At 70.2% G+C, this 57,671-nt stretch carries 47 protein-coding genes, 1 tRNA gene and 1 riboswitch (1 of these 49 running past the window's edge); of the genes, 25 read left to right on the top strand and 23 right to left on the bottom strand.

Annotated elements, in window-relative coordinates:
- A protein-coding gene (locus tag QQ657_RS45195; protein ID WP_284748561.1) for a class I SAM-dependent methyltransferase crosses the window boundary here: on the bottom strand, window positions 1-337 show its 5' portion. 260 nt of this gene lie to the left of the window's left edge; the window shows 337 of its 597 coding nt (coding positions 1-337); the start codon lies at window positions 335-337; its stop codon lies off the left edge, out of view.
- Window positions 338-468: 131 nt separating this feature from the next.
- Here QQ657_RS45195 and QQ657_RS45190 point away from each other — a divergent pair, with 131 nt between their 5' ends.
- Genes QQ657_RS45190 through QQ657_RS45175 form a run of 4 tightly spaced genes read left to right on the top strand, consistent with a single transcriptional unit; the run spans window position 469 to window position 4,336 of the window.
- Window positions 469-1,593: a sensor histidine kinase gene (locus tag QQ657_RS45190; protein WP_284748560.1), complete on the top strand. Its 1,125-nt coding sequence runs from the start codon at window positions 469-471 to the stop codon at window positions 1,591-1,593.
- A complete protein-coding gene (locus QQ657_RS45185; protein ID WP_284748559.1) occupies window positions 1,590-2,246 on the top strand; it encodes a response regulator in 657 nt (218 codons plus the stop codon). Before QQ657_RS45190 ends, QQ657_RS45185 begins: the two co-directional genes overlap by 4 nt.
- A gap of 46 nt (window positions 2,247-2,292) precedes the next feature.
- A complete protein-coding gene (locus QQ657_RS45180; RefSeq protein ID WP_284748558.1) occupies window positions 2,293-3,138 on the top strand; it encodes an alpha/beta fold hydrolase in 846 nt (281 codons plus the stop codon).
- 16 nt (window positions 3,139-3,154) lie between these two features.
- Window positions 3,155-4,336: a PQQ-dependent sugar dehydrogenase gene (locus QQ657_RS45175; protein ID WP_284748557.1), complete on the top strand. Its 1,182-nt coding sequence runs from the start codon at window positions 3,155-3,157 to the stop codon at window positions 4,334-4,336.
- A gap of 210 nt (window positions 4,337-4,546) precedes the next feature.
- Here the strand turns inward: QQ657_RS45175 and QQ657_RS45170 are convergent, their stop codons facing one another.
- On the bottom strand, window positions 4,547-5,272 hold the full coding sequence (locus QQ657_RS45170) for an SDR family NAD(P)-dependent oxidoreductase (protein WP_284748556.1): 726 nt from the start codon (window positions 5,270-5,272) through the stop codon (window positions 4,547-4,549).
- 30 nt (window positions 5,273-5,302) lie between these two features.
- Here QQ657_RS45170 and QQ657_RS45165 point away from each other — a divergent pair, with 30 nt between their 5' ends.
- Both QQ657_RS45165 and QQ657_RS45160 read left to right on the top strand, forming a co-directional pair.
- On the top strand, window positions 5,303-5,797 hold the full coding sequence (locus QQ657_RS45165; protein WP_284748555.1) for an isochorismatase family protein: 495 nt from the start codon (window positions 5,303-5,305) through the stop codon (window positions 5,795-5,797).
- A complete protein-coding gene (locus tag QQ657_RS45160) occupies window positions 5,794-6,186 on the top strand; it encodes an NUDIX hydrolase (protein ID WP_284748554.1) in 393 nt (130 codons plus the stop codon). Before QQ657_RS45165 ends, QQ657_RS45160 begins: the two co-directional genes overlap by 4 nt.
- Here QQ657_RS45160 and QQ657_RS45155 read toward each other — a convergent pair.
- The gene (locus QQ657_RS45155) at window positions 6,183-6,776 is read right to left on the bottom strand and encodes a TetR/AcrR family transcriptional regulator (protein ID WP_284748553.1); all 594 of its coding nucleotides are present in this window, start codon (window positions 6,774-6,776) and stop codon (window positions 6,183-6,185) included. The genes QQ657_RS45160 and QQ657_RS45155 overlap by 4 nt on opposite strands.
- Window positions 6,777-6,872: 96 nt before the next feature.
- Entirely contained in the window at window positions 6,873-7,838 is a 966-nt protein-coding gene (locus QQ657_RS45150; RefSeq protein ID WP_284748552.1) for an acyl-CoA desaturase, read from the bottom strand.
- Window positions 7,839-8,044: 206 nt separating this feature from the next.
- Between QQ657_RS45150 and QQ657_RS45145 the strand changes: the two genes are divergently transcribed.
- The 5 genes from QQ657_RS45145 to QQ657_RS45125 all read left to right on the top strand — a co-directional run bounded on the left by QQ657_RS45145 (window position 8,045) and on the right by QQ657_RS45125 (window position 13,590).
- A tRNA-Gln gene (locus QQ657_RS45145) sits at window positions 8,045-8,116 on the top strand.
- Window positions 8,117-8,151: 35 nt separating this feature from the next.
- Window positions 8,152-9,906, top strand: coding sequence for a GGDEF domain-containing protein (locus QQ657_RS45140; RefSeq protein ID WP_284748551.1), 1,755 nt, complete (start codon window positions 8,152-8,154; stop codon window positions 9,904-9,906).
- A gap of 48 nt (window positions 9,907-9,954) precedes the next feature.
- The gene (gene glmU, locus QQ657_RS45135) at window positions 9,955-11,427 is read left to right on the top strand and encodes a bifunctional UDP-N-acetylglucosamine diphosphorylase/glucosamine-1-phosphate N-acetyltransferase GlmU (RefSeq protein WP_284748550.1); all 1,473 of its coding nucleotides are present in this window, start codon (window positions 9,955-9,957) and stop codon (window positions 11,425-11,427) included.
- Window positions 11,424-12,404 carry a ribose-phosphate diphosphokinase gene (locus QQ657_RS45130; RefSeq protein WP_284748549.1) on the top strand — a complete coding sequence of 327 codons (981 nt, stop codon included), beginning with the start codon at window positions 11,424-11,426 and terminating at the stop codon, window positions 12,402-12,404. The genes glmU and QQ657_RS45130 overlap by 4 nt, the downstream gene beginning before the upstream one ends.
- A 316-nt stretch (window positions 12,405-12,720) precedes the next feature.
- Complete coding sequence (locus tag QQ657_RS45125; protein WP_284748548.1) at window positions 12,721-13,590, top strand: TIGR03621 family F420-dependent LLM class oxidoreductase; 870 nt, start codon at window positions 12,721-12,723, stop codon at window positions 13,588-13,590.
- Here QQ657_RS45125 and QQ657_RS45120 read toward each other — a convergent pair.
- Together QQ657_RS45120 and QQ657_RS45115 are read right to left on the bottom strand one after the other, a co-directional pair.
- Complete coding sequence (locus tag QQ657_RS45120; RefSeq protein ID WP_284748547.1) at window positions 13,584-14,225, bottom strand: NAD(P)-dependent oxidoreductase; 642 nt, start codon at window positions 14,223-14,225, stop codon at window positions 13,584-13,586. The two genes, QQ657_RS45125 and QQ657_RS45120, sit on opposite strands and share 7 nt — an antisense overlap.
- Before the next feature lie 98 nt (window positions 14,226-14,323).
- Window positions 14,324-15,439 carry a hypothetical protein gene (locus QQ657_RS45115; RefSeq protein ID WP_284748546.1) on the bottom strand — a complete coding sequence of 372 codons (1,116 nt, stop codon included), beginning with the start codon at window positions 15,437-15,439 and terminating at the stop codon, window positions 14,324-14,326.
- 351 nt (window positions 15,440-15,790) lie between these two features.
- Between QQ657_RS45115 and QQ657_RS45110 the strand changes: the two genes are divergently transcribed.
- From QQ657_RS45110 to QQ657_RS45095, 4 genes are all read left to right on the top strand, one after another.
- On the top strand, window positions 15,791-16,399 hold the full coding sequence (locus QQ657_RS45110) for a 50S ribosomal protein L25/general stress protein Ctc (protein ID WP_284748545.1): 609 nt from the start codon (window positions 15,791-15,793) through the stop codon (window positions 16,397-16,399).
- A gap of 9 nt (window positions 16,400-16,408) precedes the next feature.
- Complete coding sequence (gene pth / locus QQ657_RS45105) at window positions 16,409-17,002, top strand: aminoacyl-tRNA hydrolase (RefSeq protein WP_284748544.1); 594 nt, start codon at window positions 16,409-16,411, stop codon at window positions 17,000-17,002.
- A 21-nt stretch (window positions 17,003-17,023) separates the two neighbouring features.
- On the top strand, window positions 17,024-17,338 hold the full coding sequence (locus tag QQ657_RS45100) for a DivIVA domain-containing protein (RefSeq protein WP_284748543.1): 315 nt from the start codon (window positions 17,024-17,026) through the stop codon (window positions 17,336-17,338).
- 169 nt (window positions 17,339-17,507) lie between these two features.
- Entirely contained in the window at window positions 17,508-17,864 is a 357-nt protein-coding gene (locus QQ657_RS45095) for a DivIVA domain-containing protein (protein ID WP_284748542.1), read from the top strand.
- A 63-nt stretch (window positions 17,865-17,927) separates the two neighbouring features.
- On the opposite strand, the gene QQ657_RS45090 is transcribed toward QQ657_RS45095, so the two are convergent.
- The 9 genes from QQ657_RS45090 to metG form a co-directional block, all read right to left on the bottom strand.
- Window positions 17,928-19,616: a fatty acyl-AMP ligase gene (locus QQ657_RS45090; RefSeq protein WP_284748541.1), complete on the bottom strand. Its 1,689-nt coding sequence runs from the start codon at window positions 19,614-19,616 to the stop codon at window positions 17,928-17,930.
- 24 nt (window positions 19,617-19,640) lie between these two features.
- On the bottom strand, window positions 19,641-20,228 hold the full coding sequence (locus QQ657_RS45085; RefSeq protein ID WP_284748540.1) for a (d)CMP kinase: 588 nt from the start codon (window positions 20,226-20,228) through the stop codon (window positions 19,641-19,643).
- Window positions 20,225-21,991: an ABC-F family ATP-binding cassette domain-containing protein gene (locus tag QQ657_RS45080; protein WP_284748539.1), complete on the bottom strand. Its 1,767-nt coding sequence runs from the start codon at window positions 21,989-21,991 to the stop codon at window positions 20,225-20,227. Before QQ657_RS45080 ends, QQ657_RS45085 begins: the two co-directional genes overlap by 4 nt.
- A gap of 58 nt (window positions 21,992-22,049) precedes the next feature.
- Entirely contained in the window at window positions 22,050-23,012 is a 963-nt protein-coding gene (locus tag QQ657_RS45075; protein ID WP_284748538.1) for a 4-(cytidine 5'-diphospho)-2-C-methyl-D-erythritol kinase, read from the bottom strand.
- Window positions 23,013-23,083: 71 nt separating this feature from the next.
- Complete coding sequence (locus QQ657_RS45070; protein ID WP_284748537.1) at window positions 23,084-24,097, bottom strand: methionine ABC transporter ATP-binding protein; 1,014 nt, start codon at window positions 24,095-24,097, stop codon at window positions 23,084-23,086.
- A 209-nt stretch (window positions 24,098-24,306) separates the two neighbouring features.
- A riboswitch (SAM riboswitch) is annotated at window positions 24,307-24,397 on the bottom strand.
- A gap of 138 nt (window positions 24,398-24,535) precedes the next feature.
- On the bottom strand, window positions 24,536-25,372 hold the full coding sequence (rsmA, locus tag QQ657_RS45065) for a 16S rRNA (adenine(1518)-N(6)/adenine(1519)-N(6))-dimethyltransferase RsmA (protein ID WP_284748536.1): 837 nt from the start codon (window positions 25,370-25,372) through the stop codon (window positions 24,536-24,538).
- 326 nt (window positions 25,373-25,698) lie between these two features.
- Window positions 25,699-27,123: a resuscitation-promoting factor gene (locus QQ657_RS45060; RefSeq protein ID WP_284748535.1), complete on the bottom strand. Its 1,425-nt coding sequence runs from the start codon at window positions 27,121-27,123 to the stop codon at window positions 25,699-25,701.
- A gap of 288 nt (window positions 27,124-27,411) precedes the next feature.
- Window positions 27,412-28,248: a TatD family hydrolase gene (locus QQ657_RS45055; RefSeq protein ID WP_284748534.1), complete on the bottom strand. Its 837-nt coding sequence runs from the start codon at window positions 28,246-28,248 to the stop codon at window positions 27,412-27,414.
- A 9-nt stretch (window positions 28,249-28,257) separates the two neighbouring features.
- The gene (gene metG / locus QQ657_RS45050) at window positions 28,258-30,054 is read right to left on the bottom strand and encodes a methionine--tRNA ligase (protein ID WP_284748533.1); all 1,797 of its coding nucleotides are present in this window, start codon (window positions 30,052-30,054) and stop codon (window positions 28,258-28,260) included.
- A 52-nt stretch (window positions 30,055-30,106) separates the two neighbouring features.
- On the opposite strand from metG, the gene QQ657_RS45045 reads away from it, so the two are divergent.
- From QQ657_RS45045 to QQ657_RS45025, 5 genes are all read left to right on the top strand, one after another.
- Window positions 30,107-30,706, top strand: coding sequence for a PadR family transcriptional regulator (locus tag QQ657_RS45045; RefSeq protein ID WP_284748589.1), 600 nt, complete (start codon window positions 30,107-30,109; stop codon window positions 30,704-30,706).
- A 76-nt stretch (window positions 30,707-30,782) separates the two neighbouring features.
- Complete coding sequence (locus tag QQ657_RS45040) at window positions 30,783-31,760, top strand: ATP-binding cassette domain-containing protein (RefSeq protein ID WP_284748532.1); 978 nt, start codon at window positions 30,783-30,785, stop codon at window positions 31,758-31,760.
- A complete protein-coding gene (locus tag QQ657_RS45035; protein WP_284748531.1) occupies window positions 31,750-32,514 on the top strand; it encodes an ABC transporter permease in 765 nt (254 codons plus the stop codon). The genes QQ657_RS45040 and QQ657_RS45035 overlap by 11 nt, the downstream gene beginning before the upstream one ends.
- Before the next feature lie 77 nt (window positions 32,515-32,591).
- Window positions 32,592-33,206, top strand: a complete 615-nt coding sequence (locus QQ657_RS45030; RefSeq protein ID WP_284748530.1) for a glycoside hydrolase family 25 protein — start codon at window positions 32,592-32,594, stop codon at window positions 33,204-33,206.
- Between the two features lie 19 nt (window positions 33,207-33,225).
- A complete protein-coding gene (locus tag QQ657_RS45025) occupies window positions 33,226-34,473 on the top strand; it encodes an aminodeoxychorismate synthase component I (protein ID WP_284748529.1) in 1,248 nt (415 codons plus the stop codon).
- On the opposite strand, the gene QQ657_RS45020 is transcribed toward QQ657_RS45025, so the two are convergent.
- Window positions 34,450-35,406: a quinone oxidoreductase family protein gene (locus QQ657_RS45020; protein WP_284748528.1), complete on the bottom strand. Its 957-nt coding sequence runs from the start codon at window positions 35,404-35,406 to the stop codon at window positions 34,450-34,452. The two genes, QQ657_RS45025 and QQ657_RS45020, sit on opposite strands and share 24 nt — an antisense overlap.
- 42 nt (window positions 35,407-35,448) lie before the next feature.
- Between QQ657_RS45020 and QQ657_RS45015 the strand changes: the two genes are divergently transcribed.
- A complete protein-coding gene (locus tag QQ657_RS45015) occupies window positions 35,449-35,988 on the top strand; it encodes a QsdR family transcriptional regulator (protein WP_284748527.1) in 540 nt (179 codons plus the stop codon).
- 18 nt (window positions 35,989-36,006) lie between these two features.
- Here the strand turns inward: QQ657_RS45015 and QQ657_RS45010 are convergent, their stop codons facing one another.
- The 4 genes from QQ657_RS45010 to rsmI form a co-directional block, all read right to left on the bottom strand.
- Complete coding sequence (locus QQ657_RS45010) at window positions 36,007-36,447, bottom strand: SMI1/KNR4 family protein (protein WP_350310757.1); 441 nt, start codon at window positions 36,445-36,447, stop codon at window positions 36,007-36,009.
- Complete coding sequence (locus QQ657_RS45005) at window positions 36,447-43,256, bottom strand: RHS repeat-associated core domain-containing protein (RefSeq protein ID WP_284748525.1); 6,810 nt, start codon at window positions 43,254-43,256, stop codon at window positions 36,447-36,449. Before QQ657_RS45005 ends, QQ657_RS45010 begins: the two co-directional genes overlap by 1 nt.
- A 58-nt stretch (window positions 43,257-43,314) precedes the next feature.
- Window positions 43,315-47,442 (bottom strand): LamG-like jellyroll fold domain-containing protein, encoded by a 4,128-nt coding sequence (locus tag QQ657_RS45000; RefSeq protein ID WP_284748524.1) that lies wholly within the window; start codon window positions 47,440-47,442, stop codon window positions 43,315-43,317.
- Window positions 47,443-47,662: 220 nt separating this feature from the next.
- Window positions 47,663-48,514 carry a 16S rRNA (cytidine(1402)-2'-O)-methyltransferase gene (gene rsmI, locus QQ657_RS44995; RefSeq protein ID WP_284748523.1) on the bottom strand — a complete coding sequence of 284 codons (852 nt, stop codon included), beginning with the start codon at window positions 48,512-48,514 and terminating at the stop codon, window positions 47,663-47,665.
- A 68-nt stretch (window positions 48,515-48,582) separates the two neighbouring features.
- Here rsmI and QQ657_RS44990 point away from each other — a divergent pair, with 68 nt between their 5' ends.
- Window positions 48,583-50,151 carry a dolichyl-phosphate-mannose--protein mannosyltransferase gene (locus tag QQ657_RS44990; RefSeq protein WP_284748522.1) on the top strand — a complete coding sequence of 523 codons (1,569 nt, stop codon included), beginning with the start codon at window positions 48,583-48,585 and terminating at the stop codon, window positions 50,149-50,151.
- 133 nt (window positions 50,152-50,284) lie between these two features.
- Here QQ657_RS44990 and QQ657_RS44985 read toward each other — a convergent pair whose 3' ends face one another.
- Window positions 50,285-50,998 (bottom strand): AraC family transcriptional regulator, encoded by a 714-nt coding sequence (locus QQ657_RS44985; protein WP_284748588.1) that lies wholly within the window; start codon window positions 50,996-50,998, stop codon window positions 50,285-50,287.
- A gap of 82 nt (window positions 50,999-51,080) precedes the next feature.
- Between QQ657_RS44985 and QQ657_RS44980 the strand changes: the two genes are divergently transcribed.
- Window positions 51,081-51,662: a class I SAM-dependent methyltransferase gene (locus tag QQ657_RS44980; RefSeq protein ID WP_284748521.1), complete on the top strand. Its 582-nt coding sequence runs from the start codon at window positions 51,081-51,083 to the stop codon at window positions 51,660-51,662.
- Between the two features lie 69 nt (window positions 51,663-51,731).
- Here QQ657_RS44980 and QQ657_RS44975 read toward each other — a convergent pair whose 3' ends face one another.
- Window positions 51,732-52,079 carry a hypothetical protein gene (locus QQ657_RS44975; protein ID WP_284748520.1) on the bottom strand — a complete coding sequence of 116 codons (348 nt, stop codon included), beginning with the start codon at window positions 52,077-52,079 and terminating at the stop codon, window positions 51,732-51,734.
- Complete coding sequence (locus QQ657_RS44970) at window positions 52,076-53,830, bottom strand: serine/threonine-protein kinase (RefSeq protein WP_284748519.1); 1,755 nt, start codon at window positions 53,828-53,830, stop codon at window positions 52,076-52,078. The genes QQ657_RS44975 and QQ657_RS44970 overlap by 4 nt, the downstream gene beginning before the upstream one ends.
- A 186-nt stretch (window positions 53,831-54,016) precedes the next feature.
- Between QQ657_RS44970 and QQ657_RS44965 the strand changes: the two genes are divergently transcribed.
- Together QQ657_RS44965 and QQ657_RS44960 are read left to right on the top strand one after the other, a co-directional pair.
- Window positions 54,017-55,894 (top strand): propionyl-CoA synthetase, encoded by a 1,878-nt coding sequence (locus QQ657_RS44965; RefSeq protein ID WP_284748587.1) that lies wholly within the window; start codon window positions 54,017-54,019, stop codon window positions 55,892-55,894.
- A 66-nt stretch (window positions 55,895-55,960) separates the two neighbouring features.
- A complete protein-coding gene (locus QQ657_RS44960) occupies window positions 55,961-57,529 on the top strand; it encodes a beta-N-acetylhexosaminidase (RefSeq protein WP_284748518.1) in 1,569 nt (522 codons plus the stop codon).
- Window positions 57,530-57,671 lie beyond the last annotated feature (142 nt).

Below are 57,671 nucleotides of genomic sequence, written 5' to 3'. Positions count from 1 at the left end.
CGGTCATGGCCGTCCACGGCAGTCCGGAGACGACGACGTCGAGGTAGTCGGCGGCCAGGTGCTCGGCCGAGCCGGTGACGACGTCGACCTGCGGAAAGCGCTCGCTGACGGAGGCCGCGAAACGCGGGTTGATCTCGTAAGCGGTCAGGCGTGCTTCGGGGTGAAGCAGCGCGAGGACCGCTTCGGTGAACACGCCGGTGCCCGGACCGAGCTCGGCGACGTGCGACGCGCGTTCCAGGCCGAGGCCCGCGGTCATCGTTTCGGCCAGCCGCGGTGAGCTGGGCGCGATGGCGCCCGTCAGCATCGGGTGGCGGAGGAATTCCCTGGTGATCGACATGATCCCGACGTTAGGAACGGCGTGGGTGGCCGCGAATCCGCCGGATCGGCCGGCCTTCTCCTCCCCGGGGAGGACACGGTCGGGCCGAAGGGATGACGACCCGGACCGGGTCCCGGCATTACGTTCGTGGCGTGGAACGACTCGTCGTCTGGGTACGCAGGCACCGGTGGACGGTGGACCTGCCGCTGTACGCCGTGTTCCTGTTCCTCGCGCCCAACTGGGTCGGCACGGGTTCGTGGACGGTCCGCGCGATCCCGATGCTGTTCCTGCTCCCCTTGCTGGTCCGGCGCCGGTTCCCGCGGACGGTGGCGGTCCTGATCCTCGCCGGCACGCTGGTCACCTTCACCAACGAGATCTGGGCGTTCGACCGCGGCCGCGCCGAGCTGAGCATGGCGGTCGTCCTCTTCAACCTGGTGCAACGCGGCGACCGCCGGTTCGGTGCGCTGACCGCGGCCGGGATCCTCGCGCTCGACACGCTGTGGGGGTTCAGCTGGGGCCCGTCCATGCAGAACCCGACCCTCACGATCGTCGCGATCCTGCCGATCCACCTGGCGGCGTGGGCGCTCGGAGAGTTCTTCCACACCAGGGAACAACTCACCGCGGAGGAGGAGAAGCGTGCCGACGCCCAAGCACGCGCGGCCGTCGCGGAGGAACGGACGCGCATCGCGCGCGAGCTCCACGACGTCCTCGCGCACAGCATGAGCGTGATCGTGCTGAACGCCGAGGGCGCGAAGCTCGCCCGGCACCGCGACCCCGAAGCGGTCGACCGCACGCTCGACACGATCGGCCGCACCGGCCGGGACGCGCTCGCCGAGCTGCGGCGGCTCCTCGAAGTCCTGCACGCCGGCCAGGCGGCGCGCAGTCCCCAGCCGAGCATCGACGAGCTGCGCGAGCTCGTCGAGCAGTGCGGGCGCGCGGTCGCGCTCGAGGTCACCGGCGACCCCGGTGGCCTGTCCGCGAGCGCCGCGCTGCAGGCGTACCGGATCGTCCAGGAGGCCCTGACCAACATGATCAAGCACGCCCCGGCCGACGCGACCGGCCGCGTCGAAGTCGCGTTCGAGCCGGCCGAGGTCCGGATCGAGGTGACGAACACCGGCGGGCAGTCCCCACCGGCGCCGGTGCCGGCGTTGCCCTCGTCCGGGCGAGGGCTGGCCGGGATGCGCCAGCGCGTCGAGATGTACCACGGAGAGCTGACGGCCGGGCCGCTCCCGGACGGCGGTTACCGGGTGCGCGCGAGCCTGGTGATCGGGTCATGACCACGCGAGTGCTGCTCTGCGACGACCAAGAGCTGGTCCGCGTCGGGCTGCGGATGATCGTCGAGAGCCAGGATGACCTCGTCGTCGCCGCCGAGGCCGCGAACGGTGAGGAGGCCGTCGCGAAGGCGCGGGAGCTGCGGCCGGACCTGGTGCTGATGGATGTCCGGATGCCGGTGCTCGACGGCGTCGCCGCGACCGGGCGGATCTGCGCCGAGCTGCCCGACGTGCGGGTCCTGATCATCACCACGTTCGACCTCGACGAGTACGCCTACGCCGCCCTGCGCGCGGGCGCCAGCGGGTTCCTGGTGAAGGACGCGCCGTCGGAAGAGATGCTCGTGGCGATCCGCGGTGTCCTGCGCGGCGACTCGATGGTCTCGCCGTCGGTGACGCGGCGGCTGCTCGACCGCTACCTCGCCGACGGCCGCGACCCGGTGGACGTGGCCAAGCTCGACGTGCTGACCGAGCGCGAGAAGGACGTGCTCGGGCTCATCGCCCGCGGGCACTCCAACGGCGAGATCGCGGCGAAGCTGTACATCGGCGAGACGACGGTGAAGACCCACGTCGGACGCATCCTCGGCAAGCTGCGGCTGCGCGACCGAGTGCACGCGGTGGTGTTCGCCTACGAGTCCGGGTTGATCCGCCCAGGGTCGTGATCACTCCCTATTTATCCACTTGATAGGGAAGTATAGAGTACTTTGCATGACGATATACAAGTCCGAAGCCGGGGCTCGCCTCCTGCGTGAGCGCTACCTCGAAGCCCTGAAGAGCTGGCCCGTCCCACGCGACGAAGTGCGCGTGCCGACTCCCGAAGGCGAGACGTTCGTCGTGGTCTCCGGCCCGGAGAGCGCGCCGCCGCTGGTGTTGCTCCACGGCTCCGGCAGCAACTCGGCGGAGTGGGCGCACCGGATCCCGGCGCTGGCCGAACGGTTCCGCGTCCACGCCGTCGACATCATCGGCGAGCCCGGGATGAGCGCCGAGACGCGGCCGCCGCTCGACACTGACCGGTACGCGCGGTGGCTGGACGCCGTGCTGGACCTCTTCGACGTCTCGCGGGCCGCCTTCCTGACGTCGTCGTTCGGCGGCTGGCTCGCACTCGACTACGCGACCCGGCGGCCCGGACGCGTCGCCGCGCTGGCGCTGCGGTGCCCGATCGGCCTCGGCCCGATGAAGAAGGGGTTCGTCGTCAAGGCCGTGTTCCTGTCCCTGCTCGGCGAGCGGGGACGGCGGAAGTCCGTCGCCGGCACCGTGGGCGAGCCGGAGACGTCGCCGATCGTCGAGCACCAGCTGCTCGTGTCCGCGAACTACCGGTACCGCACCGGCCCGTTCCCGGTCTTCGACGACGCCGCGCTGGGGCGGCTGACCATGCCGGTGTACGCCGTCGCCGGGGCGGACGACGCCATGGTCGACTCCGCGACGACCGCGCGGCGGCTCGAAGCGGCCGGCGCCGTGGTGGACCTGGTGCCCGGCACCGGGCACTACATCCCCGGGTCGGCCGACCTGGACTTCCTGAAGGAGGCAGCGGCGAACGGTGATTTCACCGCTTGATGGCAGGATGGGCCGTATGCGGCGTGTGCTGGGTCTCATCGGTGCGGTGTCCCTGCTGGTCGCGGGCTGTTCGGGGGCATCGAGCGCGCCCGTCCAGAACGTCCCGCCCGCGTCCACACCGGCGGCGTCGACCGGGAAGTTCAAGGTCGAGACGGTCACCTCCGGGCTGCAACACGGCTGGGACATCGGTTTCCTGCCCGACGGCGGCATCCTCGTGCCGCAGCGGCCCGGCAAGCTCGCGCTGGTCCGCGGCGGGCAGGCCACCGACGTCCGGGCCGACTTCTCCGACGTCCTCGTGCAGGGCGAAGGCGGGCTGCTCGGCCTGGTGATCAGCCCCGACTTCACGACCAGCCGCGAGTTCATCACCTGCCAGGACCACCAGGAGGGCGGCAAAGCCGTCGACATCCGGCTGGTCACGTGGAAGCTGGCCGAAGACGGCGCGAGCGCGTCGAAGGTCAAGGACCTGCTGACCGGGCTGCCGGTGAACCCGAGCGGCCGGCACTCCGGCTGCCGGCCGACGTTCGCGCCGGACGGCGCGCTGCTGGTCGGCACCGGCGACACCGCGCGTTCGACGATCGCGCAGGACCGCCACTCCCTGGGCGGCAAGGTGCTGCGACTGGACGCGAAGACCGGGAACCCGTTGCCGGACAACCCGTTCATCACTTCGTCGAACCCGAAGGAACGGCTGATCTACACGTTCGGCCACCGCAACGTCCAGGGCGTCGCGATCCGGCCGGGCAGCGGCCAGGTGATCACGGCCGAGCACGGGCCGACCTTCGACGACGAGGTCAACCTGCTGAAGCCGGGTGCGAACTACGGCTGGGACCCGTCGAAGGGCGGCACGGACTCGAGCTACGACGAGAGCGTGCCGATGACCGACCTCAAGCGCTTCCCGGACGCGGTGAGTCCACTGTGGACCTCCGGCAAGATCACCGAGGCGATCAGCGGCGACGCGTTCCTGACGGGCGCCCAGTGGGGCCGGAACGACGGCGCGCTGGTCGTCGTGGCGCTGAAGGGCCAGAAGCTGCTGCTGTACCACTTGGACGCGGCGGGCAAGGTCCTGGACGTCACGCTCCCCCCGGAGTTCGACGACAAGTTCGGCCGCCTGCGCGCGGTGCGCAGCGGCCCGGACGGCGCGCTGTACGTGACGACTTCGGACGGAACGGACGACAAGCTGCTGAAGGTCACGCCCGCCTGATCATGAGAAAAGCACGGCCGTCGAGTGCCGTGGACACTTCCGCCGGGGTGGCGGATCGCGGAACATGGTTCGTACCAGGAGTTTCGCCCGCCCCCGACGAGTGTTGGACGCGGTCCGAAGAAAGCGTTCCCGCGGCAGCACCGCGCCGGTCCCCGAGCGCCATCGCCGACCTGGCGTTCGGGGACCGGCATCCAACCCCTCAAGAGCCGGTTATTTGCCCAGGTGAGCCCCGCCGTTGACGTGCACCACCTGTCCGGTGACGTGCCCGGCGGCGGGGCTCGCCAAAAACGTCACGGCGGCGGCGACGTCTTCCGGCGTGCCCGGCCGCTTGTTCATCGTGTTGCCGATCAGCCATTCGCGGCGGCGGTCCGAAAGCTTGCCGTGGAAGAACTCCGTCTCGCCGATCAGTCCCGGCGCGACGACGTTCGCCGTGATCCCGCGCGCCCCGAACTCCTGCGCCACGCTGATGTTCCACGCCTCGACGGCGGCCTTCGCGGCCCCGTAGGAGCCGGCGCCGGTGCGGGCGGCGATCGAGCCGATCGTGACGATCCGCGCGTCGTCGGCGAGGCGTTCGCCCAGCGCGTGCGTCACCAGCGCCGCACTGACCACATTGGACCGGAGGTTGCGCTCGAACGCGGCCGCGAAACCGGCCAGCCCGTCGCCGTCGCCGTCGACGAAGTCGGTGTTGCCCCCGGCGTTGTTGACGAGCACGTCGACGCGGTCGGGCAACTCCGCCAGTGCGGCTTCGACCGCCGCGGCATCGGCGGCGTCGAACACGACGGGCCGCGCGCCCAGGAGCGTCGCGGCTTCGGTGAGCACCTGCTCGCGGCGCCCGGTGATCGTGACCCGGTCGCCCGCTTCGGCGAAGGCCGCCGCGACGGCGTACCCGATGCCCGTGCCGCCGCCCGTCACCACTACTTCCCTGCTGTTCCCCATGCGCCCGAGCCTAGTGCCTAGGATCGGGGCATGACCAAGATCGATCCGGCCACGTCCGCGCTCGTGCTCGTCGACCTCCAGGAACGGATCGTGGCATTGCCGACCACGCCGTACCGCGGCGAAGAAGTCGTCGCGAACGCGCTGCGGCTGCGGACGGCGTTCCGCGAGGCCGGCGCGCCCGTGGTGATCGTCAAGGTGTCGCGGCCGGACAACCCGCCCGGCAACGAACTCGTTTTCGACGCGCAGGACGACAAGATCGTCACCAAGTACGTGATCGGCGGTTTCGCGAACACCGACCTCGACGAGTTCCTGCGCGGCAAGGGCGTGCGCACCGTCTACTTCGGCGGCATCGCGACGGAGTTCGGCGTCGAGTCGACCCTGCGCGCGGCGGCCGATCACGGCTACGAGACGGTCGCGGTGTCGGACGCGATGACCGCGCTTTCCGACATCTCGCACGAGAACGCCATCACGAAGATCTTCCCGCGGCTCGGCACGGTCATGACGACGGACGAGGTCCTGGCGTGATCGACAAGATCGCCTGGCTACACCTGGTGGACGGCCGCATCCTGAGCACGCGTTCCCGCGGCAAGGAGGTGTACTACCTGCCGGGCGGCAAGCGCGACCCGGGCGAGACGGACACCGAGACGCTGGTCCGCGAGATCCGCGAAGAGCTGACGGTGGCGATCACCGAGCCGACCATCGCGCCGGCGGGAGTCTTCGAAGCCCAGGCGGACGGCAAGGCTTCGGGCGTCGTGGTGCGGATGACGTGCTTCACGGCGGAGTACACGGGAACCCTGGCGGCGAGCAGCGAGATCGAGGAGATCGCGTGGCTGGGCTACGCGGACCGGGAGAAGGTTTCGGCGGTGGACAAGATCATTTTCGATCACCTGCGCGAGGCAGGCCAGCTCACTTAGCGCAGCCGCAGCTTCGGCTTGTCCTCCAAATGCGACAGCCCGTTCCAAGCCAGGTTCACCAGGTGCGCCGCCACCTCGTCGCGCTTCGGCTTGCGTGCGTCCAGCCACCACTGGCCCGTCAGCGCGACCATTCCCACCAAAGCCTGCGCGTACAGCGCCGCCAGTTTCTCGTCGTACCCGCGGGCCGCGAACTGCTGCGCCAGGATGTGTTCCACCTGGCTCGCGATGTCGTTGAGCACCGTCGAAAACGTCCCCGTCGAGCTCGCCACCGGGGAATCGCGGACCAGGATGCGGAAACCGTCGTGGGAATCCTCGACGTACGACAGCAACGCCGTCGCCGCCTGTTCCAGCATCACGCGGGGGTGACCGCCGTGCAGCGTGGACACCATGCGCTCCAGCAGCAGCTGCGTTTCGCGGTCCACGACCACCGCGTAGATGCCCTCTTTGCCGCCGAAGTGTTCGTACACCACGGGTTTCGACACGTTGGCACGGTGCGCGATCTCTTCGATCGACGTCCCGTCGAAACCCTTTTCGGCGAACAACGCCCGCGCCACGTTCAGCAATTGCTGACGCCGCTCGCTGCCCGTCATGCGCACACGGGTCACCGGGGCGGCCGGTCGTGCCCCGGTGACCTGCTGTTCACGTTTTGAACGTCGTCTCCCCGCCACTTACCGAACCCTACGGGACTAGCTCTTCTCCGTGGCGATTCGGGCCAATCGCTGCGGGGTGGGCCAGCGGACGTCGTGCACCCAGCCGAACTTTTCGAAGATCCAGATCAGCCGGGCCGAAATGTCGATCTGGCCGCGCTTGACGCCGTGGCGTGCGGACGTCGGGTCGGCGTGGTGCAGGTTGTGCCACGACTCGCCGAAGCTGAAGATCGCCAGCGGCCAGAAGTTCGCCGACTTGTCGCGCGCGGCGAACGGGCGCTCGCCGATCATGTGGCAGATCGAGTTGACCGACCACGTCACGTGGTGCAGCACGCAGATGCGCACCAGCCCGGCCCAGAAGAACGCGGTGACCGCGCCCCACAGCGACCACGAGATCAGCCCGCCCAGCAGCGCCGGCAGCAGCAGGCTGACCAGCGACCACAGCCAGAACAGGTCGTCGACCTTCTTGATCGCCGGGTCCTTGACGAGGTCGGGCGCGAAGCGCTCGGCGTTGGTCTGGTCACGCTCGAACAGCCAGCCCATGTGCGCGTGCCAGAAGCCCTTGGCGATGGCCCACGGCGAGGTGCCGAACGCCCACGGGGAGTGGGGGTCGCCGTCGCGGTCGGAGAACGCGTGGTGGCGACGGTGGTCGGCGACCCAGGTGATGACCGGGCCCTGCAGCGCGATGCTGCCGGCGATGGCCATGACGACGCGCAGCCACGGCTTGGCCTTGAACGAGCCGTGCGTGAAGTAACGGTGGTAGGACACCGTGATGCCGAGCCCGCTGATCGCGTAGAACACCACGAAGATGCCGACGTCGACCCAGCTCAGTCCCCAGCCCCAGGCGAACGGCACCGCGACCAGCAGTGCCACCAGCGGCGCGACCACGCCGAAGTAGACCGACAGCTGCACGCCGATGCCGCGCGTGCCTTCGATGACAGGTTTGGGCCCCTTGGGAGCCGAAGGCTCCCCGGCGGGCTGAGAACGGTCGAGCGTGGCCGTCATACGCTTCACTTCTTTCCTGCACGGGTGCCCTTTTACCAAGGGTGACCTAACCTACGATGCCGTAAGTTACGGTACAGGAGGTTCCGGCGACTGGGGAGTGCCTGAACCTCACACCGTCCTTCGGAACCGGGGTACCCGGCGGACGGGGCGCTAACGCGGCCCGCGCGCGGACGACACCCGATCGTCGCTATCCTGACCAGGATCGATCCGCCGTAGTGTAATCGGCAGCACTTCAGATTTTGGTTCTGACAGTTCAGGTTCGAATCCTGGCGGCGGAGCAGCTCAGAGGACCCGAACCCACGACACCGGGAGGTTGGCGCTGACCGACGAGGCGACCGACCCGGTGGCGGCCAGGCGTCCTGCCCTGGCCGAAATGTCCGATGCCTGGCTCGTCGGGCGAGCGCGGGAGCTGATCGCCGCGGTCCAGCGGCAGGAGTACACCCAGCAGCTCCAGATCGTCGAGCTGATGGACGAGCTCCTCGACGAGACCCAGCGGCGCGGCGAACCGACGATGATCGCGCAGCTGCTGCGCGCGTCCGCGATCGCCCGGCTGATCACCAAGGGGCTGGCCGCGGAGGCCGAACCCCGACTCGACGAGATGCTCGCGCACACCCGGCGCCACGGCCTCGCCCTGCTGCGGGCCGACGCGCACGCGCTGCGTGGCCGCCGGCTGGTGATCGCCGCGCAGGAGGACCCCGCGCTCACCGAGATCGCCCGCGCGCTGGCCATCCTCGACGACTCCGCGATCCCGAACCGCCAGGTCGGCATCCGCGCCTGGAACCGGATGCTGTGGTCGGCGCTGAACGACTGCTGGATCGTGCTGAACCAGCTCGGCGTGTACGAAGCCGCCGAAGAGGTCATCGGCCGCGCCGCCTCCGCGATCCGCGAGAGCGCGAGCCCGCACGAAATCACGCTGCAGCTGATGAACCGGGTCAAGATGCTGCTGGGCTGGGGCCTGCGGCTCGAGCGCATCGACGAGTACGACGAGAGCGCCGAGAAGTTCCGCACCGCCGCGTCCATGGCCGTGGCCGCCGAAGGCCCGTTCACCGAGTCGCTGTTCCCGCGGCGGGCGAACGTCCCGGCCGTCGACCAGGTCGGCGTCCTCGCCTCGGCGCAGGCACTGCACAGCCCGAGCGCCGACCAGATCGACCGGCTCCGGGCCCTGCACGACGGCACCGGCTACCCGGGCGAACGCGAGATCGTCGCCATCGCGCTGGCCCGCTGCCTCGACCAGGCCGGCCGCCGCGAAGAGGCCCTCGACGTGCTGCGGCAGGCCCGCGAGTCGCTGACCGACGACACCTCCCAGCCGTCGATGCGGCTGAACATCGTCCGCGAGCTGGCCCGGCTCGACACGACGCCGGACTACGCGTCCGGTGCCAGCGAGTCGCTGATCGACTACGCGAGGCGCCTCGAGAGCGAGATGTGGAGCCTGCGCGAGTCGCAGATCGCCACGCTGAACGCACGCCGCGAGCACGAACGGCTCTCCGCCGAGCACGGCGCGATCACCCAGCAGGCCCTCCAGGACCCGCTCACCGGCCTGCCGAACCGGCGCGCGCTGGACGAGAAGCTGCGCCAGCTCGCGTCGTCGGCCGACGCGCAGCCGCTGGCCGTCGCGCTGGTCGACCTCGACGGCTTCAAGGGCGTCAACGACAAGCAGTCCCACGCCGAAGGCGACAACGTGCTGCGGGTCGTCGCGAGCACGCTGCGTGACGCGCTGCGCGGCGACGACCTCGTGGCGCGCTACGGCGGAGACGAGTTCATCGTCCTGCTCCCGGGCACGCCGGCGTCCGCGGCGAAGATGGCGCTCGGCCGCGCGGTGAAGTCCGTCTCGGGCCTGCCGCACCACCTTTCGCACGGCGTCACGCTGTCCATCGGGCTCGTCTCGTTGCGGCCGCAGGAGCGGGGCGAGCAGGTTCTCGCGCGCGCGGACGCGGCCATGTACCAGGCGAAACGCGGGGGTGGCAACCAGGTGGCGTCGGCCAACTCGATGGCCGCCGACCCCGCCGCCGCGTGGTCAGGCGAAGGCCTTCCCACCGACCCGACGTGGGAGCCCGAAGAGCCCAGTTAGGATCGGTGCCCGACAGAAGCCATTCATTGGTAACCGTTGGGAGCGCCGTTGACCGGCCCGCTGAGCACGTTGATCCTCGCCGCGGGTGAGGGCACCCGCATGCGATCCGCGACCCCGAAGGTGTTGCACCCGATCGCCGGGCGCCCCCTCGTCGAGCACGCCGTCCGGGCCGCCGCCGGCCTGGACCCCGAGCACCTCGTCGTGGTCACCGGCCACGGCCGCGAAGCGGTCGGTGCCCGGCTCGCCGAAGTCGCCACGGCCCTCGGGCGCGAGGTCGGCACCGCGGTGCAGGCCGAGCAGAAGGGCACCGGTCACGCCGTGGGCTGCGCGCTCGCGACGCTGCCCGCGGACCTCACCGGCACCGTGATCGTCAGCTACGGCGACGTCCCCCTGCTGGACACGGCGACGCTGCGCGCGCTGCTCGACGAGCACACCGAGGCGAAGAACGCCGTCACCGTGCTCACCGCGGTGGTCGACGACCCGACCGGCTACGGCCGCATCACGCGCGACGACGCCGGCAAGGTCGTCGGGATCGTCGAGCACAAGGACGCGACCCCGGAGCAGGCGGAGATCACCGAGATCAACTCGGGCGTGTACGCCTTCGACGCCGCCGTGCTGCGCGACGGCCTTTCGCGCCTGTCCACCGACAACGCGCAGGGCGAGCTCTACCTCACCGACGTCCTGGGCATCGCGAACGGCGACGGCCTGCACGTCGGCGCGCTCGTCGTCGACGACCCGTGGCTGACCGAGGGCGTCAACGACCGCGTCCAGCTGTCGGTGCTCGGCGCCGAGCTCAACCGCCGGATCGTGCGGCGCTGGCAGCGCGAGGGCGTCACGGTCGTCGACCCCGCGTCGACCTGGATCGACGCCGGCGTGACGCTGGCGCGCGACGTCGTCATCGAGCCCGGCGTCCAGCTCAAGGGCAGCACTTCGGTCGGCGAGGGCAGCACGGTCGGCCCGGACAGCACGCTGACGAACGTCAAGGTCGGGGCGGGTGCCTCGGTGGTGCGGGTGCACGGCTCCGACTCCGAGCTGGGCGACCGCGTCAACGTCGGCCCCTTCACCTACCTGCGGCCGGGCACGAAGCTCGGCGAGAAGGGCAAGCTCGGCGCGTTCGTCGAGACGAAGGCCGCCGACATCGGCGCCGGCACGAAGGTGCCGCACCTGACCTACGTCGGCGACGCCACGATCGGTGAGAACAGCAACATCGGCTGCTCGAGCGTGTTCGTGAACTACGACGGCGTGCACAAGCACAAGACCGTTATCGGGTCGCATGTCCGGTTGGGTGCCGACAACACCTTCGTCGCCCCGGTGCGGATCGGTGACGGCGCTTACAGTGGTGCAGGTGCCGTGATCCGCGAGGATGTCCCCCCGGGCACACTCGCGGTGTCGGCGCCGCCGCAGCGCAACATCGAAGGCTGGGCGATCCGGCGCCGGCCGGGTACGCCCGCGGCGGAGGCGGCCCAGGCCGCCCTCGACGCCGATTCAGCAGCAGGAACCGACGGGGAGTCGCCAGCATGAGTCCGAAGCAAGGCACGCCGAAGAAGAACCTCATGCTCTTCTCCGGCCGCGCGCACCGTGAGCTCGCCGAAGAGGTCGCCGAGCACCTCAACGTGACGATCACCCCGCAGACGGCGCACACGTTCGCCAACGGCGAGCTGTTCGTCCGGTTCGAGGAGTCCGTCCGCGGCACCGACGCCTTCGTCATCCAGGCGCACACCACGCCCATCAACGAGTACGTGATGGAGCAGCTGATCATGGTGGACGCGCTCAAGCGGGCGAGCGCGAAGCGGATCACCGTCGTGATGCCGTTCTACCCGTACGCGCGCCAGGACAAGAAGCACAAGGGCCGCGAACCGATCTCGGCCCGGCTGATCGCGGACCTGTTCAAGACCGCGGGCGCCGACCGGATCATGACGGTCGACCTGCACACCGCGCAGATCCAGGGCTTCTTCGACGGCCCGGTCGACCACCTGATGGCGCAGACCGTGCTGGCCGACCACATCAAGAAGACCTACGGCGACGCCGACATCACGGTCGTCTCGCCGGACTCGGGCCGCGTGCGGCTGGCCGAGAAATGGGCGCAGACGCTGGGCGACCGGCCGATCGCGTTCATCCACAAGACGCGCGACCCGGACAAGCCGAACCAGGCCGTCGCGAACCGCGTGGTCGGCAAGGTCGAGGGCAAGCTCTGCGTCCTGATCGACGACATGATCGACACCGGCGGCACGATCGTGAAGGCCACCGAGGCCCTGATCGACGAGGGTGCGGCGGACGTGGTCATCGCGACGACCCACGGCATCCTGTCCGACCCGGCGACCGAGCGGCTTTCGCAGTGCAAGGCGCGCGAGGTCATCGTCACGAACTCGCTGCCGATCCCCGAGGAGAAGCGGTTCGAGGGGCTGACGGTCCTGTCGATCGCCCCGATGCTGGCGGAGGCCATCCAGCAGGTCTTCGAAGACGGCTCGGTCACGTCCCTCTTCGACGGCAACGCCTGACAACCCGTCCGCCGGAAAGCCCGCTCTCCACCGGGGGCGGGCTTTCCGCTGCCCGGTGGTCGGTGGTCGGTGCCAAACGTCTTGAATGAGTCATTCAGGACCTCGCAAGACCTGAATGACTCATTCAAGACGACCGCCGGCGAGACCACCGACCTGCGCTCGCCCCCCCCACCCACCCGGAACCCGGCTTTGCCGGAACCCTGCCGTCCGACGCCGTGAACAACTCGTTCACGACACTTCGCGACCACCGCGGCAACCTTTCCGCCGGGCGCGAACTCCGCGCCCGGCGGGGGTTTCCGGCGCTAGCGTGCCCTCCATGGGGAACTTCAAGTTCGGCGTCAGCCTCCGGGGAATCGGCGGCCGGGACGCCTGGATCGCCAAGTGCCGGCGGGCCGAAGAGCTCGGCTACGACGTCATCACCATCCCGGACCACCTGGGTACCGGGTCACCGGCGCCGTTCCCGGCGCTCGCCATGGCCGCCGCCGTCACCGAACGGCCGCGGCTCGGCACCCTCGTCTCCAACGTGCCCTTCTACAACCTCGCGCTCTTCGCGCGCGAAGCTTCTTCGACGGCCGCGCTGCTCGACGGACGCCTGGATCTGGGACTCGGCTCCGGGCACATGAAGAGCGAGTTCGACGCCGCCGGGCTGCCGTGGCAGAACGCCGCGGGCCGCATCGGCTACCTCGAAGAGAGCCTCGGCTACCTGCGGAAACACTTCGATGACGAAGGGCTCGCGATGCCGCGCCTGCTCATCGCGGGCAACAGCGACGGCGTGCTCGGGCTGGCCGCGGAGCACGCGGACGTCGTCGGCTTCGCGGGCCTGCGCCAGGCGCCGGGCAAGCCGCCGGGCACCTTCATGCTCGACAACGCCGAGGCGATGGACGACCGCGTCGCGTACTTCCGCAACCGGGCCGGCGAGCGCGACGTCGAGTACAACATGCTGGTGCAGCGGGTGGTCGTCACCGACGACCGCCGGGGCGCGGCGTCGGCGTGGCACGACGAAACCGAGCACCGCGCCGCGCGCAGCGTCGACGAGCTCCTCGACGCGCCCCAGCTGCTGCTGGGCACGGTCGAGGAGATCGCCGGACAGCTGGAAACCCGGCGCGAGCGCTACGGCTTCTCCTACATCACGGTCTTCGAGCCGATGCTCGAGACCTTCGCGCCTGTACTGAAAGAGCTTCAGTAGGCAACCGTGAAACGCGCGCGGCGGTGCTTCGGCTGCTCGATCTCGTCGACGTACGCGGTCGCGAAGTCGTCGCCGCCGATGTGCGACTTGCCGTTCCCGTCGGTCACCAGGACGTCGCCGCCGATCCGGAACTCGCCCTTGCGCTCGCCCGGGGTCCAGGCACCGAACTCGGCGGCGGGGCTGACGTAGAACCAGTCCAGGCCCTCGGGCTGTTCGCGCAGCAGGCCGAGCACCTCGGCGTGGTTGCCGGCCTCTTCCTTGTACTCGGCCGGGAACTCCGGGGTGTCGAACAGCCGCGGGCCACCCTCGGCGACGAGCAGGCTCGCCGCGCCGCCCACGAACGACAGCCGGACGCCGTTCTCACGCGCGATCCGCGCGAGCGCCGGCACGGCGTCGATGAGCTTCTGCCCGTCGATCGCCCGGGCCGGGGTCGCGACCACGACGACGTCCGCGTCCTTGGTGACCTGCGAGACGAAGTCCTCGTCGTGCAGCGAACCCTGTACCGCTTCGACGCCCTCAGGCACCGCGCCGGTGTTCCGCGCGACACCGACGACCTCGTGCCCGCGCCGCAGCGCCTCGGCGCCGATCCTGCCTCCGGCGTACCCGGTCCCCCCGAAAACCACCAGCTTGGCCATGTCAATTCTCCCGTTCGATTCGGCTGCTGCAGCCGATGCTAGGAACGGAAGATCACCTACTTCAACGGAAGCAACGCACCCCCGGGTAGGTGTCCAGCTCAGCCGCCCAGGCCCGCGAACTCCGCGGCGACCTTCTGCTTCACCGCGTTGGCGTCGAGCGCCGCGCGCACCTCCGCCGTCGCGTTCGGCTTGGACAGCACCTGGTAGCTGGCGGTGCGGTTCGGCAGCTTGAACTTGACCGTGCAGGACATCTTCACCGTCGCGTACGGCTCGGCGTCGGCCGCCGTCGTGCACGTCTGCGCGCCGAGCGAGTCGGCGCTGACCTCGACCGAGAGGTTGATGTGCACGACGCTCTTCCCGCCCCCGGCCGGCGAGCCGACCACGCTGGTGGAGACGTCGACGCTCGTCGTGCAGGAGCCGACGAAGTCCTTGCAGTCGAGGGTGTCGTTCGTGACGACGGCGCTGGCCTGCACCAGGCCCTCGAACGGCTGCCCCAGCCCGCCGACGGCATTGTCGAGGTCGGTGTGGAACGTCTTCAGCGCGTCGCCGGCGACCGGGTCGACGCGGAACTCGGCGCCGAACTTCGGCCCGGCCTGCGGGTCGAGCAGCGCCGGGGCGAAGCTGACGACCCGGTTCGGCTTGGCCGTGGTGACGCGCAGGACGCTGGGCGCGGCGCCGAGCTGGTAGACCTCGGTGCCGTCCGGGAGCTTCGCCTTGACCGGGTCACCCAGCCGGTCGAGGCCGGCCAGCGCCTTGCGCAGCCCGTCGGCCAGCGCCTGCGGGGCGAACTTGGCGGCGGGGTCGAAGGGCAGCTCGGAGCCGAGCGAACGCACCCAGCTCGTGCCGAACTGCGTGCCCTCGTCGATGGCGTGTGCCTTCCAGTAGTCGGCGTCGGCCTGCAGGTAGAACTGGCCCGCGGCCGAGGTCACCTGGATGACGCGGCCTTCGAGCGGCAGGCCGCCGAACGCGGTGCCGCCGCGGGTGACCCGGAACTGCTGCTCGGCTCCCTTGGTCGTCGACTTCAGGGAGAGCGCGGGCGTCTGGCCCAGCGCGGTGAGGGCGGCGTCGACCGCGGCACGCTGTTCGGCGCGCCGGTCGGCCGTCTGCTGCCCGGCGGCGGACACCCCGGCGGTGCCGGGGACCGCGACCTGGCACCCGGCCAGCAGTCCGCCCAGCAGCAGCACCGCCGCCGCCATGGCCCGTCGAGCCCGCATCTTCCGCCCCCTGCTCTGCCGCTGCGTCCGAGCACACCTCGGCCGGTGAAGTCCCGCCACCGGATTTGTGTCGTCACGCACCGGGGTTCAGGAGGGTTCTAGCCTGGCCCGGGCCCCCGCCGCAACCCACCGTGATGAGGTTGGTTTACACTCTTGAGGTTGTCTCGGCGAGGCGGGGCCCTTTTGGGTGCCCGGCGTGATCGACGCGGCGGCTCGGAGTAGCCCCCGGCTGTCGTGCACGCCCGGAAACTCGCCGCCGAACGCAACCGCCTGAACAGAAGAACGCCCGCATCCCCCGCCGCAGCATGCTGTCTCCCGCACCATGTTCGTGATTTGAAGGAGTGCCACACCGTGTCCGAGGTACGTCTGTCCGTCGAGCCGCGCACCGAGTTCGGCAAGGGCGCCGCGCGCCGCACGCGTCGCGCCGGCAAGATCCCCGCCGTGCTGTACGGCCACGGCTCGGACCCGCGGCACTTCGCGCTGCCGGCCATCGAGTTCGCCCGCGTCGTCCGTGAGAACGGCTCCAACGCCGTCATCACCCTCGCCATCGAGGGCTCCGACGAGCTCGCGCTGACGAAGACCATCGTCGTGCACCCGCTCAAGAACTACATCGAGCACGTCGACCTGCTGGTCGTGAAGCGCGGCGAGAAGATCGTCGTCGACGTCCCGCTCGTCGTCACGGGCAACCCCGGCCCCGGTGGCCTGGTCAACCAGGGCGTCGACACCCTGCAGGTCGAGGTCGAGGCGCTGCACATCCCGGAGCAGTTCGAGGTCTCGATCGAGGGCCTCGAGGTCGGCAGCCAGGTGCTGGCCGGCCAGGTCGAGCTGCCGCAGGGCGCCACCCTGGTCACCGACCCCGAGGCGCTGGTCGTCGCCGTCAACGAGCCGCAGCGTGAAGAGGCCGACGACGACGACGCCGCTACCGAAGCTGGCGGCGAGTCGGCCGACGCCGCCGAATAGCATTTCCGCATGACCGAAGACCTGCCTGGGGCCGGCGAGCTGATCCTGCTCGCCGGCCTCGGCAATCCCGGACCCCAGTACGCCGGAAACCGGCACAATGTCGGTTTCATGGTGCTGGACGAGCTGGCCGCCCGCGTCGGCGGCAAGTTCAAGACGCACAAGAGCGGCGGCGAGGTGCTCGAAGGCCGTCTGGCCGGGCGCCGCGTCGTGCTCGTGAAGCCGCGCTCGTACATGAACCTCTCCGGCGGCCCGGTGGTCGGCGCGGCGCGGTTCTACAAGGTGCCGCCGACCGGCGTGGTCGTGGTGCACGACGAGCTGGACGTCGACTTCGGCGCGCTGAAGCTCAAGTTCGGCGGCGGCGACAACGGCCACAACGGGCTCCGCTCGATCACGAAGTCCTTCGGCACCCGCGACTACTACCGGGTCCGGTTCGGCATCGGCCGCCCGCCCGGCCGCCAGGACCCCGCGGACTTCGTGCTGAAGGACTTCTCGACGGTGGAACGCAAGGAACTCCCGCTCGAGGTGGACCGGTGCGCGGACGCGACCGAAGCCCTGGTCGGCACCGGTCTCGCGGCCGCGCAAAACGCCTTCCATGCGGGCTGACATCGGTGGCAAGGTGAGCCCATGACCCCTGACGAAGTCCGGGCGATCGCGTTCGGCAAACCCCGCTTCGGCCGGCGCGGCTACAACGAGGACGAGGTCGACGCCTTCCTCGACCTGATCGCCGAGGCGCTGGCGGGCCGGAACATCCTGACCGCCGACGACATCCACTACGTCGATTTCACGGTCATGCCGGTCGGCATGCGCAGCTACGACCAGGCGCAGGTCGACCTGTTCCTGGACGAGGCGGAGGCGGCGCTGATCGCGCTGCGGAACCCGCGGCCGGTGGGCGAAGAGCAGCGCCCGCAGGGCCCGCGGAAGTGGTTCGGCCGGTCCTGACGAGTGTGAGACCGGCCACACAGCGCTGAGTAGTCCGCTCACTCACAGGCGGACGGCGGCCGCCCCGTCGGGGTGAGCTTCGAGGTCCGCCCCTTCCGGGGGAGCCTGTTCACGGGCTAGGACGGTGTACGGCAGTTCGCACCGCTCAACCCCGGAATCGGAGAGTTGCATGTCGTTCACCGCCGAAGACCTCGCCGAGGTCACCTTCGGTAACGCCCCGATCGGCCGCCGTGGCTACGCGAAGCACGAGGTCGACGAGTTCGTCCGGCGCATCGCCAAGACGTTCGCCGAGGAGGACGACCTGACCGCCGCCGAAGTGCACCACGTCATCTTCGCGAAGCCGCTGATCGGCAAGCGCGGCTACGACGAGCGCGAGGTCGACGACTTCCTCGACGCGGTGGAAGACCAGCTCGCCACCCGCACCGGCCACGCCCCGGACCTCCCGGGCGCCCGCACGCCCGCGGAAGCCATGGCCGAACGCGCCGCGCCGCCGACGATCCGCGCGGAGCGGCTCCAGCAGCGCTAAGCGGAGCTTTCCCTATGAAAGTGACGCCTCCCGGGCGGGCACTTTCATAGGGAAAGTGACGGCTCAGGCGTCGGCGTTCTTCTTGATCTTGTCCGCGAACTGCTGCGCCGTCGCCGCGCGCTTGACCTTGCCCGACGGCGTCTTCGGCAGGCTCCCCGCCGGCAGCACGACCACCGCGTACGGCCGCATGTCGACCGCGTCGCGCACTCGCGCCGAGACCTGCTTCATCAGGTTCTTCTCGGCGTCGGCGTCGCCCGCCAGCTTCGACTCGACGACCACCGCGAACCGCTCGCGGCGGCTGCCCGCGTCCAGCCGCACCGCCACCGCGTTGCCCGCTCGCACGCCCTCGACCGACGTCGCCGCGCGCTCGATGTCCGTCGGGTACAGGTTGCGGCCGCCCATGATGATGACGTCCTTGCGGCGGCCGCAGATGACGATCTGGCCGTCCACCAGGTACCCGAGGTCGCCGGTGTTGAGCCAGCCTTCGGCGTCCTGGGTGGCGACCGGGCCGTCCATGGTCAGGTAGCCCGGCGTCACGGCCTCGCCGCGCAGCCGGATCTCACCGACTTCCCGCTCGCCGACGCGCTCGCCGGTGTCGTTGACGATCTCGGCTTCCAGCCCGTCCAGCGGCGGGCCGAGCAGCGCGAACGAACGGACGCCGTCGGTGCCGCGCCGCGGGTCGCCCTCGGGGACCGGCACCGCGCGGTTGTCCGCCTCCAGCGCGTCGGCCTCGACGACGTCGAGCGTGAGCCCGGTGAACAGCGGCGCGAACGACACCGCGAGCGTCGCCTCGGCCATGCCGTAGGCCGGGAAAACGCATTCCGCCGGCATCTTGAACCGGGCACCGGCGTCCACGAAGGTCTGGACGGCGGTCTCGTCGATGGGCTCGGCGCCGTTCAGGGCGATCCGCAGCTTCGAGAGGTCGTAGGCGTCGTCCTCGTCGACGCGCGCCATCCGCCGCCCGACGATCGCGTACGCGAAGTTCGGCGCCGCCGTCGTCGTGCCGCCGTACTTGGTGATCAGCTCCGGCCAGATCAACGGCCCCGACAGGAACTCGACCGGCGTGATCTTGACGAGCTCGACGCCGAAGGTCATCGGCACGGTCAGGAAGCCGACCATGCCCATGTCGTGGAACGTCGGCAGCCAGGACACCATCACGTCGGTGTCGAAGTCGAACTCCGCGCGGTCGACCATGGCCTTGACGTTGGAGTACAGGTTCCCGTAGGTGATCCGCACGGCCTTGGGGTCGGCGGTCGAGCCGCTCGTCAGCTGCAGGAGCGCGGTCTCGCCTTCGTCGGTGACGACGACGTCCGGGAGCGCCTCGGCGCCGGCGAGCTCGGTGATCAGCTTGAAGCCGATGCCCTTCTCCGCGAGCACGGGGGCCAGCTGGTCGAAGGGCTCGCCCAGCAGCACCAGGTCCGAGCCGATCATCCCGAGCACGCGCACGGTGTCCTCGGCCCATTCGGCGAGGTCGGTGCGCGGGGTGGGCTGGTGCAGCATGGTGACGCTGCCCCCGGCCAGCCAGACGGCCTGCACGGTCGGCGCGATCAGCACCGGAGCGGCGGCGAGCACCCCGACCGCCGTGCCCCGCTCGAACCCGCCCGCGACAAGCCCACCGGCGATCCGCCGGGCTTCCTCGTGCACGTCGGCCCAGGTCCGCCGGACCGGCTCCTTCGGCTCCCCGGTGACCATGCCACGCTGCTGACCTCGCCCCGCCGCGGTGGCGACGAGCGTGTCCACGAACCTGCTCATGCGCGTCAGATTACTGTCTGGGTGTCAACATCCGCCGACCAAGGCGGCAACAGGCCCTCGGAGCCAGGCGTCGACCTGCCGCTGCCCACGCAGCCGGACGACGAGGAGCCCGGAATACCGGTTCTCGTCGACGACCTTGCGAACCCGCGCGCGCTGGATCGGGTGGTAGCGCCACGCGATCTTGACGATGTGCCCCCGGTCGGTGAAGAACGTGTGCAGCGGGCCCTCGACGTTCCCCCCGGGGATCTTCGAACCGCGCCCGATGCGCCGCAGGAGCGTGCGCTTGACGACCCGCGCCATGGTCAGGGCCCGCGGGTGGTCGAGCCACACCAGCACGTCGAGGCGTCCGGTCATCCGCTCCCGGACTTCTTCGCCCTGCCACTCGATGGACCAGGCATCGCCGTCGAGGTGCTCGAGGACGTCGGCCTGCCACGTCTCCCGCACGGTCCAGCCGGGCCCGTGGAAGAAGGATTCGAACTCGACGTACGGCACACCCAGGCGCTCGCCCAAGGTTCGCGCCAGGGTCGACTTGCCCGACCCCGCCGGACCGGCCACCGCGATCCGCCGGATCCGCTGTGCGCCCAGGGGGTCGCGCGGCCCGAGCACCCTCATTCCAGCAGCTCGGACGTCTCCAGCCAGCGGCCCTCGACGTCCTCGATCTCGCCCTTGACGCCCTTCAGCTCCGCGTTGAGCTCCATCAGCTTCGCCGGGTCCGTCGCCGCCTCCAGCAATGCCGCGTGGAGCTTCTCCTCCTTCGCGTGCAGCTGGTCGAGCTTGCGCTCCAGCCGGCCCAGGTCCTTCTGCGCCGCGCGGAGATCCGCCGCCGACTTCTTCGCCTCGGCCTTCGCCGCCGTCGGGGTCGTCGCGGCCGCCGGTTCCTTGGCGAGGGCGCGGCGGTTCAGGTACTCCTCGATGCCGCCCGGCAGGTGGGTGATGCGGCCGTCGCCGAAGAGGGCGACGATCGTGTCGCAGACGCGTTCCACCAGGTACCGGTCGTGCGAGACGACGACCATCGTGCCCGGCCAGCCGTCGAGCAGGTCTTCCAGCTGCTGCAGCGTGTCGATGTCCAGGTCGTTCGTCGGCTCGTCGAGCAGCAGCACGTTCGGCTCGGCCATCAGCAGCCGGCACAGCTGCAGCCGGCGCCGCTCGCCGCCGGAGAGGTCGCCGACCGGGGTCCACTGGCGGGCCTGCGGGAAGCCCAGCTTCTCGCCCAGCTGCGACGCCGTCATCTCCTGCTTGCCGAACACCACGCGCCCGGCCACCTGCTCGATCGCCTGCAGCACGCGCAGGTCCGCGGGCAGGTCGTCGAGCTCCTGGCGCAGGTGCGCGAGCGCGACCGTCTTGCCCTCGATCCGGCGCCCGGTCGAGCCTTTGACGTCGCCGCCCAGCAGCTTCAGCAGGGACGTCTTGCCGGAGCCGTTGATCCCGACCAGGCCGATCCGGTCGCCCGGCCCGACCCGCCAGGTGACGTGGTCGAGCAGCGTTCGGTCGCCGACCGTGTACGTCGTGTCTTCCAGCTCCAGCACGGTCTTGCCCAGGCGCCGCTTCGCGAACGCCATCAGCTCGACGGAGTCGCGCGGCGGCGGCACGTCCGCGATCAGCGTCTCGGCCGCGTCGATGCGGTAACGCGGCTTCGACGACCGCGCCTGCGGGCCGCGGCGCAGCCACGCCAGCTCCTTGCGCGCCAGGTTCTGCCGCTTCTCCTCGGCCGTCGCCGCCAGCCGCGCCCGCTCGGCGCGCGCGAAGATCCAGTCCGCGTAACCGCCTTCGTAACTCTCGACGCGACCATTGGCGACCTCCCAGGTCACACTCGCGACGGTGTCCAGGAACCACCGGTCGTGCGTGACGACCACGACCGCGATGCGCCGGGTCAGCAGGTGGTCGGCGAGCCACTGGACACCTTCGACGTCCAGGTGGTTCGTCGGCTCGTCGAGCACGACGAGGTCGAGCTCGCCGGTCAGCGCGGCGGCCAACGAAACGCGGCGCCGCTCGCCACCGGAGAGGTTCGCGGTGGGCGTGTCGAGCCCGATCGCGGTGATGCCCAGGCCGTCCACAATGGACCGGACGCGCGCGTCGGCGGCCCATTCGTGCTCAGCGCCGTAGCGTTCGAGCACGACCTCGCCGACACTGCTGCCGTCCGGGAGTTCGGTCCGCTGGGTGACCACGGCCATCCGCAGGCCGCCGACGTGGCTCACCCGACCGGAATCCGGCTCGGCGAGTCCGGAAAGGACTTCCAGGAGGGTGGTCTTGCCACCACCGTTGAGGCCGACGACGCCGATGCGCTGCCCGGCCGCGACGCCCAGCGAGACGCCGTCCAGCAGCGGCTTCACCCCGTAGGACTTGCTCACCGCTTCCAGGTTGACCAGGTTGGCCATGCGCTCAGCCGATCCTTTCCGAGAGAAGAAGAAGTATCCGACCATCCACAGTGGAGGGTCAGGCGTGCACCCGCGGCGGGGCCGGGCGCGGCGCGTCGTCCCCGCCGACCACGCGGGCGCCGGGGACCGGGCCGTGCGCCACCCGCACGGTGCGGCACACCCCCGCACCCGACAGCTCCGCGGCGACCTCGACCGCCGACTGCGCGTCCTCGCAGAGGAACGCGCACGTCGGGCCGGACCCGGAGACCGTGCCGGCGAGCGCGCCCGCGTTGACGCCGGCCCGCAGCGTCCGGCGCAGCCCGGGCCGCAGCGAAACCGCCGCCGCCTGGAGGTCGTTGCCCAGCAGCAGCGCCAGCTGACGTGGGTCGCCCGAAGCCAGCGCCTCGACGACCGGGGTGTGCGAACCGATCCGCGGCGGGTTGCCGTCGGCGCGCAGGCGGTCCAGCTCCTTGAACACCTTCGGCGTCGACAGCCCTTCGGAGTCGAAAGCCAGCACCCAGTGGAAGGTGTGCCGCGACAGCACCGGGACGAGCTGCTCGCCCCGCCCGGTGCCCAGCGCGGTGCCGCCGTAGAGCGCGAACGGCACATCACTGCCGAGCCCGGCGGCGATCTCGGCCAGCTCGTCACGCGTTACGTCGAGGTTCCAGAGGCTCGCCAGCCCGACCAGCGTCGCGGCCGCGTCGGCACTGCCGCCGGCCATGCCGCCCGCGGCCGGGATGCCCTTGCGCAGCACGACCCGGACGTTCGGCTCTTCGGTCCGGCCGACGTGCGCGGAAAGCGCTTCGACCGCGCGCCAGGCCAGGTTGGTGTGGTCGGCGGGCACCGTGCCCTCGCCCTCGCCGTAGATCTCCAGCCCCGGCTCCTCGGTGACCGCGACGGTCACCTCATCGGTCAGCGACAGGGCCTGGAACACGGTCACGAGGTCGTGGTAACCGTCTTCGCGCAGGTCGTCGACCGCCAGGTGCAAGTTGACCTTGGCCGGGACCCGGACGGTGACTGGAGGCGGAACTACGGCGAGCACCCGACCAGCCTACGTGCCCGTGAAAACGCCCCGATGCGAACCGCGCATCGGGGCGTTTTCACCGTTCGAGATCAGGCTGCCGCGACACCCTGCGGGCCACGCGCGGTGTGCGTCACGTGGCCACCGCGCTCGGCGACCCAGGCCAGGGCCGCGTCGGCACGCTCGCCGCGGACACCGAGGCGGAAGCGGCCGACCGGGGTGTCGCCGATCCGGGTCAGGCCGCCGCCGATCGTGGCGAACTCGACGTCGAAACGGCCCGCCGCCTCCGGCAGCAGCGCGCCGACCGAGGCGAAGCCGACCAGCACCACGTCGACCGAGCGGTCGTAGCGGGCCGACTGCGAGCGGGTCGTCTCGATCGCCGGCAGCAGCGCCTGCGCGGTGCGGCTGGCCGGGTTCGAGACCAGGTCGAGGACGGTGCCGCGCTCGACGACCGTGCCGTCTTCGAGCACCGCGACGTCGTCGCAGACCCGGCGGACCACGCCCGCGTCCGGGGTCGTGACCACGACGGTGGTGCCCAGCTCGGCGCGAGCGCGGTCGAGCACGGTGAGCACCGCGGCGGCCTCCTCCGGGTCGATGCCGGCGGTCGGGTCGTCGGCGAGCAGCACCGCGGGTGCCGCGGCCAGCGCCTTCGCGACCGCGACGCGGCGGAGCTGGCCTTCGGTCAGCTCGCCGGGACGCTGCGTCGCGCGCTGCGTCAAGCCGACGAGGTCGAGCAGCGAGCCGACTCGGCTGCGGCGCTGCGGGCCGTCGACGCCGAGCTGCTCGAGCGGGGAAGCGATGTTGCCGGCGATCGTGCGCTCGGCGATCAGCTCCGGCTTCGTCGAGACGACGCCGAGCTGGCGGCGGATCTCGCGCAGGCGGCGGCCGTCGAGGGTGCCGGTGTTGAGGCCGTCGAGGCGGACGACGCCGCGGTCGGGCCGCTCCTGCAGCGCGATGCAGCGGGCGAGGACGGACTTGCCGGACCCGGCCGGGCCGACGACGCCGAACAGCGAGCCGGCCTGGACCTCGACGCTCACGTCCCGCAGGGCGACGACCGAGTTTCCGTTGGTGGCAAAGGTTTTGGACAGGTTTTCGACGGTGATCACGAAGGCTCCAGAAAACGGGGCGCGCTCACTCGGAGGCGCCCGGCCGCAAGCAAAGTCCGTCCTTTGAGGACGGTGCATGAAGAAGAGGTGGACCGGCTGTGACTAGCTCAGCGGGAGCGTCGACATGCGGTCACGGAGCGGCGGCCTTCGTCGACTACGCGACGCCTGGTCAGGAGCAGGGGGCGAGCTACCCTCTTCATCTGAAACGGCCTCCATCGGTCCTGGCGGTAGCACCTGCCCTGTGGAGGGTGGTTGCTGCGACTTCGGCGAGCCAGGTCTCTCAGTCGCTCGGGATGGACGCTTCCGAGTAAAGCCGATCCCGAGGAGCGAAAGCAAGCCTGTTGGCCCAGATCACACGAGTGGAGGTGTCCGAATCGCGAGATCGCACGGCAAGAGGCGTATTTTCACCGGACGGCGTTGACTTCCACTGTGGACGTGCTACTGAGCGGCGGCGAGCCGGGCGAAGTCGTGCACGCCCAGCTGCTCACCGCGGGTTTTCGGGTCGATCCCGGCGGCCGTGAGCAGCTCCCCGGCCCGCTCGGCCGAGCCCGCCCAGCCGGCCAGCGCGGCCCGGAGCGTCTTCCTGCGCTGTGAGAAGGCGGCGTCCACGAGCCCGAAGAGCCGATCGCGGTCGTCCGACGCCGGAGCGTCACCGCGTTCGAAGGCGACGAGCGCGGAGTCGACGTTCGGCACCGGCCAGAACACCGAGCGCGGCACCGCGGCGACCTTGCGCGCCGGGCCGTACCAGGCGAGCTTGACGCTCGGGACGCCGTAGATCCGGCTGCCGGGGCCGGCCGCCATCCGGTCGGCGACCTCGGTCTGGACCATGACGAGGCCGTTCTTGAGGGAAGGCAGCTCGGCGAGCAGGTGCAGCACGACCGGGACGGCGACGTTGTAGGGCAGGTTGGCGACGAGCGCGGTCGGCTCGGGCAGGTCGTCGTTCGTGACCCGCAGCGCGTCGGCCGCGACGACCTGGAGGTTGCCGGCGACCTCGGGCGCCCGGTCGGCGACGGTCTTGGGCAGCCGTTCGGCGAGCTTGGGATCGATCTCGACGGCGACGACGCGCGCACCGGTGGCGAGCAGCCCGAGGGTCAGCGACCCGAGCCCGGGCCCGACCTCGAGGACGACGTCGCCCGGGCCGACGTCCGCCAGCTCGACGATCCGGCGGACGGTGTTGGGATCGTGCACGAAGTTCTGCCCGAGCTTCTTGGTCGGCCGCACGTCGAGCTCGGCCGCCAGCCCGCGGATTTCGGCAGGTCCCAGCAGTTCAACCACCGGACGAGCTTACCGATGGGCCATCTCGCGCACCCGGACGGTCGGCTCACGCATCCAGAGGGTCGGCTCGCGTACCCGGACGGTCGGCTCACGGTGATCCGGGACGGAACTCGCGTGATCGGAGACGTGACTCGCGTGATCGAGCGCGGAACTCGCGTGATTGGAGGGGCATCTCGCGTGATTGGGCGGGCATCACTCGTGATCGGAGGGGCATCAGCTCGATGCCTCGGCAATCACGCGTGATGCCCCTCGGGACACGCGTGATGCCCGTCGGCGCACGCGAAACGGCCCCCGTCCGGAAAGGACGGGGGCCGTTTCGGAAAAGATCAAGCCTTCTTGCCGCAGACCGGCCAGGCGCTGTAACCGCCGCGGGCGTCGCGGACCTTCTCCGCGATCGCGATCTGCTGCTCGCGCGAAGCCTGGTTCGGGAGGCTCGCGTACTGGTCGCCGCCGTAGGCGTCCCACGTGCGCTTGTCGAACTGGAGGCCGCCGTAGTAGCCGTTGCCCGTGTTGATGGCCCAGTTGCCGCCCGACTCGCACTGGGCGATGCGGTCCCACGAGGAGCCGTCGCCGATGGCCGGCGTCGGGGCCTGCTTGGTGCCGACGTGGATGATCTTCGGCTTCGGCTGGGTGATGACCTGCTCGGAGATGCTCTCGCGGGAGACCTCTTTGCCGTTCTTCTGCGTGACCTTGTAGGTCACCATCTTCTCGCCGGGAGTGCCCGGGTCCTCGACCGAGGTCTTGCCCTTGGCGAGGTCCGGGTCGTCGACCTTCTGCTCGGGCGGGGCGATGTCTTCCTTCTGGACGACCGTCGAGACGCCGGTGCGGCTGATGTGCACCTCGGCGCCGTCGGTCAGCTTGACGTCCAGGCCGCCCTCGGCCTGGTCCTCCGGGCCCAGGGTGAGCTTGTACTCGCCCAGGAACTCCTTGGTCGTGACCGCGGTGGTCTTGACCTGCTTGGGCTCGTTCGCGCCGTCGTAGAGCGTGATGTTCTTGAGGGTCTTGATCTGGACGGTGGCGCCCTCCAGGGGCAGCTCGCCGTCCTTCGGCATCGACATCCACGTGCCGGGCTTGTCCATGCCCGCCATGCCGAGCTGGCCGAGCGCGTCGCCGAGGTGGGTCGCGCGGACCCAGGAGGTGTGCTCCGCGCCGTCGACGATCAGCTTCAGCTGACGGCCGCGCTCGAGCTTGATGACACCGCCGTCGCCGACCTCCGCCTGCGGGGACGGGGAGAGCGAGTCGTGCGCGCCGACGGACAGGCCCGCGTCCTCCAGCACCTCGCCGACGGTGTCGCCGAACGAGTGCACGGTGGTCTGCTGGCCGTCGACGTCGACGGTGATGCTCTTGTTCATCGCCAGCGCGGCCGCGCCGCCACCGGCGACGCTGATCATGACGCTGAGGACGGCACCCTTGAGGAAGCGGCGCTTCCAGACCTTGCTGGTCTGGCGGATGCTCTCGTCCATCGCGGCCCGCTTGGCCTGCGGGGACGCGGTCCGGTCCGCCTCGATCTCGTCAGGGATGACGATCGGCGGCAGGTACGTCGTCTCGGCGTTGATGAGGCGGATCAGCTCGTCGACGTCGACGTCGATCTCGGCCATCATCGCGTCGGCGTCGGGGCCGAGCGCGGCGAGGATGTCCTGCTGCGTGATGTTCGGGTCGTCGGAGAAGTCGAGCTGGCCGTAGGCGGTTTCCTCGTAACGACGATCGAGGACGGCCGCGGAGCGCGCTCCAGCCTGTCTGCTACCTGTCACCGGTGTCGTTCCCTTTCCCAAGACGCCGTTCGGGGCGGCGTCTTTACGTCTGGGCCCGCAGCCGGCGCCATCGTCACGGTCCCGGCCGTACCTACCCGGTTCCGCTTCCCCGACGTGCACTGACGTGACTGTGGGCGTAACAGTCGGCAACTGCAGTCTGCAGTACCGACCGGCACGATCACGGGACAGTAACGGGTCCCGCCGGGTTGCGCAAACACCCCCCGGAGTGTCGTGATCCCCGTCACTCCATCAGGTGGACGATCAAGGAACCCTGATGTCGCAATGCGTTCACCCCGTTGTGACACTGGGGAGTCGGTAGACCCGCTCGGCAGTGGTCCGGACCGATTCGGCGACTTCGTGGACAGCTTCGCCCCTGAGCGCCGCGAGGTGACGGACGGTGTAGGCCGCGCCGAACGGCTCGTTCGGCCGTCCACGGAACGGGTGGGGGGTCAGAAACGGTGCGTCGGTTTCGACGAGGTACTGATCCGGCGGGCAGAGCCGGGCCGCCTCGTGGAGCCCCTTCGCGTTCTTGAACGTGACCGTTCCCGCGAAGGAAAGGACGTATCCCGCGTCGACGCACTTGCGGGCCATTTCCGCGTCTCCGGAAAAACAATGGAAGATTACGGCATTCGGCGCATTCTCTTCGGCCAGGATGCGCAACACGTCGTCGTGGGCCTCGCGGTCGTGGATCATCAGCGGCTTGTCCAGCCGCTTGGCGAGGTCGATGTGCCAGCGGAACGCCTCCTGCTGGGCGTCGTGCGGCGAGTAGTCCCAGTAGTAGTCGAGGCCGGTCTCGCCGACGGCGACGACGCGCTCGTGGCCGGCCAGCCGCTCCACTTCGGACTTCTCGGCCTCGCCGAACTCCTTGGTGCGCGTCGGGTGGATCGCGACCGCGGCGAAGACCCGGGGGTCCCAGGTCGACGCCTCGGCCGCCCAGCGGGCCGAGGCGAGGTCGTCGGCGACCGTGACGACGCGCGCGACGCCTGCGCGCTCGGCGCGGTCGACCATGGCCGAGACATCGGCCGCGGTGACCGCGCCGCACGCGTCGAGATGGGTGTGCGCGTCCACCACCGACACCGGGAGCCGGTCCGGGACCGGCGGCAGCTCGCGCTTCTCGTCACCCATGCATACCTCTTACTCCTTGACGATCGGCGCCCACTCCGGGCCGGTCTCGCCGAGCGCCGGGTCGAGCTTGGTGAACAGCGGCGACGGCTTCTGCAGGGGCTTGCCGACCTCGATCGGCTTCGACTCCCACTTCGCCTGCTCGCCCGCGTAGTCGCCGGTGAGGATCGGGTTGACCCGGCCGGCGATGTCGAGGTCGTCGACCTCCTTGAGCTCCGGCTGGGCGGCCCAGACGCCGGTGCCGCCGAGGGCCTCGTGGACCTTCTGGGCCGAGTGCGGCAGGAACGGCGTCAGCAGCGTGTTGGCGTCGGAGACGACCTGCAGCGCGGTGTGCAGCACGGTGTCGCGCCGCGTGGGGTCGTCCTTGAGCTTCCACGGCTCCTGGTCGGAGATGTACTTGTTCGCCGCGGTGACGACCTTCATCGCCTCGCTCGCCGCCAGCTTGAACCGGGACCGGGCCAGGTGCGCGCCCGCGGTGTCGAAGGCCTTGCGGGACAGCGCCTTCAGGTCCTCGTCGGCCGCCGTCGGGGCTTCCGGGCGCGGGATGGCGCCGACGTTCTTGTGCGCCATCGAGATGGACCGGTTGACCAGGTTGCCCCACTCGTTGGCCAGCTCGAAGTTGGTCCGGCGGACGAACTCGTCCCAGGTGAAGTCGGTGTCCTGGGTCTCCGGGCCGGCGACCGAGATGAAGTACCGCAGCGTGTCCGGGCCGAAGTCGCGCAGGAAGTCCTCGACGTAGATGACGCGACCGCGCGAGGTCGAGAACTTGGAGCCGCTCATGGTGAGGAACTCGCTGGAGACGATCTCGTCGGGCAGGTGCAGCTTGCCGTACTTGCCGGGCTCGCCACCCTTGTCGCCCTCGCCGTTGTGCCCGAACAGCAGGGCGGGCCAGATCTGGGCGTGGAAGGTGATGTTGTCCTTGCCCATGAAGTAGTAGGACCGCGCGTCGGCGTTGTTCCACCACTCCTGCCACGCGTCCGGGTTGCCGGAGCGCCGCGCCCACTCGACGCTGGCCGAGAAGTACCCGATCACCGCGTCGAACCAGACGTAGAACCGCTTCAGCGGCTGGTCGCGCCAGCCGTCGAGGGGGATCTTGACGCCCCAGTCGAGGTCGCGGGTGATCGGCCGGGGCCGCATGTCGTCGATCAGGTTCTTGGTGAAGTTGAGGACGTTCGGGCGCCAGTCGGTCTTGGTGCCCAGCCAGTCGCCGAGGGTCTTGGTGAACGCCGGCAGGTCGAGGAAGTAGTGCTCGGTCTCGACGAACTTCGGCGTCTCGCCGTTGATCCGCGACTTCGGGTTGATCAGCTCCGCGGCGTCGAGCTGGTTGCCGCAGTTGTCGCACTGGTCGCCGCGCGCGCCGTCGTACCCGCAGATCGGGCAGGTGCCCTCGACGTAGCGGTCGGGCAGCGTGCGGCCGGTGGACGGGCTGATCGCGCCGCGCGTGGTCTTCGGCACGACGTAGCCGTTGCGGTGCAGCGCCAGGAAGATCTGCTGCGTCACCTCGGCGTGGTTGCCGGTCGTGGTCCGGGTGAACAGGTCGTAGGAGAGGCCGAGGCCCTGCAGGTCATTGCCGATCTGGCGGGTGTACTTGTCCGCCGTGAGCTGCGGGGTCGAGTCTTCCTTGTCCGCCTGGACCGTGATCGGGGTGCCGTGTTCGTCGGTGCCGGAGACCATGAGCACCCGGTTGCCGGCCATTCGCTGGTAGCGGGAGAAGACGTCGGACGGGACGCCGAATCCGGACACGTGGCCGATGTGGCGGGGGCCGTTGGCGTAGGGCCAGGCCACCGCGGTCAACACAGGGGTGCTCATACCTTATTAGCCTACGGAGGGCGTCATGCGCTTTGTCGAGAGGGAGGCCCGGTTGTCGGCGACACGGTTGCTCGTGCTCGGAGTGGTGCGCATGTACGGCCGCGCGCACGGCTACCAGGTGCGGCGGGAGCTGCTGACCTGGTCCGCGGACAAGTGGGCCAACGTCCAGCCCGGCTCGATCTACCACGCGCTGAAGAAGATGACCGCCGAAGACCTGCTGGAACAGGTCGACGTCGAGCCGGGCGAGGGCGGTCCGGACCGCACCGCCTACCGGCTCACCGGCGAGGGCGAGCAGGAGTACCAGGTGCTGCTGTCGAAGGCGCTGTCCGACCCGGAGCTCAACCACCCCGACCTGTCGGCCGCCATCTCGCTGATGACGACGATGCCCCGTGCCCGCGTGATCAACCTCCTGCGGCACCGGCTGGTGCACCTGCAGGCCGAACAGCAGCAGGCGACGCTGATGCTGGAAGAGCTGAAGGTGAACATGGGGCAGGGCACCCCGGAGCACGTCGGTGAGCTGTACCGGCTGTGGAGCTCGATCTCGGCGGCGAGCTTCGGCTGGCTCGAGGGCCTGATCGCCCGGCTCGAAGCGGGCGAGTACGTGATGGCCGGCGAAAGCGGCGACGCGTTCGGCGAACCGCCCGCCCGGTAATCAAGTTTGACTAGCGCACCCGGCTGGGGCACAGTGTGCACCTCAGCTAGTCAAACTTGATCAATAAGGGGTTCTCATGATCACGGCACGCGGTCTCGAGCGGCGGTTCCGCCGCAAGGGCCGCTCCGGTGGCGAAGTACACGCGGTCAAGGGCGTCGACCTCGACGTCGAAGCGGGCGAGCTCGTCGGGTTCCTCGGGCCGAACGGCGCCGGGAAGACGACCACGCTGCGCATGCTGACCACGCTGCTGAAGCCGACCGCGGGCACCGCGACCGTCGGCGGCCGCGACCTGCTGGCCGACCCGCTGGGGGTCCGCGAGCGGATCGGCTACGTCGCGCAGGGCGGCGGCAGCTCGCCGGAGACCACGGTCGCCGACGAGCTCGAGCTGCAGGGGCGGCTCTACCGGATGAGCAAGGCCGCCGCGATCGCGCGCGGCGCCGAGCTGACCGAGCAGCTCGACCTGACCGGGCTGGACCGGCGGCTGACCAGGACGTTGTCGGGCGGCCAGCGGCGGCGGCTCGACATCGCGCTCGGGCTGATCCACTCGCCGGGGCTGGTGTTCCTCGACGAGCCGTCGACCGGCCTCGACCCGCAGAGCCGCGCCAACCTGTGGGAGCACATCCGCCGGCTGCGCGCCGAGCAGGGCGTCACGGTCTTCCTCACCACCCACTACCTCGACGAAGCCGACTCGCTGTCCGACCGGCTGATCGTCATCGACGACGGCCGGATCGTCGCCGAGGGCACGCCGGACGCGCTGAAGGCGCGGGTCAGCGGCGACCGCGTCGAGGTGGGCGTCGATCCGGAGCAGGGCGCGGACGCCGCCGAAATCGCGGGACGGCTGGCGGGCGCGCATGAGCTGTCCGTGTCCGACGGGCTCGTCCGGTTCCGCGTGCCGCGCGGCGACGTCGCACTACCGGAGCTGCTGCGCGCGCTCGACGCGAAGGACATCCCGATGCGGTCGGTGCAGGTCCACCGGCCGACGCTCGACGACGTCTTCCTGACGCTGACCGGGCGCTCGCTGCGCGAAGCCGAGGAGGGCACCCGTGCTGCGTGACACCTGGCTGATCTTCCGCCGCGACATGAAGGCGGCGCTGCGCAACCCGACGTGGATCATGATCGGGATCATGCAGCCGCTGCTGTACCTGTTCCTGTTCGGTCCCCTGATGGTCAAGGCGATGCAGGCCCAGGGCCTGTCCGAAGTGGACGGCTGGATGCTGCTCACCCCGGCGCTCATCGCCCAGCTGGCGCTGTTCGGCAGCTCGTTCGTCGGGTTCGGGCTGCTGGCCGACTACCGCTCCGGCGTGGTCGAGCGGTTCCGGGTGACGCCGGTCAGCCGCGGGGCGCTGCTGCTGGGCAAGGTGCTGGCCAGCGCGCTGCAGGCCGTCGTGCAGGCCGTGTTGATCATCGTGCTGGCGTACCTGGCGTTCGACCTCGACGCACCGATCGGCGGCGTGCTGCTGAGCCTGGTGATCGTGTTCCTGCTGGCGGTGTCGCTGGCGTCGTGCTCCTACGCGCTGGCGCTGACGTTGAAGAGCGAGGAGACGTTCCCCGCCCTGCTCAACGCCGTGCTCGTCCCGCTGCTGCTGCTTTCCGGGATCCTGCTGCCGATCACGGCAGGCGTCGCGCCGAAGTGGCTGTACACGGTTTCCCAGATCAACCCGTTCCGGCACGTGGTGGACGTCGAGCGGAACTCGTTCCGCGGCGACTTCACGATGGACGCCTTGTTCACCGGCAGCGTCGTGGTGCTGGTGATGGCGGTGTTGTCGGTGTGGTGGGGCACGCGGACCTTCCAGAAAGAAAACGCCTGATCAACCGCGTGTGTGTCACTGCAGGTCCACCCCTGGCGACGTATGGTGTGCTCTCATCTACGCGCCGGGGGCGGACTGTGACGGAGCCGGAAGCCGAACTCGGCATCTCGCTGTCCCACCGCGAGCACGTCGCCGACTGGCAGGCCGTGCGCGGCGCGCAGACCCGGTTCGTCTCGGTGACGGTCAGCGAGAACGTCAACTGGAGCAGTTCCGCGTCGGAACGGAACCTCGCCGGCGCCCAGGAAGCCGGGCTGCACGTCGGCGGCCGCCACTACGCGCGGCCCGGCGCGGTGCACGACCAGGCCGACCACTTCGTGCGGACGGCCAGCCGGCTCGGCGCCTTCGCGCCCGGGTCGCTGGCGCCCGCGCTGGAGGTGGCGGCCCCGAGCGTCGACGACCGGTTCATCAAGGCGTGGATCAAGTACGTCCGGCAGGCGGCGCGGGTCGAGCGCGTGCTGGTCTACGCCGACTACGACTGCTGGCAGCACCGGCTGCACCCGGACCGCTGGGCCGACTCCGAAGTGGTGCTGTGGCTGATCCGGCACAACGGCATCCCGGGCCGGGCCGGCTGGTTCCACTCGCGGCTCGGCCTGCACCAGCACGCGTGCACGCCGGACGTGCCGGGCGTCGAGGGGCCGGTGGAGCAGAACGCCGTCGTGTACCCGTTCACATTGGGTGACCTTCTGCTCTGACGTGTGGTGATATGGCGCCATGCGCGTGACGAGCAGGGCACTTCGGACGAATGTGACGCCGTCGCGCGCTTTCTCGGTACTCGCTCACCACAACGCCGCCCGCGGGCTGCCGCCGCCCGCGATGCTGTCGGGCGAGTGGTTCGGTTCCCAGGCGGTGATCGCGCCTTCGGTGACCGTCTCCCCTCGTGACCTCCCCGTTCCGAGTGAGGTCGACGCACCGCCGGGCGTGCTCGGCGGCGGCTGGTTCGGCTATCTCTCCTACGACTCGGCGGACCCGTCCGGGCGTTCCGGCGCCCTGCCGGCGGCAGCGTGGGGCTGGGCGGACCACGTGCTGCGGTGGTCGTCCTCGGGCACCTGCTTCCTGGAATCCCTCGACGGCGGCGGCCCTTCGGTGTCCACAATGGAGTCGCTGCTTTCTTCTCCTCCGCCCGATCTCTCCTGGGCGGCCGGGCCGCTGCGGCGTCCGCTGCCTTCGGAACACCGGGACGCGGTGAAGGCGTGCGTGCACGCGATCGAAGCCGGGGAACTGTTCCAGGCGAACATCTGCAGCCGGTTCATGGGCGCGTTTTCCGGCTCGCCCGAGGCGCTGTTCGCGGCCGGCGTGGCTTCGCTGGATCCGCGCCGGGCGGCGTTCGTCGCGGGCCCGTGGGGGTCGGTGGTGTCGTTCTCGCCGGAGCTGTTCCTCGCGCGGCACGGCCGGGCGGTGCGGTCGACGCCGATCAAGGGGACGCTCCCCCGGCGTGGCCCCGCCGACGACGGGAACGCCGTGCTGCTGCGCCGGTCCGCCAAGGACGTCGCGGAGAACGTGATGATCACGGACCTGGTGCGCAACGACCTGGGCCGCGTGTGCGAGGTGGGGTCGGTGACCGTGCCGTCGCTGCTGCGGGTCCGCCCGGCGCCGGGGGTCTGGCACCTGGATTCGACGGTGACGGGAGTGCTGCGCCCCACCGTGTCCGACGCCGAGCTGCTGGACGCGACGTTCCCGCCCGGCTCGGTGACGGGCGCGCCGAAGATCCGCGCGCTGGACCTGATCGCGGAGCTGGAGCCCTGCGGACGCGGGGTCTACACGGGCGCGATCGGGCTGGTGTCGCCGGCGGCGGGGCTGGAGCTGAACGTCGCGATCCGGACGTTCGAGATCCGCGCCGGCGCCATTTCCCTCGGTGTCGGCGGCGGGATCACGGCGGACTCGGACCCGGAGGCGGAGTGGCAGGAGTGCCTGCACAAGGCGGCACCCCTGGAACGCCTACTTGCCGGGGTCGAGCAGTAGCTTGCCGACGGTCTTGCGGGAGCGCAGGGCCTCGTGCGCGCCGCGCGCGTCCGACAGGGCGAACTCGCCGCCCGGGATCGCCTTGAGCTTGCCCGCGAGGACCAGGTCGAACAGTTCGGTGAGGGCCGTCCCGAAGACGTTGCCCGGCAGGCGGAAGACGTGCGGCAGCCACATACCGCTGATCGTCGTGCTGTGGCCGAGGACGTTGCGCAGGTCGACCGGCTTCGGGCTTTCGCGCCCGGCCATGCCGTAGAACGCGAGCCTGCCGAACGGCGCGAGCGCGGCGATGCTCTGGTCGGTGGTCGTGCCCCCGACCATGTCGAGCACGACGTCGACGCGGCGGCCGCCGTTCGCCTCGAGCAGGGTGGCGGTCATGTCCTCGGCCCGCGAGTCGACGGCGACGTCGGCCCCGAGTTCGAGGGCGAGGGCGCGCTTCTCCTCGCTGCTGGCGGTGGCGATGACGCGGCCGGCGCCCCAGGCCTTGGCGAGCTGCACGGCGATGGTCCCGACCCCACCGGCGGCGGCGTGCACGACGACCGACTCGCCCTTTTCGAGGTGGGCGTTCTTCTTGAGCAGGACCCAGGCGGTGGCGCCCTGGACCAGCATGGACAGCGCGGTGAGGTCGTCGATGCCCTCGGGCACGGGGAAGGTGGTCGCCTCGGGCGCGACAGCCTTCTCGGCGTACCCGCCACCACCGTTGAGCAGGGCGACGACCCGCTTTTGGCCAGCCTTGCCGACCACCTCACCACCGGGAACGAGCGGCAGCTTGGACGGCGCGAGGTAGGAGTTCTCGGCCTGGTGGGTGTCGGCGTAGTTGACCCCGATGCGGTCGACGTCGATGAGCACCTCGCCGGGGCCGGCCACGGGATCGGGCAGCTCGACGGGGGTGAGCACCTCGGGTCCGCCGAACTCGGTCACCTGCACTGCGCGCATCTGCGTTTCCCTTCCCGCGGTCGTTATGAGACATTCTGGCATATGTCTCACTCGGACGCGTTCAACCTCGCCCGCGACTGGTTCTTGGCTGGTCGCCGGGTGGACATGGGCGAGCTGGCCGAGGCGCTGTCGATCAGCCGGGCGACGCTGCACCGGCGGGTGGGGTCGCGGGATTTGCTGCTCGGGGAGATCCTGTGGTCGCTGTCGTCGGCGTCGATCGCCCGGCTGTGGCCGTCGTGCGTCGGCCGCGGAGCGGCGGGGGTGGCGGACTTCGTGAGCGGGTATGTCCGATTCGCGAACGAGTCGCCGCCGTTCCGGGACTTCCTGCGACGGGAGCCGGAGCGGGCTTTGCGGCTGCTGACGACGCGGGCGAGCGTGTGCCAGCAGCGGACGACTTCCCGGCTCGCGGAGTTGCTTTCGGGGGAGGTCTCAGCGGGGAGGCTGAACCCGCCGTTGCCGGTGCCGGACTTGGCTTATCTGCTGGTGCGGATCGGGGAGTCGTTCGTGTACACGGACGTGATCACCGGGGATGCGCCGGATGCGGAGAAGGCGCATGCCGCGGTGACGGCGTTGCTGACGTGACCGCTCACCGGCCGCCCATTAGTCCAATTGCGCCATTTCCGAACGAATAAAATCCGTGAACGAATCCCACTCCGCGACCGGGGTGTCTTCATCTTCTTCGTACATCAGAACCTTGGGATCGGAGTTACCGACATCGGTAACCACGTAGACCTGATAACCCTGGTGCATGCCAAGGACAAGCGACCCCGAAACCGAAGAGACGAGATCACGTACGACCGGAAAGTCGTCCAAGGAGTCTTTCAGCGGTAAGATCGCGGGATAAAATATATCCGTTCCGACGAGCATTCCTCCCGCACGTCGGCCCATCAGCGCAAGAAACCGTCGGTACTCCAGAGGCAGCTCTTCGACACCTTGACGGACTCGGACCTCTTCTACCTCATCCGGCGAAATTCCCACCACTTCACCATGACCATAACGTTCCCGCAAAACTGATGCGATTTCTTCGATTTCGCCCATCATCAACCCCACGAGGTACTCACCTTGATACCAGGGAACATATCTCTGAACTGCGCAATGACACCGCGACAACTCGCACAGATCTCCCGTTCCGAATACAGCTTGATCGTACCAGTGGCATTGCGCGGCAAGCTGGCCGCATAGGTTTCGAAGATCTTGGTCTCGGAGTCGAAAGGGCGAGTTCCCGGGTTGAACTGCCGCGCCGGCGGCATCGAGGTTGACCCGGGATGGGTGTGTTTTCCACTGACTCCCACCAACTGCCCCGAGGAGCCGTTGATTTCATGGTCTGCGACCGCAATATTCTTCGTGTGCGAGACGCCCTGCCCGTTGTTGGCGTTCGCACGAAACTCCTCGGCTGCCTCTTTGCCGCCGCAGTTGTGGACCAAGACCGCAACCGCACCAGCGCCCACGTAGTAGGCATGGACCTCATCCACCGTGAGGTCGTAGACCGGCGCCTGCTGCTCGAAGTGCCGGACCGCCGTGACGAGCACCGACCGACCATCAGCCGAGTGTAGGTGCTCGCCCGCGACCAGCGATCCGGTCGCGACCCAGTCCCCGGCCTCCTCCACCCAGACGGGGTGCCAGTCCGTCGCGACCACCGTGCCACCCGAGTCCAGGGTGACCTCGGTGCGCTCGTTCTCGTCGGTGTGGACGAGCGTGCCCACCACCTTGTGATCCTCGACCGCGCCCGTTGCCGGGTCCGTCGTGCGCACCACGTCGCCGTCGTGGACCTGGTCGATCGGCTTCGTCGTGCCGTCCGCCAGTAGCACCAGCGTGCCCGCCACGAAGCTGTGCAGCGCACACGAAGCTCCGCTCTCCGCCCCCTTGGCTTCCTCCGCCCCGTGGGCCACCTCCGAAGCAGCCCGCTCCGCATCCGCCGCCGCGTTCGCGGCCTTGTCCGCGTCCGCCAGGACCTTCTCCGTGTCGACGATGACCTTCTCGGCCTTCTCCACCTCCTTGCCGAAGGTGATGAGCGCCTTCGCGCCCTTCCAGAAGTCCGCGATGATCTCGCCGGCCTTGAGGATCTTGCCCCACGGGATGAAGTTGATGACCGTCCGGACACACGCGCCGAACGCGCCCTGCGTCACGCAGTCCTTGATGTCGTCCCAGCCGATCAAGCCCTTGACCAGCTCGCCCGCCGCCTCGACGAAGACGTCCCACTTGGACTTCTTCACCACCGCCTGCGCGTCCTTGTACGCGGCTTGGCTGATGCCGGAATTGCGGATCGCCTCGTCACGCGCGTACTTGCCGTTGCGCTTGTCGATCTCCTGCTGCGTGTGGTGCCCCTGCACGTTGCAGCTCGGGTTCCACGAGCAGCCCTCGGCCTGCGGTGTTCCCGCGTTGCACAGCAGCCCGTCCGAACCCATGCTGTGGCACGCCGACAACCCCGACGGGTCCGACTCCGTCACCGGCGAGTTGTTCGCGTACGCGTACGCGTTCAACGTCTGCGGCAGATCCGGCGTCAGCACCGGGTCCACCTTCGTGAACCGGCCCGTCGTCGGGTCGTAGTCACGCGCGCCGAGGTGCGTCAGCCCTGTCGTGTCCTGGTAGCCACCCACGAAACCGTGCTTGTCCGGCCACGTCGACGTCTGCGCACGCACGTTGCCGAACGGGTCCGTGTAGCGCTGGTTCGGCTGCAGTGTCCCCTGCGTGATCGACAAGCCGTTCGTGCCGTGCAGGTCACCCAGCATCCACTTCAGACCCGCCGACCCCGCGCGCTCGGCCACCTGCGCGCCGCCGTGGGAGTAGTAGCGGATCGCCGTCGCCGCCTGCGTGCCCGCCACCTGGACGACCTCCAGGTCGCCGATCGACAGCGTCGCACCGGTCGGGTCGTGGGCGATCAGGCGGTTGCCGTCCGCGTCGTAGACGTACGAACTCGAACCCGACGGGTCCGTCTCGGTCGCCGTGTGGCCTTCGGCGTCGTAGGTGTACGTCTGCGTGTTGCCACCGACGTTGCGGGTCTTGACCGAACCCGCCTCGTCGTAGGTGTACCCCGTGGTCGACGTCCCGTTCGGGCCCGCCGCGCTCGTGCCCTGCAGGGCGTGCGGACGGACCGCCGTGGCGCCCGATACCGGGTAGTCGTACGTCGTCGTGACGTCGCCGGCCGCCTTGTGCTCGACCTGCGTCTTGCGGTTGCCCGTCTTGTCGTACGCGTAGGTCTTCCAGTAGGGGGCCGCCCCGTTCAGAGCCGACGCCGACTTCGCGGTCGAACAGTCACCCGACGACGGCGTCCACGCGTCCGTCATCCGCTGCAGGTAGTCGTAGTCGAAGCACTGGATGTCGGCCGCCGCGCCCGACGGGGTGTCCGCGATCTTCCGGACGTTGCCCGCCGGGTCGTAGCTGTAGGTCCGCTTCGTCAGCTCGGCCCCGACCTGCGTCTCGCGGCTGACCGTCGTGGTCTGCGCCCGCCGGGTCACCTCGTCGTAGGTCTGGGTCAAGCCGACGTTCGACGTCGACGTCGCGCCGTCCAGCTGCAGCGTCGACATCTCGTTGAGCGACGTGTACCCGGTGGCGGACACGAGGTCCGTGCGCGCACCCGTGGTCGAGTCGAGCGCGTAGGTAGTCGACGCCAGGCCGAGGTCGGTGTAACCGTGGAGCACGTGCTCCTGGTGCAGGTTCCCCGCCGCGGGGCTCACGGTCTCCCCGATCGCACCCGTCGCCGTGTACTTCGTCGAGAACTCGTAGGTGCCCTTGAGCGCGCCCTCCTTGTCCGGGATGTCGACGGCGGTCTTGGTCGGCCTGCTGAACGCGTCGTAGGCGACGACGCGGTTCGTGTAGCCGGCCGTGCCGTCCCAGCGGGTCGACGACGCCGGCAGGCCCAGTCCGTGCAGGACCGTGTCGTAGGTCCACGTCGCCAGCTTCGGACCGGTCTCCGAGTCCTTGTTCTCCTGGATCTTCCGGCCGAGCGTGTCGTAGGTATAGACCAGCGTCTGCCCACGGGCGTCTGTCGTGGTCTTGACCTGGCCGGCCTGGTCGTAGGTGGTCGTCGACCGGCCCGCGTCCGGGTCGTTCTGCTCGATCTTGCGGCCACGGAGGTCGTACTTGGTCGACCAGACGTTGCCCGACGAGTCCTGCACGGACGTCATCGCTCCGGCGGCGTTGTACGCGTACGTCGTGACGTCGGCCGGGTTCGTCGCGCCCGGGGTGTAGCCGTTGGTGTACTGCAGCCGCTGGGCGGTCTGCCCCTGGGCGTCGGTGACCACTGTGGACGGTGAGCCGCCGGCGGGCGGGATCGTGGTGGTGCGCTCGCCGTCGTAGCGGGTCGTCGTCCGCCACTGCTCGGCGCCCTTCGACATCAGGATCGACGCCGTGGGCCGCGCCCGGCGGTCGTACTCCGTGACGGTCTGCGCCTGCACGACGTTGTCGGCCGCCCCGACCAGCGTGCTGCCCGGGCCCGACGCGTCGTTGTAGAACGGCGCGTTCGTCTTGAACTGGAGGCCGCGCGAGTCGTACAGCGTGTCGGTGATGATCCGGCCGCCGCCCTGCGCCGGGACCTGGGTCTGCCGGGTCCGGCCGAGGTGGTCGTAGATCGTGTAGGAGTCCGTGTAGGCGTTGGTGTCCTGCAGCGTCCTCGTGCGCACGTAGACCGGGCCGGTCTTGCTCTGGCCGTACTCGAAGGTCGCGCTCGCCGCCTGGCTCCGGGTCCGGCCCGGGTTCCAGACCGCGGTCTTCCGGCCCAGCGCGTCGTAGTCGATGTCGGTCGTGACGCTGTTGACGTCGGCCGCGGTCGTCGGGTTGCCGCGGGACGGCTCGACCGTCGTCGTCGACGTCCAGCCGGCCGGGTTGGTCGTCTTGATCTGGGTGACCGGGCCGCCCGTGGCCGGCACGAACTCGGTCTTGGTCAGGTTGCCGAACACGTCCCGCGCCTCGGTTTCGCGGCCGAGGTCGTCGTAGGTGTTCTTGGCCGTGGCGACGTAGTGCTTGCCTGCCGTGTCCCACGTGTCGAGGGTGTCCTGCTCGGTGATGTCGCCCTTGGTAGGCGGCACCCCGACGGCCTGGTGGTCGTAGGCCACCTGGACGTCGGTGATGCTGTTCGCCGCGGTCTGCGTCCCGGCGCAGTTCCCGCCGAACATGGCGACCGTGCTCGACCGGTCGAACATGCCGCCGGCGCCCGCGAGGTAGGCCGTGTTGGTGCAGGTGTCGTCCGCCGGCGTCGAGGTGTCGCCCAGGTCTTCCACCTGGGTGGTCATCCCGTTGTCGTCGAACTTCTTGTTCACCTGCGTCCGGCGGTAGGTCGTCCCGTCCGACAGCAGCATGCGACCGCGGACCGACTGCGTGTCGGTCATGTACGCCTTGAGGCGCCCGTCCGAACTGGTGGCGGTCGGGCCGCGCAACCACGGGTCGTTGATCGACGCCGAGTCGACGGTCTTGCCGTCGGCCAGGTACGTCCGGGACTCGCGCACGAAGCCCTGCAGCGGGTCCTTGTCGGTGATGGTCCCCTTGTCGGAGTCGGTGACCACCTCGCCGTCCATCCCGCGCAGGTACAGGGATTCGGTGACGGTCTGCACCGTGCCCGGCGCGCCGATGGACGTCGTCACCACGTTGTAGCCGCGCCACTGGTTCCAGGTGCGGCGGTCGTCCTGCGTGAACTGGCTGTCGTCGTAGTGCCAGGCCGCGCTGTCGGCCGGGTAGGAGTAGTGGGTCTCGACCGGGACCGAGTCACCCGGCCCGTCGTCCTCCGTGACGTCGGTGACGACGTACTTGTGGAACCAGTCCAGCACCGGGTCCTTCGACTCGGGCGGGCTCCAGTAGGACGCGTAGCAGCGGTACTTGTCCGTCTGCGGCGACGCGGGCATCTTCGTGCCCGGCACGCAGTCTTCCGCCGAGTAGTTGACGGAGATCCGCCCGCCGGTCTCGGTCCGGATCTCCTTGAGCCGGCTGCGGGTGATCGCCGCGTACTTGTCGCCGAGCGTGTTGACGCGGTTGGGGAAGATGTAGCGGTCGAACTCCGTCGGCGGCAGGGTGATCGGCGTGGGCCCCGCCTTGCCGGTGTGGGTGACCGAGTTCAGCCACGGCGCGGGCGGGGCGTTGTCCCCCGATCCCGGGTAGGACTGGACGAGGTCCCACTGGTCGATGTCGTGCGGGGTCGTGCCGGCGAAGTACTGCGTGCGGACCGCGGTCAGGCGCTTGCGGGTGAAGAAGGCGGGAGCGCCGTAGTCGCAGGTCGCGCCCTCGGCGCAGATCTGGTCGAACGGGACGTCCGGCCAGTGGGCCGCGTTCGCGGCCGTGAGCTTCGCCGGGGCGCAGTCGAAGGACTGGTCCGGGATGCACCGCTCGGCCGTGTCGAACACGACCTGGTTCGTCGGGCCGCTGCCGTAGACGCTGCCGTTCGCGAGACGCAGGCCGTACTCGACGCGCAGCGGGTAGCCGCCCGCCACGTACGACGTGCCGGCCGAGGTGACGTTCAGGTTCAGCCCGTAGGAGTTCTTCTCCGGCTGGTAGTAGTACGAACTGACGTTGCCGTGCGGGTCGACGGAGTAGTCGAGGTTCCAGCGCCACCCCTGCTGGCACCACGAGTGCGCGAAGTCGCCCGCCTGGTAGCAGTCCTCGCCGGCGTTGTTGCCGAACACCGGGACCGTCCACGCCGACTGCGTCTCCGGCTTGCCGCCGGTCCAGCCGGGAAGGTGGTTGAGGCCGAAGTAGTACTGGGTGCCGTCGCCGGTGGTGACGCGCCAGTGCTGGCCGTGGGAGACGCCGTTCGCCGCCCCGGTCAGGAGCTCGACCTTGGACCCGTCGTCGGTCTTGGGCCGCCACAACGTGTCGTTGATCTTGATCAGCTGGGTCGAGCGGCCGCCGAGGACGAGTGACGCGTTGTCCGGACCCCAGCACTGGTCGCCGGTCTTCGTCTGGCCGTTGTTGCCACCCAGGTCTTCGCTGCAACCCTTGTAGTGGCGCTCGATGAACCCGCCGGGGGTGAAGTCCCAGCCGTCGCCGATCCACGACGCCTGGTTGTTCGTCGCCGACGTCAGGCCGTCGATGCTGCCCGAGGAGTAGGACAGCGCGAGGTTCGGCGCGGCGCCGTTCGGGGCCTTCGGCGTCTCGAACGGGTAGCTGTAGGAGAAGTCGCCACCCGAACCGCCGCCGGACCAGTCGCCGGCGGCCGACAGCGGCATCGCCGTGGTCGAGCCCGCGGAACCGGCGGCCGCCGCCGCGGCGGCCAGTACCTGCGTCCGGCCACCGGTCACGACGTCGGCGGTGACCTGCTTCGCCTTGGCGTCGTTGGCCGAGCCCGCGATCGGCGTGCGCTCGCGGCACTCCGGCTTGTCCGGTGTGGACAGTGCGCAGGCCGGCAGCGTGAACAGCCGGAGCCGGTCGCTCCAGCCGCCACCGAAGGCGTTCGCGAAGCCGCTGTAGTCCAGTCCGACGTGGACCGGGCCGTCCGCGGCGCCGGTGACCGCGAGGACGACGCCGTCGAGGCCCAGCGCTTCGGCGGCCTGGTGGTCGGCGACCTTGACGTGCACCTTGGCCGGCTTGGCGGCGGCCGCGGCGCGCCCGAGCCGCACCGGGGTGTCGGCGGCGCGCAGCTGCTGCGTGGCCGCCGGGGCCAGGTCGACGTCGGCGTCCTTCGCGGCGGGCCAGACCGGCGGCGTGACGGGCGGCGTGCCGATCTTGATGTCCGGCAGCTTCCCGGTGGCCACCGGGCTCACCGGGACGCTCTTCTCCTTTTGCCCCGGCGGGACCGTCCAGTCGCCTCCGGGGCGGGCGGGTGCGGCGACCGCCGTCGCGCCGGAGCCGAGCATGACGACCGCGAGCATCGCCGCGACGACTCTGGACGACCGGCCCAGCCGGGCCCATCTGGCACTACTACGCATGGAAGATCTGCCCGTTCTGGGAAAAGTTCGGGGGAGCCGGGGAGAGAGTCCGCGGGGACTACGGGTGGTCGAGGATGGCGTCGGCGTTGATGTGCTGCTGGTCGAGCACACCGCCGTAGACCCGGATACCGCGCAGGTCGCCGTACCAGTAGTCGCTGTCCTGGCCCTTGAAGCGGCCTCGCCCGAGGAAGAGGTCCTCGAGGTCGTTCGCGCCGTTCCAGCCGATCACGTTGTCGACGCACTTCGTGCTGAACTGGTAGGCGTCCGTCGTCGCGTAGAGGCACGCCCGGCGCGCCACGGCGTCGTACGTCCCGGCGAGGTGGGTCCAGACGCCGGACTCGGCGTCCGCGTCCGGCGTCGCCAGGATGGCCACCGGGTTCGCCGGGGTCGACTCCTTCATCCACATCGCCCAGCTCCAGCGGGGGTGCCAGGTGCCGTTCACGTCCTGCACGCCGCGGTAGCCCAGGAGGTACGGCGAGAAGTTCGCGCCGTTCGCCCCGAGCGCCGTGCGGCCGGGCTTGTCCACGCCGCCGGGATCGGACGGGTCGCGCTGCTTCTCCCGCGCCGCGTCGGCTTCGGTCCAGGTGTGCTTGACCCAGGCCTCGACCGTGAAGCTGCGGTCGCTGCGGAAGTTCTGCGGGCGCGGCCCTTCGACCTGGGAGCCCCACTCGAACGGGAACCGGGCGACGTTGGCCCCGGTCTCGTCGGTCGTCATCTGGAAGCTCCCCGACGGCGTGCCGGTCACGCCGCTGACGGAGTCCGTCGTGGTGCCGTCGAGCTGGTAGTTCGCCCGCAGCACCGCGGTGTTGGCGAGACCGGCCACCTCGGCGGCGGGCAGCGCGCGGTCCCAGACCTGGACCTGGTCGATCGAGCCGACGAAGGCGCCGACCGACCGGCCGGGCAGCTTCCCGATCCCGAACGGCCCGGTCGAGCGCCACACACTGCCCGCGGGGATCACCGTCTCCGAAGCGAGCGCGCCGTTGACGTACAGCCGTTCCTTGCCCGCGACCGAGTCGTACTCTCCGGTCAGGTGCGTCCACTTCCCGGCGTACGGGGTGATCGACGTCCCCGCCCACCGCCAGTTGCCCGCGTCACCGGCGGCGTCGGCGCTGCTCATCCCGAACGCGACGTTGTCGGGTGAGGAGCTGAGCAGGAACGAGTCACCGGCGGTGCCTTCCTGCGTCACCAAGGTGTAGAAGTCGGACTTGTCCAGCTTCACCCAGGCCGACACCGAGAAGCTCTGCGCGGTGTCCACCACCGGGGACGACGTCGCCGCATACCCCTGGCCCGAGCCCACCAGGCCCTGGCCGGTGCCGTGGCCGATCGAATCGTCGGTCGCGGACTGGCCCGCCGAGTCCGAGTACCCCGGGCCGAACGGGAGGCCGGTGAACGCGAGGGTGTTCTCGGTTCCCGTGGCGTCCTGGGTGTCGCCGTCCAGCCGGTACTCGCGAGCCGCGCCGAGGCCGGCCGGAACGCCGTTGGCGCCGTACAGCGTGCCGACCTCGGTGGCGGACAGGGCCCGGCCGAACACGGCCGCCTCGTCGATCGCGCCCTTGGTCAGGTAGGTGCGGACACCGTTCGCCTTCGCGCCGCCGAGGACGAGCGGACCGCTCACGTTCGCCGCGGTCGCGGACACCGTCTGCTGGAGGGTGCCGTCGACGTACAGCGACGCGGTGTGCGCACCCGCGTCGTACACCCCGGTGAGGTGGGCCCAGGTCCCGGCCGTCGGCGCGGTCGCCGACACCGCGGAGGTGACCGTCGCGCCGGCGACGTCCGCGCTGCTCAGGCTGAACGCCCACTTGCCGGTGCTCAGGTACTGCAGGGCGAACCCGCTGGTCTGGTCCCCGTCCTGGGAGAGCACGGCCCGCTGGCCGCTCAGGTCGGCGGGGTCGGCCCAGGCCGAGACGGAGAACGACTTGGTGGTGTCGACGATCCGGGCCGGCGTCGCGAAGTAGTCGCCCGCCTGGCCGCTGAGCGCCGCGGCCTGGCCGAGCTTGCCGGTGGCGAAGGTGCCGGTGCCGGTGCCGGCACCCGCGTAGCGCAGGCCGGTGACCTGCGACCGGCCGTCGCCCTCGAACTGCCAGGACGCGACCGGAGCCGCGGCGTCCTTCACCGTGAACGCGTAGTCGACCCGGTTCGACGGGGTCTTCGCCCGGTTGCACGACCACGCGCTGAGCACGTGCGGTCCCGGGCTGCCGGGCGCGATCGCCGTGGTGCCGGGGCCGTTCAGGGCCTTCGGCTTCACCGTGCCGGCCTCGGTGCCGTCGCAGCTCGGCGCGACCGTGTTGTCCATCCGCCAGACGTAGTGGTCGACCGGGGCCGCCGTGCCGGCCGCGGTGAACGTGAAGTCACCGGGGCGGCCGGGGCCACCGCCGTACGCGCCGGACGGGTAGGTCTGCGACGCGATGCCGGGTGCCGCGGGCGGGGTCAGCTCGACCTCGGCCTCACACGGCACCGCCCAGGCGGTTTCCCGGCCGTCCGTCGAATGGACGTCCCACGAGTAGAGGCCGTCGGCGTTCATCTCGTTCGTGGGCAGCGTCGTGACCGCGTTGCGGTTCGCCTGGTTCGCGTCGCTCAGGATGTTGTCCGAGCCGAACTCCCGGCCGTCCCAGACGTGGGTGTTGGTGCTGACGAGTCCCTTGTAGATGCGGAACCGGGCGTCCAGCTGGTAGCCGTCCGGGTCGGAGACGTTGGCCCGGGTGACGTAGCCGGTGCTGGTCGGGCCGAGGACCGGCCGCGAGGCACCCTGGACGCAGGGGTAGGACCGCGTGCCGTTGAAGATCGCGAGGTTCTTCGGCTGGTTCGGCGGGGAGTTGTACTTGACCTCGAACCCGACCTGGGGCGAGTAGCGCTTCCAGGTCGCCTGGTCGCCTTCGTTCGGCGAGACGATGCCGAACGTCCACGTCGGCGAGTTGCCCTTGACCGCGCTGTCGATGGTCGAGGTGATGTCGAAGCCGACGTTGGTCGGGCAGCCCGAGACCGTCGCGACCGTCTGCCACCAGGCCGGTCCGCTGTTGAACCGCAGGCCGGGGCTGATGCCGCCCGCCCAGACGATGTTGTTGCTGCCCGAGCAGTTGCCGGGCTGGGTCAGGCCCATGGTCAGTTTCGCGCTGTAGATGGTCTTCCCGCCCAGGCCGCCGAGGTTCATCTCGACGAAGGACCGCGCGGTGACCAGGTGCCCGCTGCAGCTCGAATTGGTGTCGTAGTAATAGCCGGCGCGGAGGTTGTCGTCGCTGTCCCACACCGCGTCGCCCGGCGTCTTGCCCGAGCCGCAGGCGTACTGGACCAGGTAGTGGTTGCGACCGCACGCGGCGCAGTAGTTGTCGTGCCAGGTCGGGTCGACGTAGACGGGGTAGACGGTGTCGGCGGCGGCCAGCAGCTTCGGGTCGGGGGTGAGGGTCAGCTTCGTCCCGTCGAGTGCGACGCCGACGGCGGCGCGGTGCCCGGCCGGGGCCGGACCGCGCGTGAAGTCCTGGGCAGCTGTCTCGACGCCGGCGGAGTCCCACATCGCGGCGGCCGGCGCGGTGAACTTCTCGTCGCCCGCGGCGTTGCGGACGTGCAGCGAGCCGTCGGCGTCCCTGGTCACCGTGCCACCCCGCACCGGCACGCCGAAGTCGAGCTTCGCCAGGTTCTTCGCCGCTTCGGGCGTCTTGACGACGACAACCTCGTGGACGGTGTCGATGTCGACCTCGACCCGCAGGTCGACCCCGGGCAGCACCTCCGGGTAGGTCGCGGTCGGGCCGGTGACGACCGGCTCGGGCAGAGCGCCGGGCCAGTCGAACCCGGCCGTCGTCCCGTCGCGGGTCAAGCGCAGCAGGGGCTGCGCGCCGACGGACTTCGCGGTGCGGCCCGCGCCGGCGGAGAGGGTGATCCCGGTCGTCGCGGCCTTGGGAGCGAGCACGCCGTCCTTCGGCGCCAGTGTCGAATCGGGCGTGGACCACGCGCCGGCCTGCTTGACCCGCACGGGCCGCAGGTGGCGGGTGGTCGTCATCGTGCCGTCCGGGTCGGCGAACGTCTCCGCCGTCTCGGTGGTCTGGTCCATGACCTGGATGCGCTTTCGCGCCTGGCCGGCATACCGGGCCGCGGTGGCCTCGTCCGGCGCGGTGTCCGGGACCTGGGCGACGACGTCGGCCGCGGCGGCCGGAGGCCGCAAAAAGGCCGTGGCCGGAAAGATTCCGAAGGCCACGGCCAACACCAGGAAGAGCACGCCACGTCTGGATCTCAGCCGCGAAGAACGCACGTCGAAAGCCACGAAGATTCCCCTCACTCCGCGGCCGGACAACCCGGGCCGCGCCCAGGAGCAACCATCACCGATGATCGACTGCGGCGGTAGCGGCCGAACGGCTTAATTCGGATCTCACATCGATCACTTGCGGCAAAACAGACATTTCCTGTTGTGGCCCCGGTTACTTCGCGGTGCGCGCCGCCAGTACGGCGTCGTAAAGCTCCTTTTTGGACACCCCGGTGGCCTCGGCGACCTCCGCCGCGGCGGTCTTCAAGCGCTCGCCGGCCGAGACCCGGGACTGGACCTCGCCCACCAGGTCCGCCACCGACACCTCCCGCGGCTCCGCCCCGGACAGCACGACCGTGATCTCCCCGCGCACACCGTCTTCGACCCAAGCGGCAAGCGACGAAAGACTCCCCCGCTTCACCTCTTCGTACGTCTTCGTCAGCTCGCGGCACACCGCGGCCGGCCGATCCGGGCCCAGCACCGAAACCGCGTCCGCCAGCAACGACGCCAGCCGGTGCGGGGACTCGAAGAACACCGCCGTCCGCGGCTCGTCGCGCAACGATGAAAGCCAGCGCGTCCGCTCACCGGGCTTCCGCGGCGCGAAGCCCTCGAAACAGAACCGGTCACACGGCAGACCGGACAAAGCGAGCGCCGTCGTCACCGCGGACGGGCCCGGCAGGCAGGTGACCGGGATGTCCGCGGAGACGCACGCCGACACCAGGCGGAACCCCGGATCGGACACACTGGGCATACCGGCGTCCGTCACCAGCACCACCGACTCGCCCGCGCGTAACGATTCGAGCAACTTGGGCAGGCGTGCCGTCTCGACGTCCTCGTAGAAGCTCACCACCCGGCCGCGCGGGGTCACGTCCAGCGCCGAGGCCAGCGAGCGGAACCTGCGGGTGTCCTCGGCCGCGATGACGTCGGCTTCGGCCAGCGCTTCCGCCAGGCGGGGCGAGGCGTCGCGGACGTCGCCGAGCGGGGTGGCGGCCAGGACGAGACGACCGGGAACTACCGAGGGGCTCACCGGGCCAGCCTAGGCTGATCAGCGGATCCGGACGACGCACGCCCTGTCCCGCCCGTAGGATCGCCCCCGTGACCGCCGTGCTGACCCGTCCCGACGACGAAAGCGTCCGGCCGGACCCGGTCGAGGCGCTCCGGCCGCCGACCGACCGCGAAGTGACCCTGCTCGGCCGCGGCATGCCGACGGACCGGCTGCGCGGCTGGGTCGTCACCCTCGTGCTGACCGTGATCGGCGGCATCGTCCGGCTGCAGAACCTCGGCGTGCCGACGGACAAGGGCAGCCCGGTCTTCGACGAGAAGCACTACGTGCCGCAGGCGTGGCAGGTCCTGCGCAACGGCGGTTACGAGGACAACTACGGCTACGAACTGGTCGTCCACCCGCCGCTGGCCAAGCAGCTGATCGCGATCGGCGAATGGCTGTTCGGCTACAACGGCTGGGGCTGGCGGATCATGCCCGCGCTGGCCGGCACCCTCATCATCTTCCTGACCATCCGCATCGCCCGCCGCCTGACGCGCTCGACGCTGCTCGGCGCCATCGCCGGCATCCTGGTGATCAGCGACGGCGTGCTGCACCTGCAGTCGCGCATGGGCATGCTCGACATCTTCATCGCGCTGTTCGTGCTCGCCGCGTTCTCCTGCCTGCTGGTCGACCGCGACCAGGTGCGCACCCGGCTCGCGACGGCCGTGCGCGAGGGCTGGGTCAACGAGTCCGTGTGGGGCCCCAAGCTGGGCTTCCGCTGGTGGCGGTTCGCGACCGGGCTGATGATCGGGCTCACCTTCGGCGTCAAGTGGTCGGCGCTGTACTACATCGTCGCGTTCGGGCTGCTGTGCGTCGGCTTCGACGTCGCGGCGCGGCGCGCGGCCGGCGTCGAACGGCCGTGGCTGGGCACGATCCGCCGCGACGTCGCGCCCGCGCTGTGGGCGATCCTGCTCATCCCGTTCCTGATGTACCTGAGCGCGTACTGGGCCTGGTTCGCGAGCGAAACCGCGACCGACCGGCACTACACCGAGATCAAGGACATCGCGCCGGGCTTCTGGTCGTGGGTGCCGGCGTCGCTGCGCTCGCTCGGCGACTACTCGGCGAACGTCCTGCACTTCCACGAAACGCTGGTCACGCCCAAGGACAACCCGCACCCGTGGGAGTCGAAACCGTGGACGTGGCCGATGGGGCTGCGCCCGATGCTCTACAGCTACGACGGCGACGTCACCGGCTGCGGCGAGTCCCGCTGCGTCAGCGCGACGATGCTGATCGGCACGCCGGCGATGTGGTGGCTGGCGATCCCGATGCTGGGCTGGTCGGTGTGGCGCTCGTTCTTCCGCGCGGACTGGCGCTACGCGGCCGTGCTGGTGGGCTACCTCGGCGGGTACGTCTTCTGGTTCACCAACATCGACCGCCAGATGTACTTCTTCTACGCGACGCCGTTGGCCGCGTTCCTCGTGCTCGGGTTGACGTTGTGCCTGGGCCAGATCCTGGGCAGCGCCCGGCGCGGGTTCGAGAGACGCGGGACCGGTCTGCTCGTGGTGTCGTTGTACGTGGGCCTGGTGGTGGCGAACTTCGCCTGGCTGTGGCCGATCCTGAACGGCATCGCGATCACCACGGGCCAGTGGGAGGCCGAGCGCTGGCTGCCGTCCTGGCGGTAGCTCACCCAGAACTGGGCGCGCAGCTTGCAGTGTCTTGAATGAGTCATTCAAGACGTCCGACGACTTGAATGACTCATTCAAGACCTTCGGCGAGCCCCGCGGTGACGCTGGAGGCTGCGGTACTGGTGCCGGCTCAGCCCGCGAAATACGCCCCCGGCGTGACGCCGACCGCCCGCCGGAAGGCCGCGACGAACGCGCTCGCCGAGCTGTAGCCCACCCGGTGCGCCACCCCCTCCAGCGGCGCGCCCTGCGCCAGCAACGGCAGCGACGCACGCAGCCGCACCTGCGTGCGCCACGTCCCGAACGGCATCCGGCACTCCCGGACGAAGATCCGCGCCAGTGTCCGTTCCGCCGCTCCGACGTCCCGTCCGAACTCCGCCAGGCTCCGCGGGTCCGCCGGGTTCGCCAGCACCGCCGTCTCGACGTCGCGGGCGCGCGGGTCGGCCGGGGACGGCACCACGATCGGGACCACGTCCAGGGGCTCCAGCAGGTCGAACGCCACCGCCTCGGCCCGCAGCCGCGCCGCCGGGGCCACGCTGTCGCCGGTCAGGTACTCGAGGAGCTCGCGCAGCAGCGGGCGGACGACCACCATCCGGGGCACGGGCCACGACACCGGGGACAGCGCGGGCTCGGCGTAGATGCCGCGCAGCGCCGCCCGGCCGAGCGCGCCCGTGCGGTGCTGGACGCCCGCCGGGATCCACAGCGCGCGGGTCGGCGGGAGGACCCAGCCCGCGTCGCCCGCCTTCACCGCGACGACCCCGCGGGCCGACCAGACCAGCTGGTGCACCGGGTGCTCGTGCTCGGGGAACCAGGTGCCGGCGGGCAGGTCGACCTCGCCGAGGAGCATGGCGCCGGATTGACTGTTTCGCGACATCGATTGGCAGGCTATCGGCTATCGGTCACCCGTGGGGCGCTCTAGCGTCGGACGCATGCCGATGAACCTGATCCACCGCAAGATCTGCAGTTCGGAGAAGTGGGCTGCCACCGTCGAGGAGCGCCTGGCGCCGTGGCTCGCGGAGCGTGACCTGGGCGATGACGTGCTCGAGATCGGACCGGGGTTCGGCGCCACGACGAAGGTGCTGCTCGACGTCGTCCCGAAGCTGACGGTCCTGGAGATCGACCACGCGTCGACCGAGCTGCTGCGGGCGAAGTACGGCGACCGCGCGGAGGTCGTCGAGGGCAGCGGCGCGGAGATGCCCTTCGAGGACGGCCGGTTCTCGGCCGTCGTGTGCTTCACGATGTTGCACCACGTGCCGACGTCCCGGCTGCAGGACGCGATCTTCGCGGAGGCCGCGCGGGTCCTGCGCCCGGGCGGCACGTACTGCGGCAGCGACGGCCAGCTCAACCTCCGCTTCCGCCTCTTGCACATCGGCGACACGATGAACGTCATCGACGCGGAGACCTTCCCGGGACGGCTCGAGAAGGCGGGGTTCGAGCAGGTCAGCGTGGACCTGCGGCCGAAGGAGCTGGTGATCTTCTCGGCCGTCAAGCCCGGCAGCCCTTCAACCTGAACGATCTCCGCTTTCAGCGACGCGGTGGCGAGGTTCAGACTTGCGAAGCCGCCTAACTCACAAGCCGTGCTAAGTCAGCCGGCAATCCGTTCCACAGACCGGGCAGAAGGCGCGTTTGGCCGACGAGGTCACCTCGAGGCCGCACGCGAGGCAGGAACCCTGTTCCCGGTTCGCCGGTTCCCCGCCGAAGCCGCCGTCGTAGTAGTCCCGGTCGGGCCAGGCGACGATCTCGACGACCGGGGGCAGGTCATCGCGGGCAGGCACCGGTGAGACCTCGGCGAGGCACAGCGTGCTCGGCATGACGACGTCGCGCTCGTCGTGCCCGGGCAGGACCCGGCGGAGCACATCCACCAGCTCGACCAAGGACAGCCGCGACAACTCCTGCGCCAGGGCTGCCCGCTCGCCGTCCGTGGTCACCGGCGAGGCAGCTGGTTCCCCGGCTGACGCGGCACCACCCGCGTCACCGGGCCGTCGGCCGACTTGCCGGCCCGCGACAGCCAGCCCTCGACCTCACGCCGCACGGCGCTCAACGTCGGACGCCGCCGAGGCTCCGGGTCCAGCGAAGCCGCCAGCAGCCGGGCGTGGGCACTCCGCTGCGGAAGCCGGGACACCGGTTCCGCCCGGGCCGCGGCCATCAGCGCCGCCATCGGCGTCTCGCGGGTGCCGCGCGGAGGCTGGCCCGACAGCGCGTAGCTGATCGTCGCCGCCAGCTGCCACGCGTCCGATGCCGGGGATGCCGTCGCGCCCATTGCCTGCTCGGGAGCCACGAAGTCGGGCGTGCCGATCATCATGCCGGTCGCCGTCATCTTCGAGTCGCCCTGGCTGCGGGCGATGCCGAAGTCGATCAGGTGGGCCAGGCCGCTCGGGTCGAGGATGACGTTCGACGGCTTGATGTCGCGGTGCAGGACGCCCTTGTCGTGCGCCGCCGCCAGCGCGCCCGCCATCGTGGCCCACAGGCGGCCGGCCGCGACGTCGTCGAGCGGGCCCTGGCCGTCGACCAGCTCGGCCAGCGGACGGCCCTCGAGGTACTCCATGACCAGCGCGAGCCCGTCCGGCTCCTCGGCCAGGTCGTACACCTTGACGCAGTTCGGGTGGCTGACCACGGCCAGCGCGCGGGCCTCGCGCTGCATGCGCTCGGCGGTGTCGCGGTCCGGCGCGTGCGCGATCTTCAGCGCGACCGTGCGGTTGAGCTGGGTGTCGACGGCCTGCCAGACCGTGCCGAACCCACCCGCGCCGAGCTGCTTGACGCGCCGGTAGCGGCTGCCGCCGGCGTTGCGCGAGCCGGGCGGCGGCGGGATCGGGCCCGGCGCGGCAGCCAGCGCACCGGCCATCGGCGGCGGCTCCGGCGCGGCCGCCAGGGCCGTCTTGGGATACGGGCGGTTGATGGGAGGCGGGGGCGGCGGCGGGGTCGGGCGCGGCTGGACCTGCGACGGCGGCGGCCCCTGCGGCTCCTGGTCACGGCGCGGCGGCACGTCGGGCCGGTTGATGACCGACCACGGCGGCGGCCCGACCATCGCGACCGGGATCAGGCCCAGCACGCTGAACGGCAGGAAGCCCAGCCAGAAGTGCAGCGCGGTATTCGCCTCCATGCCGACGCTGAACACCAGCATCGCGGCGAACGGGATCCAGAAGAACCGCGACGGCCACTTCGGGCCCCGGCGGAAGGCGGTGCGGCCCTGCAGCATGACGAACAGCAGCGAGCCGGCGCCCAGCACGACGAACGCCAGCAGGTAGACGAAGAACGGCATGTCCTTGCCGCTCTGCGAAGACAGCACGTCGAAGACGGTCTGGCCGCCGCCGAGGTACTCCCGCTGGTTGTCCACCCAGCAGCCGCCGGCGCTGTTGAGCGTCGAGAGTTCGGCCTGGGACAGCCCGGTCTTCTCCTTGGCGTACGCCGCCTGGAAGACCCCCGACACGCCGATGGCCAGCAGCCACGGCAGCACCAGGGTGCTGAACAGCCCGATCGCGCCGAAGACCGACAGCGTCGTGACGTCGTAGCGGTTGCCCGTGCCCTTCCGGATGATCGACACCGCCAGCGCGCCGATCGGCGGCAGCAGTGCGACGAGCGCGCCGGCCGCACTCGTGGCCCAGACCCAGTCGCCGGGGCAGAAGCCCGGGCCGAACAAGGAATGGGCTAGCGAGAGCAACGCGCTCGCGAGTCCGTTCACCGCCGGGCTCCCCTCACTGTCCGTGTTCACTACGTACCATCACGCGGCGTTTTCCCGCGGTCCAGCTTAGGACGCAGCCGGCCGCCATGAGGTTGCCGGGTCTTCAGGGTGCCCGGAATCCGGCGCGCCCGCCGCCCGCGCGTCATGATGGGGGCCGGCGAGACGTTCGACGCGAAGGAGCGGGGCATGGGCGCGTACTCCGAGGCCTACCGGCGGAGCCTGGCCGATCCGGAGGCGTTCTGGCTGGAAGCGGCCAAGTCGATCAGCTGGACGAAACCCCCGCGGCGGGCGCTGGACGACTCCCGGCCGCCCTTCTACCGCTGGTTCCCGGACGCCGAACTGAACACGTCGTACAACGCGCTCGACCGGCACGTCGAGGCCGGCCGCGGCGGCCAGGCCGCACTGATCTGGGACTCTCCCGTGACCGGACAGCAACGCACCTACACCTACGAAGAGCTGCGGGACACGGTCGCGCGGTTCGCCGGTGCGCTCAGCTCCCTCGGAGTCACGAAGGGTGACCGCGTCATCGTCTACCTGCCGATGGTGCCCGAAGCCGCGATCGCGATGCTCGCTTGCTCGCGGATCGGCGCGGTGCACTCCGTGGTCTTCGGCGGGTTCGCGCCCAAGGAGCTCGCGGCGCGGATCGAGGACGCGAAGCCGAAGGTGATCCTGGCGGCGTCCTGCGGCATCGAGCCGACGCGGGTGGTCGAGTACAAGCCGATCATCGACGGTGCGCTCGCGATGACCGAGCACCAGCCCGACCACGTCGTCGTGCTGCAGCGCGAGCAGGCGCCGGCCGAGCTGACCGGCCGCGACCTCGACTGGCGCGAGCTCGCGGCGAACGCCACCCCGGCCGAGCCGGTGCCGGTCGCGGCCACCGACCCGCTCTACATCCTCTACACGTCCGGGACCACCGGAAAGCCCAAGGGCGTCGTGCGCGACACCGGCGGTCACGCCGTCGCGCTCGCCTACTCGATGGACGCCGTCTACGACATCCACGCGGGCGACATCTGGTGGACGGCGTCCGACGTCGGCTGGGTCGTCGGGCACTCCTACATCGTGTACGCGCCGCTGCTGGCCGGCGCGACGACCGTGCTCTACGAGGGCAAGCCGGTCGGGACGCCGGACGCGGGCGCGTTCTGGCGGGTCATCGCCGAGCACGGCGTCCAGGCGCTGTTCACCGCGCCGACCGCGCTGCGGGCGATCAAGAAGCTCGACCCGGACGCCCGCGAGCTGGACAAGTACGACCTCAAGGCGTTCAAGACGCTGTTCATGGCCGGCGAGCGGCTGGACCCGGAGACCTACCACTGGGCGCACGCGAAGCTCGGCACGCCGGTGATCGACCACTGGTGGCAGACCGAGACCGGCTGGGCGATCGCGGCCAACCCGCGCGGCCTCGAGCCGATGGAGGTGAAGGCCGGCTCCGCGACCAAGCCCGTCCCCGGCTGGGACGTCCGGATCCTCGACCAGGCCGGCGACGAGCTGCCGGCCGGGCGCGAAGGCGCCATCACGGTCAAGCTGCCGCTGCCGCCGGGATCGCTGCCGACGCTGTGGGGCGACGACGAGCGCTACCGCGAGGCCTACCTTTCGCGCTACGACGGCTTCTACCTGACCGGCGACTCCGGCTACCTCGACGAAGACGGCTACCTGTTCGTCATGGGCCGCACCGACGACGTCATCAACGTCGCCGGGCACCGGCTGTCGACCGGGTCGATGGAAGCCGTGCTGGCCGCGCACCCGGCCGTCGCCGAGTGCGCCGTCATCGGCGTCGCCGACCAGCTCAAGGGCCAGCTGCCCCGCGGGTTCGTCGTGCTCAAGGCGGGCGAGGACATCCCCGAGGACAAGCTGCGCGACGAGCTCGTGGCCATGGTCCGCCGGGACATCGGGCCGGTCGCGGCGTTCCGCGATGTGTCCATTGTGGACGCGCTGCCGAAGACGCGGTCCGGGAAGATCCTGCGCAAGACCATGCGCGCGATCGCCGACGGACGGGACGAAGCCGTGCCCTCGACGATCGAGGACCCGGCGGTGCTGGACGCGATCCGGGCCGCGCTACGCACTTCGTAAAGTATTGTTCCAAATGCACCTGCTGGTCTGTACCTTTGTGAGGAGTCCCCGACCGGAGGTGCCCTGATGCGCTTGTCCAGAGCCGTCTCGACCGCGGCGATCGTGAGTCTGACGGCAGTCGGCCTGCCCGCTGCCGCGGCGGCTTCCCCAGCCGCCGCTCCGGAACGCAGCGTGACCGACGTCGTCCCGGCGCCCGTGTCGGCGAAGGCCGACCCGCGGGGCGATTTCAAGCTCACGCCGTTCACGGTGATCAGCGCCGACCGCGGCGCCGGCCAGGTCGCGGACTACCTGCGCGGCCTGCTCCGCCTGGCCACCGGCTACCCGCTGCCGGTCGTGCCGCGCTCGTGGGGCGCGCCCGCGATCTCGCTGCAGCTCGGCCACGACGCCCGGATCGGCACCGAGGGTTACGAGCTGAAGGTCGCCCACGACGGCGTCTCGCTGAAGGCCAACACCGCGGACGGGCTCTTCGAAGGCGTCCAGTCACTGCGGCAGCTGCTGCCGTCGGCGATCGACGCGAAGCGCGTCCAGCACCGGACGTGGACGGTCGCCGGCGGCTCGATCCTCGACTACCCGCGCTTCGGCGAGCGCGGCGCGATGCTCGACGTCGCCCGGCACTTCTTCCAGCCGGACCAGGTCAAGCTGTACATCGACCAGATCTCCCAGTACAAGATCAACACCCTGCACCTGCACCTGGCCGACGACCAGGGCTGGCGCATCGAGATCAAGAGCTGGCCGAAGCTCGCGACGGTCGGCGGCAAGACGGCGGTCGACGGCGACCCGGGCGGCTACTACACGCAGAAGCAGTACAAGGACATCGTCGCGTACGCGGCTTCACGGCACATCACCGTGATCCCGGAGATCGACATGCCGGGTCACACGAACGCGGCGCAGTCGACGTACGCCGAGCTGAACTGCGACGGCAAGGCCGTCCCGGTGCGCACGGACACCGAGGTCGGCTACAGCTCGCTGTGCATCTCGTCGCCGATCACGTACAAGTTCGTCGACGACGTCGTGCGCGAACTGGCGGCGATCACGCCGGGCCAGTACCTGCACATCGGCGGCGACGAGGCCCACGCGACGCCGCCCGCGGACTACCTGACCTTCCAGCAGAAGGTGCAGCCGATCGTCGCCAAGTACGGCAAGAAGGTCACCGGCTGGCACGAGATCGCGAAGTCCACGCTGCCGGTGTCGGCCGTCCCGCAGTACTGGGACTTCGGCGGGGACAACGAGTCCGTCGCGGCCGCCGCGGCCCGGGGCAACAAGATCCTGATGTCGCCGGCGAACTACGCGTACTTGGACATGAAGTACAACCCCGAGACCCCGCTGGGCCAGGACTGGGCCGCACTGGTCGAGGTCAAGGACGGGTACAGCTGGGACCCGGCTTCGCTGGTGACCGGCGTCGGCGAGAAGCAGGTCGCGGGCGTCGAGGCACCGCTGTGGACGGAGACGATCCGGACGAGCGACGACATCGAGTACATGGCGTTCCCGCGGCTGCCCGGCATCGCGGAGATCGGCTGGTCCCCGAAGTCGACGCACAACTGGGACGCCTACCGGCTGCGCCTGGCCAAGCAGGCCCCGCGGTGGACCACGCAGGGCATCGACTTCTACCGCAGCCCGCAGGTCGACTGGAAGTAGCCCGTCGTGAGTGAGAAACAGGGTTAGAACCCTGTGCCATGTTTCAGGACATCGTGAACAGGTATGTCTCACGACATCGTGGACAGTTTCGGGTTGATGAGACGTTGGTAGCGTACCGACCGGTCTAGCGTCAGCTGGCGGG

It is taken from the genome of Amycolatopsis ponsaeliensis (assembly GCF_030182635.1).
GTDB classification, from domain to species: domain Bacteria; phylum Actinomycetota; class Actinomycetes; order Mycobacteriales; family Pseudonocardiaceae; genus Amycolatopsis; species Amycolatopsis ponsaeliensis.
This window is presented reverse-complemented; position numbering and strand designations above follow the sequence as displayed.

Coding starts and splice junctions, on each gene's coding strand:
- QQ657_RS45185 (WP_284748559.1), top strand. CDS start 1,590: ATGACCACGCGAGTGCTGCTCTGCGACGACCAAGAGCTGGTCCGCGTC.
- QQ657_RS45180 (WP_284748558.1), top strand. CDS start 2,293: ATGACGATATACAAGTCCGAAGCCGGGGCTCGCCTCCTGCGTGAGCGC.
- QQ657_RS45175 (WP_284748557.1), top strand. CDS start 3,155: ATGCGGCGTGTGCTGGGTCTCATCGGTGCGGTGTCCCTGCTGGTCGCG.
- QQ657_RS45170 (WP_284748556.1), bottom strand. CDS start 5,272: ATGGGGAACAGCAGGGAAGTAGTGGTGACGGGCGGCGGCACGGGCATC.
- QQ657_RS45165 (WP_284748555.1), top strand. CDS start 5,303: ATGACCAAGATCGATCCGGCCACGTCCGCGCTCGTGCTCGTCGACCTC.
- QQ657_RS45155 (WP_284748553.1), bottom strand. CDS start 6,776: ATGACGGGCAGCGAGCGGCGTCAGCAATTGCTGAACGTGGCGCGGGCG.
- QQ657_RS45150 (WP_284748552.1), bottom strand. CDS start 7,838: ATGACGGCCACGCTCGACCGTTCTCAGCCCGCCGGGGAGCCTTCGGCT.
- QQ657_RS45130 (WP_284748549.1), top strand. CDS start 11,424: ATGAGTCCGAAGCAAGGCACGCCGAAGAAGAACCTCATGCTCTTCTCC.
- QQ657_RS45125 (WP_284748548.1), top strand. CDS start 12,721: ATGGGGAACTTCAAGTTCGGCGTCAGCCTCCGGGGAATCGGCGGCCGG.
- QQ657_RS45120 (WP_284748547.1), bottom strand. CDS start 14,225: ATGGCCAAGCTGGTGGTTTTCGGGGGGACCGGGTACGCCGGAGGCAGG.
- QQ657_RS45115 (WP_284748546.1), bottom strand. CDS start 15,439: ATGCGGGCTCGACGGGCCATGGCGGCGGCGGTGCTGCTGCTGGGCGGA.
- pth (WP_284748544.1), top strand. CDS start 16,409: ATGACCGAAGACCTGCCTGGGGCCGGCGAGCTGATCCTGCTCGCCGGC.
- QQ657_RS45100 (WP_284748543.1), top strand. CDS start 17,024: ATGACCCCTGACGAAGTCCGGGCGATCGCGTTCGGCAAACCCCGCTTC.
- QQ657_RS45095 (WP_284748542.1), top strand. CDS start 17,508: ATGTCGTTCACCGCCGAAGACCTCGCCGAGGTCACCTTCGGTAACGCC.
- QQ657_RS45090 (WP_284748541.1), bottom strand. CDS start 19,616: ATGAGCAGGTTCGTGGACACGCTCGTCGCCACCGCGGCGGGGCGAGGT.
- QQ657_RS45085 (WP_284748540.1), bottom strand. CDS start 20,228: ATGAGGGTGCTCGGGCCGCGCGACCCCCTGGGCGCACAGCGGATCCGG.
- QQ657_RS45080 (WP_284748539.1), bottom strand. CDS start 21,991: ATGGCCAACCTGGTCAACCTGGAAGCGGTGAGCAAGTCCTACGGGGTG.
- QQ657_RS45055 (WP_284748534.1), bottom strand. CDS start 28,248: ATGGGTGACGAGAAGCGCGAGCTGCCGCCGGTCCCGGACCGGCTCCCG.
- metG (WP_284748533.1), bottom strand. CDS start 30,054: ATGAGCACCCCTGTGTTGACCGCGGTGGCCTGGCCCTACGCCAACGGC.
- QQ657_RS45040 (WP_284748532.1), top strand. CDS start 30,783: ATGATCACGGCACGCGGTCTCGAGCGGCGGTTCCGCCGCAAGGGCCGC.
- QQ657_RS45025 (WP_284748529.1), top strand. CDS start 33,226: ATGCGCGTGACGAGCAGGGCACTTCGGACGAATGTGACGCCGTCGCGC.
- QQ657_RS45020 (WP_284748528.1), bottom strand. CDS start 35,406: ATGCGCGCAGTGCAGGTGACCGAGTTCGGCGGACCCGAGGTGCTCACC.
- QQ657_RS45015 (WP_284748527.1), top strand. CDS start 35,449: ATGTCTCACTCGGACGCGTTCAACCTCGCCCGCGACTGGTTCTTGGCT.
- QQ657_RS45010 (WP_350310757.1), bottom strand. CDS start 36,447: ATGATGGGCGAAATCGAAGAAATCGCATCAGTTTTGCGGGAACGTTAT.
- QQ657_RS45005 (WP_284748525.1), bottom strand. CDS start 43,256: ATGCGTAGTAGTGCCAGATGGGCCCGGCTGGGCCGGTCGTCCAGAGTC.
- QQ657_RS44985 (WP_284748588.1), bottom strand. CDS start 50,998: ATGCTCCTCGGCGAGGTCGACCTGCCCGCCGGCACCTGGTTCCCCGAG.
- QQ657_RS44980 (WP_284748521.1), top strand. CDS start 51,081: ATGCCGATGAACCTGATCCACCGCAAGATCTGCAGTTCGGAGAAGTGG.
- QQ657_RS44965 (WP_284748587.1), top strand. CDS start 54,017: ATGGGCGCGTACTCCGAGGCCTACCGGCGGAGCCTGGCCGATCCGGAG.
- QQ657_RS44960 (WP_284748518.1), top strand. CDS start 55,961: ATGCGCTTGTCCAGAGCCGTCTCGACCGCGGCGATCGTGAGTCTGACG.